The organism is Burkholderia sp. B10 (genome assembly GCF_004368385.1).
GTDB classification, from domain to species: Bacteria; Pseudomonadota; Gammaproteobacteria; order Burkholderiales; family Burkholderiaceae; genus Burkholderia; species Burkholderia vietnamiensis.
Map to the genome: position 1 here is coordinate 1 of NZ_PQMX01000046.1, position 49,571 is coordinate 49,571.

The window sequence follows — 49,571 nt, forward strand, 5'->3', positions numbered from 1 at the left end:
GCGAGGGGGCGGTGGGTCAGCGGGTCGACCACGTTGGCGGGTCAGCGAGTCATCGAGCTAGAGAATCAGCGAATCACCAGGCTAGCAGTTCGGCGCGCCTGCGAATCGACCAATCAACGAAATCAACGAGCCAGCGACCCACCGCGCCGCCGCCCACCGTCAACGCGACGGCTCCCGCTCGACGTCGGCCCAGCAGTTCGGCGTTTCGTACAGGCGCACGCGCTCGAGGCGCAGGTTCACGCCGTAGTGCGCGTCGTACACGTGCGCGAGGATGTCGAACGCGATCGCGGCAAGGTTCTCGACGGTCGGAATCCGGTCGAGCACGACGGTCTTGTGGTCGGCCATCTGCTCGAGGAACGAGCGCACGACCTCGTCGCGCGCGTAGACCAGGAACGCGTGATCCCACTTGTCGACGAGATGCTCGACCGCGAGCGCCTTCACGTCGGCGAAATCCATCACCATGCCGCGGTCGGGCGCGCCCTCGGTATCGACGAGATCGCCGCGCAGCGTGACTTCGAGCACGTAGCGATGACCGTGCAGGTTCCTGCACTGGCTGCGGTGATCGGGAATGCGGTGGCCCGCGTCGAATTCGAGTTTTCGGGTAATCAGCACGATGTCAAAAGCCGTCGCTCAGGGAATGTTCAGATATTTGTGGGTCTGCATCGACAGCCGCCACTGCGGATGCCGCTTGCACCAGTCGATCGCGAGCTTCGTGTTGATGTCGCGCGACGGACCGTCCATCGGCTGCACGAGAAAGTACTCGAAATCGAGCTTCGCGTAGTCGGCGAGCCGCTGGTTGTCCTGCGGAATCACGACCTTCAGCTCGTTGCCCTTCGTGACGACGAGCGGCGCGTCGGCCTTCGGGCTCACGCAGATCCAGTCGATCGTGTCGAGCACCGGCAGCGAGCCGTTGGTCTCGATCGCGATCTCGAAGCCGGCCGCGTGCAGCGCGTCGACGAGCGGCTGATCGATCTGCAGCATCGGCTCGCCGCCGGTGCAGACGACGAAGCGGTGCGCTTCGCCGTGCGGCCACAGGCCGGCGATCGTCGCGACGAGCGCGGCGGCGTCCTTGAACTTGCCGCCGTTCTCGCCGTCGGTGCCGACGAAATCCGTATCGCAGAAGCGGCACACGGCGTCCGCACGATCCTCTTCGCGGCCGGACCACAGATTGCAGCCGGCGAACCGGCAGAACACGGCCGGACGGCCCGCGTTCGCGCCCTCGCCCTGCAACGTGTAGAAAATTTCCTTGACCGCGTAAGTCATCGTGCTTCGTCCGGCTCGCGCCGCTCGTTGTCGATCAGAATCGGTTGTCCATCAAGCGCTGCCGGCGCTGCCGCCTCACAGCGGCGCTTCGGTCACCCGCTCGCCCTTCAGGTAGGCCTCGTAGCCGCGCTTGCGCAGCTTGCAGGCCGGGCATTCGCCGCAGCCGAAGCCCCAGTCGTGCAGTTCGGCGCGCTCGCCCACGTAGCACGTGTGCGTCTCGACGCGAATCAGCTCGACCAGCGCGGCGCCGCCGAGCTGTTCGGCGAGTTGCCACGTCTGCGCCTTGTCGAGCCACATCAGCGGCGTCTCCAGCACGACGCGCGTGTCCATGCCGAGGTTCAGCGCGACCTGCAGCGCCTTCATCGTGTCGTCGCGGCAGTCGGGGTAGCCCGAGAAATCGGTCTCACACATCCCGCCGACCAGCACGCGCAAGCCGCGGCGATACGCAATCGCGGCCGCGATCGTCATGAACAACAGGTTGCGGCCGGGCACGAACGTGTTCGGCAGGCCGTTCGCCGCGGTCTCGATCTCGATCGTGCGCGTCATCGCGGTGTCGCTGATCGCGCCGAGCACCGACAGGTCGATCATGTGATCGTCGCCGAGGCGGCCCGCCCACGCGGGGAAGCGGTGCTTCAGTGCGTCGCGCACGCCTTCCCGGCATTCGAGCTCGACGCGGTGGCGCTGGCCGTAATCGAAGCCGAGCGTCTCGACCGTCTGGTAGCGTTCGAGGGCCCAGGCCACGCACGTGGCCGAATCCTGGCCGCCGGAAAACAACACGAGCGCGCCGTCTTTAGCGTCTGTCCGAATCACCGTGATACTCCGTGAATGTGTAGGCTCGCGTCGCGCTGCGCCGCGGGGCCGGCTGCCGCCGGGCGGTCCGACGCGTGCCGGCCCTTGCCGGCTCGACCAGTATAGGCAGCGCGGTCGGCCGCAAACGCGGCCGTGCGCTTATACCGCCCATCGCGCGGCAGCGTTGCCGCGCGCCACGGCCGCACGTTGCGACAGCCCGGACGCGCATCGGTTAGCGATGCGCTAAGTCATTGAGCGGGCACGGATTTTATCACGTGCCGACGAATACTGCCGGGCCGGCCGCGGTGCCTGCGAAACCCCACCACAAACGAAAAACCCCAAGAATCTTCCGATTCTTGGGGTTGGAACTGCTGGTGGCCTGGGACGGAATCGAACCATCGACACGCGGATTTTCAATCCGCTGCTCTACCAACTGAGCTACCGGGCCAACGAAGAATGAAAGTATATCGAGCCCCCGATACTTGCACAAGGGTTTTCGTGAAATATTTTTATGCCGCGCCTTCCGACTGCTTCTTGCCGAGCTCGACGCCGAGCTGCTTGAGCTTGCGATACAGGTGCGTGCGCTCGAGGCCCGTCTTCTCGGCGACGCGCGTCATGCTGCCGTTCTCGCGCGCCAGATGATATTCGAAGTACGCGCGCTCGAACGCGTCGCGCGCTTCGCGCAACGGGATGTCGAACGGGATCGCGGCCATCTGGCCTGCGAGACCGAGCGCCGACGCCATGTCGTCCCCGAGCGTCGGCAGCGCGGCCGCCGACGCGATCGCCGCAGGGCCCGCGGCCTGGCCAGCGCCCGCCTTCACCGCCGCATTCACGGACACCGGCGCCGCGCCGCGCGCGAGCCCGTGCTCGACCGACTTCAGCAGCTTCTGCAACGCGATCGGCTTCTCGAGGAAATCGAGTGCGCCGATCTTCGTCGCCTCCACGGCGGTGTCGATCGTCGCGTGCCCGGACATCATGATCACCGGCATCGTCAACAGCCCTTGCGCCGCCCATTCCTTCAGCAGCGTGACGCCGTCGGTATCGGGCATCCAGATATCGAGCAGCACGAGATCGGGCGCCTGATTCAGCCGGTATTCCCGCGCAGCCTGCGCGTTCTCCGCCGCCTCGACGACATGTCCTTCGTCGCTGAGGATCTCCGAGAGCAATTCCCGGATGCCCATTTCATCATCTACCACCAGGATGGTTGCCATTTACGCTGCCTTTGTCTGCACACTTGCTTTTGTGTTGGCGGGTGCCGTCCCGCCCTGCGCGCCGGGTTCGGCGCCTGGCGCATCGCTCGCCATCTGCAGGAACAGGATCGACACCTGCGCACCCTCGACGATCTCGCCGTGCATGCGATTGCGCAGATCGATCCGTGCGCCGTGCTCGTCCACGATTTTCTTGACCATGGCCAGTCCGAGCCCCGTGCCCTTCGCCTTCGTCGTCACGTAAGGCTCGAACGCACGGGTCAGGATGCGTGCCGGAAAACCGGGCCCGTTGTCGGACACGGTCAGACGTACCGCGACGCGCGTTTTGCCCTCGGCGTCGGGATCGCCATATTCTACTGTCTTGGTTTCGATCAACACACGCGGATGCGCGACCTCCGCGACCGAATCCTGCGCGTTCTGCAGCAGGTTGTGAATCACCTGACGCAATTGCGTCGCGTCGCCGCGGATCACCGGCAGCGACGGCGCCAGCTCCGCGACGATCGCACTCTTGCCTTCGCCGACACCATACAGCCCGAGCACCTCGCTCGCCAGCTCGTTCAGCTGCAGGCTCGCGAGCACCGCGGGCGGCGTGCGCGCGTATTCGCGGAAGTCGTCGACCATCCGCTTCATCGCCGCCACCTGATTGACGATCATCGTCGCGCCACGCTTGAGCACGTCGGCATCGTGCGGCTCGAGCTTGTCGGACAGCTTCATCTGCAGCCGTTCGGCCGACAGCTGGATCGGCGTGAGCGGGTTCTTGATCTCGTGCGCGAGCCGTCGCGCGACTTCGCCCCATGCAACCGAGCGCTGCGCGGAAATCACGTCGGAGATGTCGTCGAACACGACCACGTAGCCGGAGGTCTGCGGATCGTCCGCCTCGCCCTCGACCGTCGAGACGAGGCGCGTGCCGCGCACGAGCAGCGTGAGCGGATCGGCTTCGCCCGGCACGACGACCGCGAACTGTTGCTGCCAATGGCCGCGATCGCCGCTCGCGCCGTCGGACGCCGCCTCGCGATCGGCGAACGCCTTGCGCACCATCGCGCCGAAATCCGCGACGACGCCGATCCGGTCGAGCGCGGTGCCGATCATCGAGCCGAACGGCTGCCGGAAGATCCGCTCCGCGCCGCGGTTCGCGGTCGTCAGCCGGAACTGGCGATCGAGCACGAACACGCCGGCCGTCAGGTTCGCGAGAATGCTTTCGAGATACGTCTTCGAATGCTCGAGCGCGATGCGGTTCTTCTCGACCGCCAGCCGCGCCTCGGACAGCTGGCGCGTCATCGCGTTGAACGACTGCGTGAGGAAGCCGAGCTCATCGCGCGACTTGATCTCGCGCTTCGGCGTGTAGTCGCCTTCCGTGATCTCCTTCGTGCCCTGCGCGAGCAGGAACAGCGGCCGCGCGAGCTGCTGGCCGAGCGCGAGCGCGAGCATCATCGCGATGAAGGTCGCGAGGAACAGCGCGAGCGTCAGCGTGCCGATGTACATCTTGCGCAGGCCGGTGCGGCCCAGCGACTTTTCCTGATATTCGCGATAGGCGCGCTGCACCGCGTCGGCGTTGTGCGCGAGCGTCGGCGGCACCGGCTGCGTCAGCTGCAGGAAGCGCTCCGCCGGTTGCAGCAGCGACGTCGACGCGTCGGGGATAGGCCGCACGACGCGCAGCCGCAGCGCGCCCTTCGCGCCGTGCGCGCGCGGGTCGCCGTCGACTTCCCCTTCGATCGCCGCGTACGCGCCGTGCTCGCGCGCCTGGCTCAGCATCAGCGGCGTCGGCAGGTCGTCGGGAATCAGCGCGGCGAAATTGCCCGACGCCTGCGCGACGATGTGCAGGTCGGGCGCCGCGCCCGAGCCGGCGCGGCTCGGCTCGACGATCGTCGCGTCCTGCACGCCGAACTGGTCGCGCAGGCGCAGCAGCGTGAGCGTCGTGCCGTTCGTGTTCGCATCGACGCTCGCGAGCTGATCGGACATCAGGCGCGCCTTCGTCTGCAGATCGGACAGCGACGCGTCGAGCATCCCGCGGCCGAGATTCAGGCCGGCGGTGAGCGCGGTTTCGACGTTCACGTCGAACCACGACTCGATGCTGCGCGACACGAACTGGTACGACACGATGTAGATGATGCCGCCCGGCACCACGCCGACGAGCGCGAAGAACACCGCGAGCTTCGCGAGCAGCCGCGTGCCGAACTTGCCCTTCCTCAGCCGCACGACGATCATCCCGATCAGCCCGAGCACGACCAGCAGGAACACGATCGCGACGATGATGTTCATCGCGTACAGCCACGAGTAGTAGCGGTCGAAGAACTCGGTGTTCGCGCTCGCCGCGGCGAGCAGCACGAGCAGCAGCAGCGCGGTGAGCGCGACGGTCGACACGATCACGCGAATGAGCAGGCTCTTCCCGCTGGCCGCGCGGCGCACTTTATTTAGCACGTTCGGTCACCGTGAAGTTGAAGCGCTTCCAGTCGGACACGAGCGTCCAGTCGCGGTTGTTCACCGCGTCGACCTGGAACGGCTTCGGCATCAGCGCCGTGTCGAGCTGCATGCGCACCGAGGCCGTGTAGGTTTCGCCGGCGCGCACCTGGTTGCGCTCGATCACGTGCCACGACGTGATGTGGCGCACGACCGCGAGCGCGTCCTTCAACGACGGGAAGCCGAGCTGCAGGCCGCCGGTCGACACGCGGTACTCGCGCGTGAGCGGCTGGAACGACAGGCGGATCGTCTGCGCCACCGACACCGGTTGCTCGTCGAACCAGTACCAGCGGGCGCGGCTCAGTTCGAAGTCGGTCGTGAAGTAAAGCGGGATGCCTTTGTTCACCGCATCCTCGAGGTTCGGATTCAGCTCGAAGTCGAAGCGGGCATCGAGGCTCCAGCCGCTTCCGTCAGCCTGCAGCGACGCACGCTGCACGGCGATCGACTCGGCGCGCGCCGGCCGCACGACGGTCAGGCACAGCGCCAGCGCCACCAACAGGACGGCCGCGAGCCGAAGTGGAAAAGGGTGTTTGATCGTCACCGTTTCTGAAACCGCGCGTAGAAGAATCCGTCGTGATCGGTGGTCGGGTCGAGTGCGCCGGCCGTCGCGCCGCGCACGCCGCCCGGCAGCAGTTGGCCGGGCGCGTCCAATCGTACCGCATCTTCACAGGCGGCTTCAAACCAGCGCGCCTGCAGCTCGCCTTCATCGGGGAAGATCGAGCAGGTTACGTAGAGCAGTTCGCCGCCCGGCTTCACGAGCGGCCACAACGCGCTCAGGATGCGGCGCTGCTCCGCGACGAGCGCGGCGATGTCGGCTTCGCGGCGCAGCCAGCGGATGTCGGGATGACGACGCACGATGCCCGACGCCGAGCACGGCACGTCGGCCAGAATGCGATCGAACGGGCGGCCGTCGTACCACGCTTGCGGCGCGCCCGCATCGCCGACGCGCACGTCCGCGGACAGCGACAGGCGCGCGAGATTCTCGCCGATGCGCTCGGCGCGGGCCGCATCGCTTTCGAGCGCGACGACGTCGACATCGGCCAGCTCGAGGATGTGCCCGGTCTTGCCGCCCGGCGCCGCGCAGGCGTCGAGCACGCGCATGCCGTCGCGCGCGCCGAGCCATTCGGCCGCGAGCTGCGCGCCGGCATCCTGCACCGACACGACGCCGTCGCCAAAGCCCGGAATGCGATCGACCGGCAGCGCGGACGCGAGCCGCACCGCATGACGGCCGATCGCAGTCGCGTCGATTCCGTTCGCGCGCAGCGTGTCGAGATACGCGTCGACGCTCGCGCGCCGCGCATTCACGCGCAGCGTGAGCGGCCCCTGCCGATCGCCGGCCGCGAGCACGGCCTGCCATGCATCCGGCCACGCGCGCTTCACCGCGTCGATCCACCACGGGCGGTAATTCCAGCGTGCGACCGGATCGTCCTGCAGCGCCGCGACGAGCGTATCGCGCTCGCGCTCGAAGCGCCGCAGCACCGCGTTGACCAGCCCTTTCGCGAACGCGTATTCGCGCCGTGCGCCGATCACCGTCACGGCCTGATCGACGACCGTGAAGGCCGGATACGCCGCCGCATCGGCGGGATCGAGCAGCAACGCGAGCGCGCCGGCCAGCACCGCGTGCACGTGCGCGGGCGGCGCCTTGCTGACGAGCCGGCCGATCAGCCAGTCGGCGCTGCCGAGGCGGCGCATCGTTCGATAGGCCACGTCCTGCGTCGCGCCGCGTGCGAACGCGCGGACATCGGCCGGCATCTGCGCGAACACCGTGGCGAGCGCCGCCGGCAACGCGGTGCCGCGCCGCACGGCATCGACGGCCTGCGCGGCCGCGTCGAGCGCAAAGCCCAGCGAATCGGGCGCGAGGCGCAGCGCGGACGGGCGCGCAGCGCGGCCGGAGGAAGACGGGGCGGAGGAACGGGTTCGTGTCATCGGAGCGAAATCGGCAAACGGGCGCCGCGAGCGGCGGGAACCGGGCCGCCGCGTGGGCATCGCGATTCCAAACCGCGCATTGTAGCGTGAGGCCATGCGGCCCCTTTGCGGGCGCGGCAAATGAAACACCCCGCAGCGCGAGGCATGCGGGGTGTGGGCGATGAATGAGGGGCGGCTTAGAGCCTGTTCACGCTGATAACGGGCTTGCGGGGGCCCTAATCGAAGCGGCCGGTACGCGCCATCTCCATCAAGCGCGCGATGCGCTCCTCGGTCGCCGGGTGCGTGGAAAACAGGTTCTGCAGGCCGCCGCCGTGCAGCGGATTCATGATCATCATCTGCGCGGTGGCCGGATGCGCTTCGGCCGCCTGGAACGGAATGCCCGCCGCATAGCGATGAATCTTGTCGAGCGCGGTGGCGAGCGCCTGCGGATCGCCGGAAATCTGCGCGCCGCCGCGATCGGCCTCGAACTCGCGCGCCCGTGAGATCGCCATCTGGATCAGCGCACCGGCGATCGGCGCGAGCAGCGCAACCGCAATCCCCGCGATCGGATTGGCCGGCCGGCCGTTTTCGTCACGGCCGCCGAAGAACATCGCGAAGTTGGCCAGCGCCGAGATCGCGCCGGCCATCGTCGCCGTGATCGTCGAGATCAGGATGTCGCGGTGCTTCACGTGCGCGAGCTCGTGCGCCATCACGCCGCGCATTTCGCGCTCGGACAGCACGCGCAGGATGCCCGTCGTCGCGGCGACCGCCGCGTGCTCGGGGTTGCGGCCCGTGGCGAACGCGTTCGGCGCATCCTCGTTGATCAGGTAGACGCGCGGCATCGGCAGGTTGGCGCGCGTGGCGAGCTCGCGGACCATCCGGTAGAACTGCGGCGCCGTGGCCTCGTCGACTTCCTGCGCGTTGTACATGCGCAGCACCATCTTGTCGGAGAACCAGTACGAGAAGAAATTCATGCCGAGCGCGAACAGCAGCGCGATCGTCATGCCACGCGAGCCGCCGATCATCCCGCCGATCACGATGAACAGGGCCGTGATCGCGGCCATCAGCATCGCCGTTTTGACCCAATTGAACATACCCACTCCTTATCCGTCAGGGGACCCGCCGCACCGTCACGGGCGGCGGAAAATTGTAAGCGATTTGTTAGATAAGGTCGCGCCGGAAAAATTCAATCTCAGCGTTGCGCGGCCGCGAGCCGCAGCCCGAGGCCGACGAACGCGCTGCCGACCGTGCGGTCGAGCCACTTCTTGACGCCCGGCTTGCCGGAAAAGCGTTGCGTGACACCGCCGGCGATCCACACGACGATGCACGACCAGACGGTGCTCATCACGACGAACACCGAGCCCAGCGCGAGGAACGCGAGCGCCTTGTGCGGGCTGCCCGCCGACACGAACTGCGGGAAGAACGACACGAAGAACAGCACGACCTTCGGGTTCAGCACGTTGGTCCAGAAACCCTGCATGAACAGCTGACGCAGCGGCTTCGCGGCGATGGGCTGCGCGGCGGCGGCAGGAGCCGGCGCACCGTCCTGCTTCGCGATGATCATGCGCACGCCGAGGTAGATCAGGTACGCGGCGCCGGCGAGCTTGATCGCCGTGAACGCGGCGGCCGACGCGGCGAGCAGCGCGGTCAGCCCGAATGCGCATGCGAGCGTGTGCACACAGGCGCCGGCCGAGATGCCGAGCGCCGACATCAGCCCCGCGCCGCGGCCCTGCGCGATGCTGCGGCCGACGATGTACGCGGTGTCGGGGCCAGGCGTGATGTTGAGCAGGAAAACCGCGAGTACGAAAAAGCCGAAGTGGGTGATGCCGAACATGGGAGCCTCGTAACCGGGAAACGCACGGGAATTCTACGCGCGCCCGCCGTGCGGCGCGACTCGGCCATCCGGCCGATTGCGCCCGGCCGGCATCCCGTGTCGAATGATGCTCAGGCGGCGTCGGGCAATGCGAAACGCTGGCCCGCGGCGAGCGGCGAGCCGGCCAGGAATTCGCGCGCCGGCAAGCGCTTGCCGCCCGGCTTCTGCAGTTGCGTCACGCGCAGCGCGCCCGCGCCGCAGGCGACGATCACCCCTTCCGGGGCGGCTTCGACGATCGTGCCGGGCGCCGCATCGCCACGCGCGGCCACGGGCTCGGCGGCCCACAGCTTGATCGCGGCGCCGTCGAGCGTCGCGACGCCGCCCGGGAACGGGTCGAACGCACGCACCTGGCGCGCGAGCACGTCGGCCGGCTTGCGCCAGTCGAGCGCCGCTTCGTGCTTGCCGATTTTTTCCGCGTACGTCACGCCGTCGGTCGGCTGCGGCGTCGCGGGCAGCGCGCCGTCGCGCTCGAGCCGCTCGAGTGCGGCGACGATCAGCCGTGCGCCGTCGGCGGCGAGCCGGTCGTGCAGCGTCGCGGTCGTGTCGTCGGGCGCGATCGCGATGCGCGCCTCGTCGATCATCGCACCGGTATCGAGGCCGACGTCCATCTGCATCAGCGTGACGCCCGTTTCGGCGTCCCCGGCTTCGATCGCGCGATGAATCGGCGCCGCGCCGCGCCAGCGCGGCAGCAGCGACGCGTGAATGTTGATGCAGCCGGCGCGCGGAATGTCGAGCACCTCCTGCGGCAGCAGCAGGCCGTAAGCGGCCACCACCATCACGTCGTGCGGCGTCGCGCGCAGCAGCTCGATCGCCTCGGCGGCCTCGGCGGGGAACTTGCCGGCGCGGCGCAGCGACGGCGGCTGCGCGACGGGCATGCCGTGCTCGACGGCGTAGCGCTTCACCGCGCTCGCCTGCAGTTTCATTCCGCGCCCGGCAGGACGATCGGGCTGGGTGAGCACGAGCGGCACCGGAAAACCGGCCTCGTGGATCGCGGCGAGTGCGGCCGCGGCGAATTCCGGCGTGCCGGCAAAAATCACGCGCAACGTATGGGTCATGACAGCGTTCGAGAGGGCTTGGCGCGCACGCGTTACATCGCGCGTTCGAGTTTCTTCATCTTCGTCTTGATACGGGTCTGCTTCAGCGGCGACAGGTATTCGACGAACACGCGGCCCATCAGATGGTCCATCTCGTGCTGCACGCACACCGCCAGCAGGCCTTCGCAGTCGAGCTCGAACGGCTCGCCGCGCTCGTTGAGTGCGCGCACGCGCACATGGTCCGGGCGCTCGACTTCGTCGTAGATGCCGGGCACCGACAGGCAGCCTTCCTCGTACACCTGCTTCGCGTCGCTCGACCAGACGATCTCCGGATTGATGAACGCGCGCAGCTCGTTCTTTTCTTCGGAGACGTCGATCACGATCACGCGCTCGTGCACGTCGACCTGCGTCGCCGCGAGGCCGATGCCGGGCGCCGCGTACATGGTTTCGGCCATGTCGGCGACGAGCTTGCGGATGCGGTCGTCGACCTTGTCGACGGGCTTGGCGACCTTGTGCAGTCGCTTGTCGGGGTAATGAAGAATGTTCAGCAAAGCCATGGTGTTCGGTATTCGGGTGGGCGGCGTGCCCTATCGGCCATCCGGCCGAGTGGCGCCATTGCCGGGATGCAATGAAGATGAGGCGAACGCACGGCATATCAATGCCGCGCGTCATGCCTCCTGCAACTGGCCGGACGCCCGTGCGCGCGGCCCCGTCGAGTATTTCGGATGATGAAAATTTTATCATGGCGCCACGCGCCGCGCTGGCCGTCGCATTCGGGCGCAATCTCATGTCGCCGCAAGCGCTGACCGCGACCATGCTGCGCGCATGGCTGCAACTCGCGCATGCGCCCGGCATCGCGCCGGCGGTGCTGCGCGTGTTGCTCGACGCATTCGGCACGCCCGCGGCGCTGCTGCACGCGTCGGACGCGGCCATTGCCGAGCACACGAGCCCGGCCGCCGCGCGGGCCGTGCACGCGAGCGAGCGGGACGACCTCGACGCGCGCACCGACGCCGCGCTCGCGTGGCTCGACGCGCCGGGCAACGCGATCGTCACGCTCACCGATCCGGCCTACCCGCCGCGGCTGCGCGACCTGCACGATCCGCCGCCGCTGCTATATGTAAAGGGCCGGGTCGACCTGCTGCACGCGCGCAGCATCGCCGTGGTGGGCAGCCGCCACGCGACGCCGCAGGGCCTCGCCGATGCGACGCGTTTCGCGCAGGTGCTGTCCGACGCCGGCCTGGCGATCGCGTCGGGCCTCGCGCTCGGCATCGACGGCGCCGCGCATCGCGGCGGCCTCGACGGCCGCTCGGGCACGATCGCGGTCATCGCGACCGGCGCCGATCTCGTCTATCCGGCGCGTCACCGCATGCTCGCGCATGAGATCGCCGCGCACGGCGTGATCGTCTCGGAATGGCCGCTCGGCACGCCCGCGCGCGCGTCGCATTTCCCGCAGCGCAACCGGCTGATCGCCGCGCTCGCGGTCGGCACGCTGGTGGTCGAAGCCGCCCCGCGCTCGGGCTCGCTGATCACCGCAAGGCTCGCGAACGAACTCGGCCGCGACGTGTTCGCGATGCCCGGCTCGATTCACGCACCGCTCGCCCAGGGTTGCCACGCGCTGATCCGCGACGGTGCAAAGCTCACCGCCACACCGCTCGACGTGCTCGAGGAGTACGGGCTCGGGGAACCTGCGACGCAGGCCGGCGGCGCGGCGGCCGATGCGGGTTCCTGCTCCAACCGCCACGATGCATCTGCCGCCGCCGCGCCTCGCGCGGGCGAGCGCCGCACTGGAGCAGCGGCATCTTCCGGCACCGACACCGACACCGCAGCCGATGCCAGCTCCACGCCGCCACGAACCGCATGCGTGCCCGCGAACGATCCAGCCGAACGAGCCGTGCTCGCCGCATTGGGATACGGCCCCGTCACATACGAATGGCTCGCCGAGCACAGCGACCTGCCGGACGACGTGCTGCACCGCGCGCTGCTCGCGCTGGAGCTGGCCGGACGCGTCGCCAGCGTGGCCGGCGGACGCTTCGCGCGGCTTGATTTGGCGCCCACCCCACCGCCGTCCGGCGTGCTACAGTCCCCGGCATAGGGGCGGCCGCGCCGCCGACGATATCGAAGGAATTCCATGCCCGCGCTGAATCTCGACACCGATGCAGATCGGATCGCCGAGCGCCTCGCCGATCCCGACACGCTGCTGGTCGCCTGCCTGTGCGCCGAGTGGTGCGGCACCTGCCGCGACTACCGCACGGCCTTCGACCAGCTCGCCGACGCTCATCCGGACGCCTGCTTCGCGTGGATCGACATCGAAACCCATGCCGACCAGCTCGACGACCTCGACGTCGAAAACTTCCCGACGATCCTGATCGAGGATGCGCACACCGCGCGCTTCTTCGGCACGGTGCTGCCGCACGCGGCGATCGTCGAGCGGATGCTGTCCGACCTGAGCGCGGTGCCCGGCGCGCCGCACGCACCGAAATTGCGCAATATCCTGAACGTCGAGGCCTGAGCGGGCGTCCGTCCGGCCCCGCCGCACGCCGCGACGCGTGCTGCCGGGCCAGGCGCTTGCCGCCGCTGCAGCCCCCCTCTATGATGGGCCGCTTTTTTACACGCCAACCCGCCGTCGCTGCGGCGTGTGCTATAAAGCCGTCGTAAAAGGGTCCCCACACCGGCGAACCCGGTCTACCAACACACACCTGTCATGTCCAAAGCACTGATCATTGCGGAAAAGCCTTCTGTCGCGAACGACATCGCGCGCGCTTTGGGCGGCTTTACCAAGCATGACGAATACTACGAGAGCGACGAATTCGTGCTCTCGTCCGCAGTCGGCCATCTGCTGGAAATCGCCGCCCCGGAAGAGTACGAGGTCAAGCGCGGGAAATGGAGTTTCGCTCATCTCCCCGTCATCCCCCCGCATTTCGACCTGAACCCGATCGCAAAAAGCGAATCGCGACTGAAAGTCCTGACCAAGCTGATGAAGCGCAAGGACGTCGATCGCCTGATCAACGCATGCGACGCGGGGCGCGAGGGCGAGCTGATTTTCCGCCTGATCGTGCAGCACGCGAAGGCGAAGCAGCCGGTCCAGCGCCTGTGGCTCCAATCGATGACGCCGCAGGCGATCCGCGACGGTTTCGCGCACCTGCGCAGCGACAACGACATGCAGCCGCTCGCCGATGCCGCACGTTGCCGCTCGGAAGCCGACTGGCTCGTGGGCATCAACGGCACGCGCGCGATGACCGCGTTCAACAGCAAGGGCGGCGGCTTCTTCCTGACGACCGTCGGTCGCGTTCAGACGCCAACGCTGTCGATCGTCGTCGAACGTGAAGAGAAAATCCGCCGATTCGTCCCGCGCGATTATTGGGAAGTGCGCGCCGAATTCGCGTGCGCGGCCGGTTTCTACGAAGGCAAGTGGTTCGATCCGAAGTTCAAGCGCGACGAGTTCGATCCGGAAAAGCGCGACTCGCGCCTCTGGAGCCTGCCGGCCGCCGAAACGATCGTCGCCGCGTGTCGCGACCAGATCGGCACGGTCAGCGAGGAATCGAAGCCGTCGACGCAACTGTCGCCGCTGCTGTTCGACCTGACCAGCCTGCAGCGCGAGGCGAACGGCCGTTTCGGCTTTTCCGCGAAGAACACGCTGGGCCTCGCGCAGGCGCTGTATGAAAAGCACAAGGTGCTGACCTACCCGCGTACCGACGCGCGCGCGCTGCCGGAAGACTATCTGGCGACGGTGCAGTCCACGCTCGAGATGCTCAAGGAGAGCCACAACTACCTGCCGCACGCGAAGCAGGTGCTCGACAAGGGCTGGGTGAAGCCGAACAAGCGGATCTTCGACAACTCGAAGATCAGCGATCACTTCGCAATCATCCCGACGCTGCAGGCGCCGAAGTCGCTGTCCGAGCCGGAACAGAAGCTGTACGACCTCGTCGTGAAGCGCTTCCTCGCGGTGTTCTTCCCCGCGGCCGAGTTCCGCGTCACGACGCGGATCACCGAAGTTGCCGGCCATCACTTCAAGACCGAAGGCAAGGTGCTGGTCGAGCCGGGCTGGCTGCAGGTGTACGGTCGCGACGCCGAAGGCGCGGACGCGAACCTCGTGCAGGTGCAGAAGGACGAGAAGGTGAAGACCGACGAGATCGCGGCGGTCGCGCTCGTCACGAAGCCGCCCGCACGCTACTCGGAAGCGACGCTGCTGTCCGCGATGGAAGGCGCGGGCAAGCTCGTCGAGGACGACGAGCTGCGCGAGGCGATGGCCGCGAAGGGCCTCGGCACGCCGGCCACGCGCGCGGCGATCATCGAAGGCCTGCTCGGCGAGAAATACCTGGTGCGCGAAGGCCGCGAGCTGATCCCGACCGCGAAGGCATTCCAGCTGATGACGCTGCTGCGCGGGCTCGGCGTGAAAGAGCTGACCGCGCCCGAGCTCACCGGCGAATGGGAATACAAGCTGTCGCAGATGGAGCGCGGCAACCTCGGCCGCGACGCGTTCATGCAGGAAATCGCCCGCATGACGCAACAGATCGTCAAGCGCGCGAAGGAATACGACTCCGACACGATCCCGGGCGACTACGCGACGCTCGAGACGCCGTGCCCGAACTGCGGCGGTCAGGTGAAGGAGAACTACCGCCGCTTCGCCTGCACGAAGTGCGAGTTCTCGATCTCGAAGATTCCGGGCAGCCGGCAGTTCGAGATCGCGGAAGTCGAGGAGCTGCTGCGCGAGAAGACCATCGGGCCGCTGTCCGGTTTCCGCAGCAAGATGGGGCGGCCGTTCTCGGCGATCCTCAAGCTGTCGTTCGACGATGAAACGAAGAACTACAAGCTCGAGTTCGATTTCGGCCAGGACCAGGGCGGCGACGAGGGCGAAGCGCCCGACTTCTCCGCGCAGGAGCCGGTCGGCGCGTGCCCGAAGTGCAACGGCCGCGTGTTCGAGCACGGGATGAGCTATGTGTGCGAGCACTCGGTCGCGAACCCGAAGACCTGCGACTTCCGCTCGGGCAAGGTGATCCTCCAGCAGGAAATCACGCGCGAGCAGATGGCGAAGCTGCTGGCCGACGGCCGCACCGATCTGCTGCCGAACTTCAAGTCGTCGCGCACGGGCCGCAATTTCAAGGCATTCCTCGTGAAACAGCCGGACGGCAAGATCGGCTTCGAGTTCGAGAAGAAGGAGCCGAAGGCCGCCGCCGCGAAGAAGACGGCAAAATCGGCGACGAAGGATGCAGAAACCGTCACCGAAGGCGCCGACGAGAAACCGGCACCGGCTCGCAAGACCGCCGCCCGCAAGACGACGGCGCGCAAGACGGGCTCGTAACGGCGCGACCGCCGCAGCCGCCCGCTGCGGCACGCATCGACAAAAAAACGCGGATCGATTGCTCGATCCGCGTTTTTTATTTGCGTCGGCGCTGTGGGCCGCCGGCCGCGCCGCCGTTACAGCGGCGACGGCACCGCGGCTCGCCCGCGCGGCGCGCGCGCAAGCCGCGGCTGCAGGTTGGGGTCGGTCGACTCGGCCGGGTCGGCGCGCATTTCGACACCGATCGGCGCGGACGACGTACCTTGGGCCGCCCACTGCTCGCCGATCACCGCATCGGTGGCGCGGCTGAAATATTCGACGAGATGGTCGATGAACGTGCGCACCTTTGCCGGCAGATGGCGCCGGCTCGGGTACGCGATGTTGATCTCGACCTGCGGCAGCCGGAAATCCGGCAGCAGCCGCACCAGCGCGCCGCGCGCGATGTCGCTGCCGATCAGGTAGCTCGGCAGGATCGCAACGCCCATCCCGAGCAGCGCGAACTGGCGCAGCATCGCGGTGTTGTTCGCGACGATCACGTTGGTCGGGCGCACGCGCACTTCGCCGTCCGGGCCGGTGAACACGCGCTCGTCGCCCCAGTATTCGGTCGGCAGGCTCAGCGCCGGGTGCTCGGCGAGCTGTTCCGGGTGGGTCGGCACGCCGTGCTTCTCGAGGTAGCTCGGCGTCGCGCAGACGGTCATGCAGCCGGTGGTCAGCCGGCGCGTGACGATGCTCGCGCTGCGCATCTGCCGCGTGACGACGATGCCGACGTCGAACCCCTCCTCGACGAGATCGACCTGGCGGTCCACCAGCGTAAGGTCCGGCACGACTTTCGGAAAATTCTCGGTGTACGACTGCAGCACGGGCGCGAGGTTGTGCAGCCCGAACACGACGGGCGCGACGATCCGCAACGTGCCGACCGGCTCGTGATTGCGCGCGACCACCATCTGCTCGACATCTTCGAGCTCGTCGAGAATCTGTCGCGCGCGCTCGAGATAGACCTGCCCCGACTCCGTCAGCGAAAGGCTGCGTGTCGTACGGTTCAGCAGGCGCGTGCCGAGCCGGCCTTCCAGATCGGCGACATGACGCGTCGCGACCGCATTGGAGATGTCCATTGCGCTCGCCGCCCGGGCGAAACTGCCGAGATCCGCAACCTTGACGAACACGCGCATCGACTGCAAATGATCCATAACGACTCCTGCCGCTGTTACAACTTCAAAAAGTTGAAGCAAATGCGTAATTCTCCTACGACAGCGGAAATGATGCAGAGTTGCTCAACAACTGCCGCGTTGACGATAAAAATGGGCAAAAATCCTCACCGATTGCGAATGGATGATCCAATTATTCTGATCTCGACAACAATTAGGTGAACGTCGTCCGCGAAACGGGCCGAATCAGAAAGGACATGTCTGATGCGACACAGCAGCGCACCCTGCTGCGACCGACGCCGATTGCGGCGGAGCGTAACAACCTGTTAAAAAGACCCCATGCCGTGTGCCGGCGTAGCATCATGTCGGCCCCGGCCGGGCGGCACGGGCGCGCCCCGCGCGCCGCGGCCGCTGCTTTCAACGCGCGACTTCCCTGCTGAACATGAAAATTGCCATCCTCGACGACTACCAGGACGCCGTCCGCAAGCTGAATTGCTTCGAGATGCTCGCCGAGCACGACGTGAAGGTCTTCAACAATACGGTGCGCGGCCTGGGGCAACTCGCGAGCCGGCTGGCGGAAGTCGAGGCGCTCGTGCTGATTCGCGAACGCACGCCGATTTCGTCGCAACTGCTCGCAAAACTGCCGAATCTGCGGATGATCAGCCAGACCGGCCGCATCTCCAGCCACATCGACCTCGAAGCGTGTACCGATCGCGGCATCGCGGTGCTCGAAGGCACGGGCTCGCCGGTGGCGCCGGCCGAACTGACGTGGGCGCTCGTGATGGCCGCCCAGCGCCGCATTCCGCAATACGTCGCCAACCTCAAGCAAGGTGCGTGGCAGCAGTCGGGCCTGAAGACGTCGGCGCTGCCGCCGAACTTCGGGCTCGGCCAGGTGCTGCGCGGCCAGACGCTCGGCATCTGGGGCTACGGAAAGATCGGCCGGCTGGTCGCCGGCTACGGCAAGGCGTTCGGGATGAACGTGCTGATCTGGGGCCGCGAGCACTCGCTCGAGGCCGCGCGCGCCGACGGCTACACGGCCGCCGACAGCCGCGAGGCGCTGTTCGAGCAGAGCGACGTGCTGTCGCTGCACCTGCGGCTGCACGACGACACGCGCGGGATCGTCAAGCAGGAAGACCTGTTGCGGATGAAGCCGACGTCGCTGCTCGTCAACACGAGCCGCGCCGAGCTGCTCGAGGAAAATGCGCTCGTCAACGCGCTGTCGCACAACCGGCCGGGGATGGTCGCGATCGACGTGTTCGAGAGCGAGCCGATCCTGCAGGGCTACAGCCTGCTGCGGATGGAGAACGTGATCTGCACGCCGCACATCGGCTACGTCGAACGTGAGAGCTACGAGCTGTATTTCAGCGCGGCGTTCAGGAACATTCTCGCGTTCGACCAGGGCGACCTGTCGAGCGTCGTCAATCCGGAAGCGCTGACGCCGCGCCGCGCGCGCTGACCGGCACCGCCGCGCCCGCGGCGCGGCTTCTCTGTCCGATCATGGCTTCAGGCGGCCACGCGGCCGCCGGTCATCGCGCTGACGCGCGTGAGGAAATGCTCGCCGTCGCGGCGCCCGAGGTCGTACGCGTGCCGCATCTGCGACGGGCTCGTGTAATCCCAGCTCGAAATCGGCACCTTGCTCGACGGTTGTATATAGAGCCGCCGCTGGTCGCCGTGCGCGACCGTGAACATCTGCGGGCGCGGATACAGCCTCGTGACGAGCACCAGCACGTCGCCCGGCGACGTGTCGAGTGCGCCCACCGGCACGTTGTCGACCATCCCGCCGTCGAGCACCGGCCGGCCGTCGCGCCGCAGCACGGGCGTGAACGGCGGCGTGCACGACGACTGCAGGATCAGGTCAGCGAGATCGTCGACCGTCGCGCACGCCTGTGCGCGCACGAATTCGGGGCGAAAGCCGAGCGCGCGCCCGAGCGTCGGGTGCAGCGTCTTGCGCACGTATTTCTCGATGTTGTACGCGACGAGGCCCGCGGCCACCGCACTGCGCGCGCCGAGCCAGCGCGGCACGTGCGACACGCCGATACGGATCTCCGGGGCGTCCGCGAGCCGCGCGAACGGCTCGCCGTAGATGTCGAGCAGCGCCTGCCGATAGATCCGATAGTGCGGAAACACCGGCTCGCGGCGGAACAGGTTGCCCCAGTACGCGTTCTTGCGGTTGTGGCGCAGCGCTTGCTCGTAATAGCGCATCACCCACGCGGCGTCGCGTGTATACAGCATGCAGGCCGTGGCCGCACCGGCCGAGATGCCGGCGATCACGCGCGGGCGCAGCGCCAGCGCCGGCTGCGCGACGTCCCAGAAGCCGGCTTGCCACCAACAGCGGTTACCGCCGCCCGCGAACACGATCTGGTCGAACATCGCGCCGCTCAGCTGACCAGCGCGTAGGTCGACGTTGCGTGCACGGCCATCTTGCCGTCCTCGTCGAACAGCTCGACTTCGCCGAACACGAGGTTGCGGCCCATTCGCAGCACGCGCGCGGTGACCAGCACGTCGCCCTTGCGCACCGGACGCATGAAATTCGTGTTCAGCGAGACGGTGGTCATCGGCCGGAACTCGCCGAGCGCGGCCGAGATCGCGACCACCATCGCGGTGTCGGCGGCGGCGGTGAAGACCTGGCCGCAGATGATGCCGCCCGAATGGCGGAATTCGCCGGAAAACGGCAGACGCATCGTGACGCTGTCGTCGCCGATCGACACGGGAACCAGGCCGAGCGAGCGGACCCACGGGGCCAGCAGGCGGTCCAGCAATTCGCGGACTGCGTTTTCGTCCATCTTCGAATGTCCAGAGAATGTTGCGCGACCACCGCGCAACAGATGGACGTCATCATACCGGGAGCGGGCCAACTGCGATCACTTGGCAGCGCGCCGGCAGCCGCACGCACGGTGACGAAATATTTTGGGGAAATTTGCAGAAAGGGCTTGCCAAGGATGAAATACCCGTGCATAATCTTTCTTCTGTTGGGGGCGTTAGCTCAGTTGGTAGAGCAGCGGACTCTTAATCCGTAGGTCGAGTGTTCGAGTCACTCACGCCCCACCAGGAATTCAAAAGGCCGGTCAGCGCAAGCTGACCGGCCTTTTTCCATTCCGGCCGCCCATCGGCCTCTCCGCGCGCCCCGCCGCAGTACCTTTCCGTTAGAATCGTCCGACAAAAATCACATAACCGGCACGACGATCGCCGCATCGCGGCCGGCACTGAGAGAGCATGGGACGTCAGACATGGAAGCATGTGAACCAGACGCGACCATTGAGAGGGCATGGTCACGCACAAATCGGCGCGCGGGTCGAAGCGCGCTATCCACCCGATCGCATCCGCCCCCGTTACATGACGCACGTCGCGGATCCGGTCATGCTGCGTAAGGACGCGCTCGTTGCATTCGCGCTCGGAATCGCGCTGCTCGTGATCGCAGCGGCGCTCGCCGTTACCGCGAGCCGCGCGACCGGCGGGCTGCTCCGCGCATCGGGCACCATCGTGCGCATCGTGCAGGACAGCGACGCGATGCGCGCTTATCGCCCGATCGTCGCGTATCTCGCGAGCGACGGCCGCCGACGCGAAGTCGCCGGCGACACCGCGTCGGCCGTCCCGGCCTACGACATCGGCGAGAACGTCGACGTGCTGGTCGATCCCGCCCATCCGAACCGCCCCGCGCTGATCGACGATTTTGCGCAACGCTGGTCGCCGGTCGCGGTGCCGGCGCTGCTCGCGGTCGTGTCGCTCGCGATCGGCTGCGTGCTGTACGTGGACGAGCGCCGCAATCGCCGCCCCGGCGCCCCGTTCGCCGCATCGGCCCGGGACGCCGCGCGGCGGCGATGGAACATCGCGATCGTGCTGATTCCGCTCGCGCTCGGCACCGCGTTCATGGCCGGCGCCGGCGCTGCCGGCTTGCGCCAGTGGCAGGCCGCCCGCCATTACGCGCATTCGACCGGCCACGTCGTCGAGATCGCCGAACCCGCGGGCGCGTCCCGCAACCGCGCGTCGCTCGATTCCGTCAGCGTCGCGTTCACGACCGACAGCGGCCGCGCGGTGACCTTCGAGCAAAGCTCGGCCTCCCCGCATCCGCGGCTGTACGAAGGCGAACGCGTCAACGTGCTGTACGACCCCGTCGCGCCCGAACGCGCGATCATCGACCAGTTCTGGGACCGGTGGAGCGTGACCGCAATTCTGTTCGCGATCGGCGCACCGTTGTTCGTCGCCGGGCTGGTCGCGGCCAGCGCGCTGTGGCCCGAACCGCGACTGCACGAAATCGTCGAATGACGGATGGGGCGCGCCGCACGCTTCACCGCAGCCTGAATGCCTCCACCTTTGCGCGGTTGCCGCATGTGCGCATGTCGCATCAGCGGCGGCCGGCGCCGCGGCCGCGATCGATGAAGAACCACTCGCAGCGGGCGCATTGGCGCACGCGCCTGACCACATCACCGGCTCCCGCCTACAGCGGCAACGAATAAGTCCTCGGCTTCGTGAAGCTCTTCGTCGCCTCCTACGCGCCCTCCTTGTAGCCGAGCGGCCCGAACCCTCGTCGTCGCCGAAGTGCGTCAATTCGAGCCGGTAGCCCGGCACTTCGCGCACGTTCACGCTGCCGGCCTCCAGCTCCGTGATGAAGCCCGCGATGTGATGGAAATGATTCGTGCAGACCGACGACGGCAACGCATAGTCGCTACTGTTCGAAATCCCGATCGCGTTCATCGATATTGCGACAGCAAACGCCCGCCGCCATCCTCGCACTCGCCTGCGCCTTCCAAACGTCTGCTCACGCCAACGTCGCCCGCCTCCCTACTTCGGCAACGCCGGAATCATCCACGTCAGCACGTGCTGCTGCAGGAACACGAGCACGCCGAGCAGCAGCGTGAGGATCACGCTGTGCCAGAAGGTGCGCGCAAACACTACGCCCTCCTGCCCTTTCAGGTCGGTCGTCGACACGCCCGTCGCGATGTTCTGCGGCGAGATCATCTTCCCCATCACGCCGCCCGACGAGTTGGTCGCGGCCATCAGCACCGGATCGAGGCCGAGTTGCCGGGCCGCAACGACCTGCAGATTGCCGAACAGCGCGTTGCCGGACGTGTCGCTGCCCGACAGGAACACCGCGATCCAGCCGAGCGACGCCGACACGAGCGGAAACAGCGCGCCGGTCGACGCGACGCCGGTACCGAGCGTGTAGCTGATGCCCGAGTAGTTCAGCAGGTACGCGAGCCCGACGATCATCATCACGGTGACGATCGCGATCCACGTCTGTCGCCAGGTCTTGACCACGCATTCGAAGAACGCGCCGATGCCCGTGCGCGTGAGCAGTGCCGTGATGATCGCCGACACCAGGATCGCGGTGCCCGTACCGAGCGGCTGGAAGTCCCAGATCGCCGCATACGGCTTGTGGTACAGCGATACGAACACGGCGTTGTGCAACCCCGGCCACTTGATCTTGACGTCGCCGATCGCCGCGATGTTCGCGTGTACCCAGAAGATCACGACCACCGACACGACGAGCCACGGCAGCCAGCCGCCGAAGCCCGCGCGCGCGGCGCCGGCCGTGGCCGGCACGCTGCGCGCGAGCGCGTATTGCGGATCGGGCTGCGGCTTCCACAGCTGCAGGAAGCCGATCGTGACGATCAGCGACGTGAGCGACGACAGCACGTCGGTGAGCTGGTAGCCGAGGAAATTCGACGTGACGAACTGCGCGATCGCGAAGCTGCCGCCCGACACGAGCAGCGCCGGCCACAGCTTCGCGATCGAGCGCAGCCCACCGTATGCGCCGACCACGTAGAACGGCAGCAGCAGCGCGAAGAACGGCAGTTGCCGGCCGACCATCGCGCCGAGCGTCGCGGGCGGCAGCGACGTGACCGCGCCGAGCACGGTGATCGGCACGCCGAGCGCGCCGAACGCGACCGGCGCCGTGTTGAACACCAGCGTGTAGGTCAGCGCTTCGAGCGCGGGGAAGCCGAGCGCGATCAGCAGCGCGCTGGTGATCGCGACCGGCGTGCCGAACCCGGAAATCCCTTCGAGCAGACAGCCGAACGAGAACGCGACGACGAGCAGCACGAGGCGACGATCGTCGGGCAGGTTGTCGAGCATCCACTGCCGAAACTGGTCGAAACGGCCCGACTTCACCGCGATGTTGTACAGCAGCAAGGCATTGAACACGATCCACATCACCGGCACGACCGCGAGCGCCATGCCTGCGCCCACCGCGTTGAACGCAAGGCCGGCCGGCATGCCCCACGCGCCGATCGCGACGGCGAGGCCGGCGACGAGGCCGGCCAGCGACGCCTGCCACGCGGGCCGGCGCAGCACGCCGAGCGCGATCAGCGCGACGGCGATCGGGATCACCGCGACGACGAACGACAGGAGCAGCGAGTCGGCGACGGGCGTCAACGGCTGGACGAACAGGATGCCGGGCGGCAGGGCTGCGGTGGGATTCATCGTGTGTCGTGTCTCCGATCCAGTACCAGACGTACATTCGGCGGCCGCTACGCCCGGCCGACGCTTGCGCATGCAACCATGCGGCAAGGCCGACCGACCGGTCGCTCAAATGAGGTTAGGAGGCCGGTCGCGCTTGTACAAGGAGGGCAAGCCCGATGCGCGTCCGAATCGTTGCGCGGGCGTCGGCGAAGGGTCCGAGCAATGTTGCACAGCGGGAAAAGGTGCGTGACGGCGAGCGGGATGTTTCGTTTGGGCTCCGAAGCCTAGACTCGCTGCATCGATTCCGCCCGCGCCGGCGACGACGCGGCTCCGGAAACTTCACGGAGCAGACACGATGAAAAACCTGAAACTTGCGGCCTGCGCGTTGCTGCTGATCGGCCCGGCGCTCGCTGCCCACGCCGAGTCGACGCTGACGCGCGCCCAGGTACGCCAGGAACTCGCCGAGCTACAGGCGGCCGGCTACCGGCCGAGCCTCGTCAGCAGCCCTGACTTTCCGGAGAACATGCAGGCCGTCATGCAGCGCGCCGCCCAGGCCCGCGCCGACGCCGCCGGCCACGGCAACGACGGTCATGCGAGCGTCGAAGCGGGCAAGCCGGCTACGCCGGCCGTGGTCGATCGCAGCACGTACGCGCATCACTGAAGCAGGTGCCGCCGGCGCGTGAACCGCGACGGACGGCAGCTTCGGCTGCGGCCATCAAACGCTGAAGCGGTTCAGCGTATAAGCGCGATAGGCGGCGACGAACGCATCGAACGACCCGGCCTCCTTCGCTTCGAGTTCGGCCTGTTCGGCCAGCGACTTCGCCGCGAGCGCCTGCTCCGCGCGCATCGCCTCCGCCGAAGGCGGGTTCGCCCGGAAATGGGCCGCATGCGCTTCGCTTTGCGCGAGCGCGAACGCGAGGAACGATTGGCCGTTCTCGCGCATCGTGCGCAACACACGCGCCGACGGCGTGCGTTCCGGATCGGCCAGCTTCTCGCGCTGCGCGGCGATCGCGCGCGCATGCTCGTCGCCGCCGCGGATCTCGTCGAGACGGCGCCCGACGGTTTCGATATCGGCCATCAGGTCGTCGGCCCATGCCTGCAGCGTGACCGGCTGGCCGTCGCGCGTCAGCGTGAGCCCGGGCTTGCGCCCGTCCATCGTCACGCTGCCGAAGTTCGCGTTCGCTTCCTTGTACGCATCGCAGTCGAGCGCGGGGCTGTCGTCGAGGGCGCACGCCAGCAGGAATGCGTCGATGAAGCGCGCGGTGTCGAGCGCGATGCCGGTCGGCTCGAACGGGTCGATGTCGAGGCACCGCACTTCGATGTACTGCACGCCGCGCGACGCGAGCGCATGCAGCGGACGCTCGCCCGAATAGGTGATGCGCTTCGGCCGGATCGTCGAGTAGAACTCGTTCTCGATCTGCAGCACGTTCGTGTTGATCTGAATCCACTCGCCGTCGCGATGCGTGCCGATCGCCTCATACGCCGCATACGGCTCGCTGACCGCCTTCGACAGCGCGTCGAGATAGCCGGGCAGCGTGTTGTAGTCGACGTGCAGCGCGGCCTGCGCGGTCGTGTTCGAGTAGCCGAGATCGCTCATCCGCAGGCTGGTCGCATACGGCCGGTACAGCGTGTCGGCATCGAACGTGTCGAGCCGGTGCGGTTTGCCGCGCAGGAAGCGCGTGTCGAGCACCGGCGACGCGCCGAACAGGTACATCAGCAGCCAGCTGCGGCGGCGGAAATTGCGGATCAGCGCGAGATAGCGCTCGGACTGATAGTCGACCAGCGTGGCCGTCGAGCCTTCTTCGGCATGCAGGCGCCGCCACACTTCCTCGTGCAGCGAGTAGTTGTAGTGAATGCCGGCGATGCACTGCATCGTGCGGCCGTAGCGATAGGCGAGGCCGCGGCGGTACACCGTCTTCAGGCGGCCGATGTTGGACGTGCCGTAGTCGGCGATCGGGATTTCGTCGTCGGCCGGCAGCAGCCCCGGCATCGACTCGTTCCACAGCATCTCGTCGTCGAGCGACGCATACACGTAGCGATGCAGATCGTCGAGGCGCGCGAGCGTCAGCGACGCGTCGCTTTCGGCCGGCGTGATCAGCTCGATCAGCGCTTCCGAGTAATCGGTGGTCAACGACGGGTGCGTGAGTGCCGAACCGAGCGCGCGCGGATGCGGCGTGAACGCGATCATCCCGTCGCGCGTCACGCGCAGGCTTTCCTTTTCGATGCCGCGCAGGCCGTCGGGCAGATGCTGCCGCGTCGGGCCCGAGCTCAGCGCGTCGAGACGATTCAGCAGCAGTTCGGACTGGCGGTGAGTCATGGTGTTCGGCATGGAGACGCAAGTGCGTGACGGCCGCGCGCAGAGTGCCGCGCGGGCCGGCTGGATTATGGGTCGCTTCATTGGTAGCGGGCACTTTAACATCTCGCCGACACACGCGCTTGAGGTGGCTCACGGCCGGCCCGGCCGCCTGCAGCGGGCCGCCGCGCGGGCGATCGCGGCGATTGCCGCTGGCGCGGACGAGCATCCGCTATAACGCCGGGCGCGGCCCTCGCGCGGCTTTCGTCGGGAGGATTGCGCGGTGCAGGATGCGGCGCGAAGAGGTGGAACCGGTGCCTTGGTGCCGTCGCTGCTGGCGCTGCCCCGCCCACCTCGCTGCTGGCGCACCTCGACCATGATCACGCCCGCGATGCAGACGGTTACTGCGGTGGGCTGGGGCTGCTATGTGTTGGTGCAGATGCCACCGCACGGCACCTACTCGCCGCCCGCATCTTACCCACGTCGTTAGAGCCTCGGCACGCCGCCCCCACGCGCACCCCGAAGCGAATCACACCGCGCCGATACCGACTGCGCGACGTCGCTCGCCGGTCGCATCCGCCCACCAACCGCCGCGAGCGTCATCCCCCGCGCGCGCCTCCCGCCCGGTCAGCCACGTCGTTCCACAGATGAAGCGCCGCATACGCGCGCCACGGCCGCCACGCTTCGGTTCGGCGTTTCTGGCTCGCGAGCCGGTCGAGCGACGGATCGCGGGCGGCGATCGACTGCATCAGCACGAGATCGGACGCCGGCCATGCATCCGGATCGCGCCACGCGCGCATCGCGATGTACTCGACGGTCCACGGCCCGATGCCGGGCAGCTCGAGCCATGCGCGCCGCAACGTCGCGAGGTCCGCATGCGCCGGGTCGAGCGGCACGTGTCCGTCCGCCACTGCGCGCGCCATGCCCGTCAGCGCGGCCGCTCGTTTGCCGGGCATCCCGATCTTCACGAGATCGCACGCGGCAAGCGCGTCGGGCGTCGGAAAACGCCATGCCGGCGCGCCGTCGTCGTCAGGTGTCCCGTCGTCCCGCACGACACGCTCGCCGGCGCGCTGGACGAGCCGCCCGACGATCGTCGTCGCGGCCTTCACGCTCACCTGCTGGCCGACGATCGCACGCACCGCCAGCTCGAATCCCGACCATGCGCCCGGCACGCGCAGCCCCGGCGCGGCGTCGACGAGCGGCGCGAACCACGGATCGCGCGCGAGCCCGCTGCCGATCGCGGCCGGATCGGCAGCGAGGTCGAACATCGATGCGACACGGCGCGCGAACGCGCCATCGACATGGCGCGCAGCCGCGCCGTCGACCGTCGCAATCAGGCAATGCCGGCGCGGATGCTTAGACACGGTGAGCCGGCCCGCGTCGCCGTTCAGGTCGACGACGCGACGATAAACGCCGTCGGCGACCTGCTCGACGCCCGGAATCGCGCGGCCGCTGAAGAACCGCAGCACGCGCGCCCAGTCGTACGGCGCGTTGAAGCGCAGCTCCAGCCGCGCGGGCGACGGCACCGCGCCGCCGCGGTCGCCGCTATCACCGCTATCGCACTCGCTCGCCGCGAGCGTGGTCTGTTCGATGCTCAAACTGCGTTGCCCTCCTCGATGACCTCGGTTTCATCGGCACCCGCATGGCGCGCCTCGGCCGCCAGCAGCGTCGCCTTGCGACGCACGCCCCACCGATATCCGGCGAGCGCGCCGCCCTTCTGCACGACACGATGACATGGAATCGCGAGCGCGACCGGGTTCGACGCGCAGGCCGCCGCCACGGCGCGTACCGCGCGCGGCGCGCCGAGCGCTTCGGCGATGTCCGAATAGCTGCGCGTTTCGCCGTACGGGATATGCGTGAGCGCCTCCCACACGCGCTGCTGGAACGCGGTCGGCGCGATGTCGAGCGGCAGGTCGAACGTGTGGCGCGTGCCGTCGAGGTACGCGCGGATCTGCGCAACGAACGGTGCGACGCGCGACGGTGCTTCGACCAGCTCGGCGCGCGCGAACGCGAGCTTCAGCTCGGCGACGAGCGGCGCCGCCTCGTCGCCGAACGCGATGCGGCAAATGCCCTGTGCGGTTGCGGCGACGAGCACCATGCCGAGCGGCGTGGCCGCGCTCGCATAGTCGATGCGCAGGCCGGCGCCCTGGCGACGAAACGCGGACGGCGCCATCCCCAGCTCGCGCGGCACCGACGCATAGAGCCGCGACGGCGAATTGAAGCCCGCGTCGACGGCCGCCTGCGTGACCGGCTGCCCGCTTTGCAGCGCGTCGCGCAACGCCGCGCCGCGCTGCGCGGCCTGGTACTGCCGCGGCGACACGCCGACCACCCGCTTGAACAGCCGCTGCAGATGAAACGGACTCAGGTGGACGGCGTCGCTCAACTGCTGCAGCGTGAGCCGCTCCGGATGCGCGTCGAGCACCGCGCACGCGCGGTCGACGATTTCGAGCTCGCGCGGCAAGCCCTCCGGCCGGCAGCGCTTGCACGGGCGGAAGCCCGCCGCGCGCGCGGCGGCCGGATCGGCGAAAAAGGAAACGTGCTCGCGCCGCGGCAGCCGCGACGCACAGCTCGGGCGGCAGAACACGCCGGTCGTGCGCACTGCATAGAAGAACGTGCCGTCCGCATGCGCGTCGCGCGTGGTGACGGCGGCCCAGCGGGAATCGTCGGTCGAATAGGGGGTATTCATCTGAACCTCGCACCTTCCAGTGTAGACGGTGCCTACTCTAGACATCGGCGCCGGCCGTCGCGCCCCGGATCTTGCTCTGTGATTCGCGCCGAAAATCGGGGCGCATCGCCGACGATCAGTGCGACGAAAAAATCGGGCAGGCGCTTCTATGGCAGCACTTTAGTCATCACCGCGTCACCGTTTTGTTGCAATGCGGCTGCGACAAATCGCCGTCCTGACGGCTTTTTTGCACTCAGAATATTGCAACGCACCATGACCGTGTGTATAGTTGGAACTGTCTCCTCCATGTCTCCTCCTGATATGGATTAAGCCCGCTCCGCATTGCGTGAGCGGGCTTTTTTTCGTCCGGCGATCGGGCCGCGCGCCGGCAGCCGTCGTGGGCGCGGTCTACACTCGGTGCACGCCATTCGCGAAGGAGTGCCCGCTCATGAAACCGACCATCCGCGCGATCGATCACGTCGTGCTGCGCGTGGCCGACATGGCCGCCATGACGCGCTTTTACTGCGACGCCCTCGGCTGCCACGTGGAGAAGGAACAACCCGATCTCGGCCTCGTGCAGCTACGCGCCGGCGATGCCTTGATCGACCTGCTGTCGGTCGGCGGCCCGATCGACCGGCCCGACAGCGGCCCGCCCAGCACCGGCCGCAATCTCGACCATCTGTGCCTGCGCGTCGAGCCGTTCGACCCCGACGCGCTGATCGAGCATTTCGCCGCGCATGGCGCGCGCCCCGGCACGCCGGCCGAACGCTACGGCGCCGGCGGCTACGGGCCGTCGATCTATCTGTTCGATCCCGAAGGCAACATGCTCGAGTTCAAGGGGCCGCCTCCCGCCCACGGCTAGGCGTCGGCCGTCACGCGTCGCCGCGCGCCTTCAGCACCGTCCATTCGACTGCGATGGGATCGTGGTCGGCGCTCGAGATCCAGGCGGCGCCGTCCTGCACCGTGCACTGCAGGCGCATCGTGCGCTCCGCGAGGCGCCCGAGCGCTGCCGCGACACCGTCGTCGAGCGACAGCACCTGCACGTTGCGCAGCCGTTCGACCTTGCTGCGCACGCCTTGCCACCAGATGTCCGAGGTCTTGCCGCCGTACGCGATCACCGTGACCTGGCCGGCGCGGCCGGCCGCCTTCGCGATGCGCCGCTCGTCCGGCTGGCCGGCCTCGATCCATACGTCGATCGCGCCCGTGAGGTCCTTCTGCCACAGGTCCGGTTCGTCGACGTCCGACAGCCCCTTGCAGAATTCGAGGCGCTCGTGCGCGAACAGCGCGAACGCGACGATGCGCACCATCATCCGCTCGTCGGTTTCCGACGGGTGACGGGCCACCGTCAACGCGTGATCGGCGTAGTAATGCCGATCCATGTCGGCGATTTGCAGTTCGGCTTTGTAGATCGTGGATTTCAGCGCCATGCGGATGCGGCCCGGGCGGGCATTCGGTTCGGTCGGGTCGTGATGATACCGAATGCGCGGCGTGCGTCGCCGGGCGGCAGCGTCACAGCACGACGGCCCGGCGGGAACCGGGCCGTGGTCGAGCCGCGCCGCCGACGCTGCGGCGCCGGCGTGCGGGTGCGAGAGGAACGCGTGCGGTTACTGCTTGACGAAGCGCGAGTCGGTCCAGAGGCCTTGCTGATCGCTGTTCTCGGCGCTGACGAACTGCACGTCGCCCTGGTCGACCGACACCACGCGGAAACGCTGGCCTTCGGGCACCGACAGGCAACGGTAGTCGTCGAAGTACTGCTGCTTCGCCTGCGACTGGCCGTCACGCTCGTGGCTCAGTACGGAGTCCAGATTGTCCTTCGACAGGCAACCCCACGCATTCTTCGTCAGCTGGATTTCCTGCGTCGGCTTGACGGCCGAATCGCCGCCGGCCTGAGCCACCGACACCGCGCAAAATGCGCCGACGACCGCAAAAAGAATACCGGTTCGCTTCATCATGTTCTGTCTCCATGCTTGCGGGCGCCAGCCTGGTTTAGCTATGTGTTTAAAGGTGATCGCGCACCCGCGTTTTTCACTTTAGAAGACCGGCAAGCGATAGCAAGCACATTTGTTGTGCGATCGCAATAGCGGCGTATTGTCGCACCCGCCGCGCACCCGATTTTTGGCGGTTCGCGGCCGGGTGCCGGATTTTCCGGCACGGAGCGCGACGCCGCGGCGCCCCGCCTGCCGCGTTATCCAGCAACCCTTTCAGCCGAATTACGCCGCGCCGCCTGAACGGTTTGGATAATTCATTTCAGTCGCCCGACCTGATTGGTGCAACGCACATAAAGTCGCGGGCAACGATATGAATTTATCGCGCTGCCGCAGCACAAAATCCGGTAACAAGAAAAATGCCAGCTATAAGCGCGCGCGTATTTATCCGTATTTTCCCGCATGCGCAGGCGGTCCATCCGCCGCCGCCCATTTTCCGCTTTTACCGACGCTTATTCAGTCGGCCGGCTGCCGTTCGAAATAGTCCCGCTGGAAGATGCACATCCGAAACGCGTTGTGATAAGACCCGTTTCCGAAAAATTCTTCCCTCAATTCCGCTTCGTGCTGGAATCCGCATTTCTCGTACACGTGAATCGCCGCCGCATTCGACGTATCGACGATCAGGTACAGCTTGCGCAGGTTCAGCACCTTGAATGCATATTCGATCGCAAGCCACGTGGCCTGCCCCGCGTACCCGCGGCCCTGGCATTGCGGTGCGATGATGATCTGGAATTCGCCGCGGCGGTGGATGTAGTCGAGCTCGATCAGCTCGACGAGGCCGACCAGGTCGTCCCGTGCATCGACCGCGACGAAACGCCGTTCGCGCTGATCGTGCACGTGGCGATCGTACAGCTGCGACAGTTCGGAGAAGGTTTCGTACGGTTCCTCGAACCAGTAGCGCATGATCTTCGCGTCGTTGTTCAATTCGTGTACGAAGCGCAGATCCTGGCGCTCGAGCGGCCGTAGCGCGAGCGTGTGCTTGTCGTTCTGGAGTTGCATGTTGGTTTCCTTTTCGATGCCCGCGTACGCGCGAAACGCCGCTGAGACGCGACGTTCTAACGCCGCGTTCCGCACTGTAAGAAGTTGACCGCGGGTGAAGCTCAGAGCCTAGAATGGATAGGACGGTTCCTGCCACTGCACGGAGGCTATCGTGATCGAGCAAGTCATACTCGGCATCTTCCTCGTACTGCCACTCGTGATCGTGGCCGCGCTGTTCTCCGATGAACTGTGGCAGGAACACCGGCGCCAGCATCCGCGCGACGAGAACGCGCCGCACATCGACTGGAAACATCCGTGGCGTCGCGTACGGCGCGGCCATTGAATCGCTCGCCGTGCGGTTTGCGTCCGGCTGCCGGTCGGCCGCAGCGATGCGGGCGCCGTTGCCGTGCCCTCATGACCACCCATTGCCGCTCAACCCACGAGACTCCGCTGTGAACGACAAACCTGTTCTGCCTTCCCACGATATCCCCGCCGAAGCGATCGACCTGCAGATCGCCGACGTGCTCGCGACCGTTCGCTACCCGGCGAACAAGGATGCGCTCGTCGACGCCGCGCGCGACGCCGGCGCGAGCAACGAAGTGCTGTCGATGCTGGATGGCCTCCCGGAACAGGACTACGCGAGCGTCGACGAAGTCACCCGTCTGGTCGCCGGCAACTACGGGCCGGGCCTGGGCGTTTGAGCGCGCACCAATAACGCGATAGGATCGGGGCCGCACCCGTCGCACCGCGGCCGGATGCATGGCCGCGCCCGGCATCGAGCCGGGCGTTCCGGCACGAGAGCGCAGGGGGCGCGATGGATGGCATCCTGATCCAGCATACGACGGGCCGTCAGCTGTGGTTCGGCGCACTGACGGCGCTCGTCATCGTGCTCGCGCTCGCGATCGCCGTGCCGCAGGCGAACGTCGCGCTGCCGGCCGTCGAGCCGTTCATGCCGATGTGCGCGCTCACCGTGTTCACCACCGCGAGCATCGCGGCGTTCTTCCTCGGCGCCCAATTCACCGTCACGCGCCAGCCCGTGCTCGGTGCGCTCGGCGGCGCTTACGCGTTCACCGCATTGGCCGTCGCGCTGCAGCTGCTCACCTTCCCCGGCGTGTTCGCGCCGCATGGCCTGCTCGGCGCGCGCCCGCAAAGCGCCGCGTGGATGTGGGTCTTCTGGCACACCGGCTTCCCGTGCTTCGTGATGGCCGCGCTGGTCGCGCGCGAGCGGTTCACGCGCGTGCCCGTCGGCGCGGCGCAGACGCGCCTGTGGGCGCTCGTCCTGGTCGGCGGACCGGCCGTCGCGGCGGCGCTGCTCGGTGTGCTCGCGCTGAACGTGGCGTTGCCGCCCGCGCTGCAACCGCCGGACGCCGCCGCATTGCTGCCCGTGAACGGCATCGGGCTCGCGGTGTGGATCGCCAATGCGCTCGCGCTGGTGACGGTGCTGGCGGCCGGCCGGTTGCGCACCACGCTCGACCTGTGGCTCGCGATCGCCATGCTCGCCTGCGTCACCGACACGACGCTGAATCTGCTGACGACTCATCGCTTCACGGTCGGCTGGTATCTCGCGCGCGTGTTCAGCATGTTCACGCCCGGCGTGCTGGTCTGCGTGCTCGCCTGGGAAGTGACGAAGCTGTATCAGCAGCTGTTCGAGGCCCACACGACGCTCGTGCGCTCATCGGCACGCGACGGGCTGACGGGCGCGTTCAACCGCAGTCACTTCAACGATCATTTTCATACGCTGTTTCTGCAGGCGCGGCGGCAGAGCGAGCCGTTGTCGCTGCTGATGGTCGACGTCGATCACTTCAAGGCATACAACGACGCGTTCGGTCACGTGAAGGGCGATGCGTGCCTGATCGCGGTCGCGCAGGCGCTGGCGGGCGCGGTGCGGCGGCCGGCCGACATCGTCGCGCGCTACGGCGGCGAAGAGTTCGCGATCGTGCTGCCGAACACCGGCGCGCGCGGGGCGCGCATCGTGGCCGACGAAGCACGCGAAGCCGTGCTGCGGCTCGACCTGCCGATGCCCTCGTCGCCGACGGGGCGCGTGAGCGTCAGCATCGGCTGCGCGACCGTGTCGGCCGATGAACTGTCGACGCCCGATGCGCTGATCGAAGCCGCCGACGGCGCGCTGTACCGCGCGAAGGATGCGGGGCGCAACTGCGTGGTGATGGGGTGAAAACGTCGGAGGAATCGCAGTTGTTACGGTCAATGTGACCGGAATAATCCGCCGTTACCGATTGCGGTTCGGCGAAACGATCGCTTACAGCCGGTGCCGACCGCGCTCGCTATGCTCGATTCATCTCGAATCCGCGCAGGTGAGCACGATGAAGAAAACCCTTTTGCTGATTGCCGGTGTAGCCGTGCTGTTGAGCGGCTGCATCGTGGTGCCTGATGGTGGCGGGTATTACGGTGACGGGTATTACCATCACCATCGTCATTGGGATTGATTGCGTGAAGGTCCGGCCGCTTCGCGGCGGACCTGAGCGGCACGGCGGGCCGAGGCCGGCGATTGGCTCGCAGCAGCCGGCCTCGGAACCGGTCACTTGCCGATACAAAACCTGCTGAAAATCACCCCCAGCAGATCGTCCGACGTAAATTCCCCCGTAATCGCATTGAGCTGCTCCTGCGCGAGCCGCAACTCCTCCGCGAACAAATCCAGCGACTGCGCGCGCTGCTCCGCGTGATCGGCCGCCTGCGCCAGATGTTCCTGCGCCGCGCGCAGCGCGATCAGATGCCGCTCGCGCGCCAGATAGACGCCTTCGGCGCCCGCCTGCCATCCGGCGATCCGCAGCAGCTCCGCGCGCAGCATGTCGATGCCGTCGCCGCGCTTCGCCGACAGATGCACTTCCGTCAGATCGCCTGCCGCCGCCGGATGCTCGACGCACGCGGGCACGCCGGTCAGGTCGGTCTTGTTCAACACGCGCACGACCGGCACGCCGTCCGGAAAGCGCGCGGCGATCGTCTCGTCCTCCGGCGTCATCCCCGTACGCGAATCGAGCAGATGCAGCACGACGTCGGCGCGCTCGATCTCGCTCCACGTGCGCGCGATGCCGATCCGCTCGACTTCGTCTTCGGTCTCGCGCAAGCCGGCCGTATCGATGATGTGCAGCGGAATCCCTTCGACCTGGATCGTCTGCGCGACCTTGTCGCGCGTCGTGCCCGCGATCGGCGTGACGATCGCCAGCTCCGCGCCGGCGAGCGCGTTCAGCAGCGACGACTTGCCGACGTTCGGCTGCCCCGCGAGCACCACCGACAGGCCCTCGCGCAGCAGCGCGCCCTGCCGCGCGTCGCCGAGCACATGCGCGAGCTGCTCGCGGATCTTCGCGAGCTTGCCGCGCGCATCGGCCGCCTCGAGGAAGTCGATTTCCTCTTCGGGGAAATCGAGCGTCGCCTCGACGAGCATCCGCAGCGTGATCACGTCTTCGACCAGCGCATGGATCTGCCGCGAGAACGCGCCGTCGAGCGAGCGGCCCGCCGAGCGCGCCGCCGCCTCGGTACTCGCTTCGATCAGATCGGCGACGGCCTCGGCCTGCGCGAGGTCCAGCTTGTCGTTCAGGAACGCGCGACGCGTGAATTCGCCCGGCTCCGCGAGCCGCAGCCCGAAGCCGCGGCCGGCATCGAGGCAACGCTGCAACAGCAGCTGCATCACGATCGGCCCGCCATGACCTTGCAGCTCGAGCACATGCTCGCCGGTGTACGAATGCGGCGCGGGGAAATACAGCGCGATCCCGCGGTCGAGCGGCGCGCCATGCGCGTCGACGAACGGCACGTAGCTCGCGTGGCGCGGCGCGAGCCGCTGCCCGCACAACGCGTCGCTCAACGCCTGCGCGGCCGCCTCGCCGCCGCGCCCGAACGACACGCGGACGACGCCGATGCCGCCCCGGCCGGCGGCAGTGGCAATGGCGACGATCGGATCGGAATCGGTAGCGAGCATGGGAGTCGGATGAATCTGGTGAGCGGACGGTGAATGCTGCGCCCGTACAACACTTTGGGCAGCAGGACGCCGGCATTGTAGCGTGCCGGCCCTCATGCCACCGCCCGTTGCGTGGGCCTCGAACTCGGCCGAATTTATCCCGCCAGGGATAAGTCGAGTACCAACACAGCCTGACCTAGCCTGCTTGTTTCGGACACGTCTGCCCACCACAACGGGCGACCGCTCGGGTCCCCAATTCCATTGCGCATACGTCGACAGGATGGGATTCGTCTGAACAGGCTATCTTTAGCCCATACGGTTGTCTGATAAGTAACAGGGGAATTGCACAATCACCCCATGCCGACACCCGAAGAAAAAGCTGCGTTCTCGGAACGCCTGAAATTCGCCCTGCGGCGCAGCCCGGAGAAGGTCACTGGCGCGACGGAACTCGCGAACCGCTTCAATCTGCGCCACCGCGGCGAGCAGCCGGTTTCGCCGCAAACCGCGCACAAATGGCTGACGGGCCGCACGATTCCCACGCCGGACAAACTCGAAACGCTGGCCAGCTGGTTGCGCGTCGAACTGCATTGGCTGCACTACGGGCCGTCGCCGAGCCTAAACGAGCACGCGACGCCGCAACCGCTGCCGCGCGACGAGCGCTATCCGCCGACTGCGGAAACGATCGAACTCGCGTCGAAGATCGAGGCGCTGGCGCCGCATCAGCGCTACCTCGTTCAGGAACTGATCGAGCAGTTCTACGGCGGCGACGCGAAAGCCGACGCGAAAAAGGCCTGAACGTCAGCAGCCGAACCCGCACCGGCCGCACCCAAAACAAAAAACCGCATGGATCGCTCCATGCGGTTTTTTTACGTGCATCGCGACCGGGCGGGCCGCCCGCGCGTGCGACGGCCGTCAGGCCGGCTTCTTCTTCGCGCCGCCGAGCTTGCGCGTGATGTAGTACTGCTGCGCGATCGACAGCACGTTGTTCACGACGTAGTACAGCACCAGGCCGGCCGGGAAGAAGAAGAACATCACCGAGAACGCGATCGGCATGAACTTCATCATCTTCGCCTGGACCGGGTCCGGCGGCGTCGGGTTCAGGCTCGTCTGCACGTACATCGACACGGCCATCAGCACCGGCAGGATGAAGAACGGATCGCGCTGCGACAGGTCGTGAATCCACAGAATCCACGGCGCGCCGCGCATTTCGACCGACGCGAGCAGTACCCAGTACAGCGAGATGAACACCGGGATCTGGATCACGACCGGCAAGCAGCCGCCGAACGGATTCACCTTCTCGGTCTTGTACAGCTCCATCAGCGCGGCATTCATCTTCTGCGGATCGCTCTTGAAGCGTTCGCGCAGCGCCTGCATGCGCGGCGTGATCTCCTTCATGCGCGCCATCGACTTGTAGCTCGCGGCGGACAGCGGGAAGAACACGGCCTTGATCAGGATCGTCAGCAGCACGATCGCCCAGCCCCAGTTGCCGACCACGCCGTGGATCTTCTCGAGCAGCCAGAACAGCGGCTTCGCGATGATCGTCACCCAGCCGTAGTCCTTCACCAGCTCCAGGCCCGGCGCGATGCCTTCGAGCATGCGCTCTTCTTCCGGACCGGCGAACAGGCGCGCCTGCACGTCGGCCGACTGGCCCGGCGCGATCGCGGCCACCGGCTGCTTCACGCCGACGCGATACAGCGACGGGTCGATTTTCTCAGCGTAGATGTCGCGCTTCACGCCCTGCTGCGGAATCCATGCCGAGGCGAAGTAGTGCTGCACCATCGCGACCCAGCCGTTGTCGGCGGAGTTCACGTAGTCGGCCTTGTTCTTGTCGAGGTCGCTGAAGTTGATCTTCTGGAAGTGCTTCGCGTCCGTGTAGACCGCCGGCCCGAGGAACGTATGCGAGAACATCGGCGTTTCGACCGCCGTGTTGTCGCGCACCAGCTCCATGTAGACCGTCGGCGTGACCGGCGCGGTGCCGACGTTGTCGATCTTGGTGTCGACGCCGATCACGTAGCTGCCGCGCGTGAACGTGTAGGTCTTCACGACCTTCACGCCGCCCTTCACCGGCGACTCGAACGACAGCTTCAGCGTGTTCTGGTCGCCCGTCAGCGACGTCGCGCCCGGATTCAGCTGCGTGTAGACGTCGTTGTGGTTCGGGAAATCGCCGCCGAGCAGGCCCGTGCGCGCCAGATACGTGTGGCCGGCCGTGTGGTCGAACAGCGTGATGTACAGGTCCGGCTGCTTGCCGTCGCCCTGCTTCTTCAGCGTGAGCTTCGCGAGCGTGCCGCCGCGCGTGTCGATTTCGCCGTCGTACACGTCGGTCGAGAACTTCACGAGCTGCGCCTGCGCGGCCGGTGCCGTCGTCGCCGGCGCGGCGCCGGCTGCCGCTGCGGCGGGCGCTTCACCTGCGGTCGTCGTCGCGCCCGTGCCCGATGCGCCGCTCGCGGCCGCGGGGGCCGTCTGCGTGGCGCTCGGGAAGAACATCGACGGGCGTCCATGGTCGCGCTGCCAGTTGTCGTACAGCATGACAGCTGACATGAAGAAGATCACCCATAGGACGGTGCGTTTGATATCCATGCGTTGTCTCAGAGTCGATGGGACCGCGCGTCGGCTTCGCCGCGAGCGCGAATGTCGGAGTTGGGCGGCGGGACGAGGTCGATGCCGCCCGCGGAAAACGGATGGCATCGGCACACGCGCCTGACGGCGAGATACGTGCCGCGCGCGGCGCCATGATACTGGATTGCCTCGCGCGCGTAATCCGAACAGGAAGGATAAAAACGGCAGCGGTCGCCGAGCATCGGGCTCACGGCAACCTTGTAGAAGCGCAGCAACGCGATCAATACCGTTTTCATACCTTGGGCGGCGCCGTGAGACGCCGCGTCAAAACCGGCCGGGCGGACGCGCACGCCGCACCACGGACGGATGCGTCACTCGGACGCGGGCTTCGACGCCCGGCGCGCGATCTCCCGGGCCGCCCTGTCGAGCAACTCGCGGATTTCGGCCGCGCACATCGCCGCGAGCGGGGCGGACGCCGCGCTCGGCAGCGCTTTCTTGTCGAAGCGCGTGTGCTGCCGCAGCAGCAGGTCGTAGCCGGCGAATTCGGCCCGGCGCAGGCGAAACGCGTCGCGCGCCAGCCGCTTCACGAGGTTGCGGGTCACTGCACGCGGCGCATACTTCTTGCCGATGACGAGCCCCAGACGGGCGGGCTGGCCGGTCGGCTTGCCGTAGATCACGAAGTGCGCGGAGCGCCGCCAGGGGCGCAAACGAAAAACGGATGAAAATTCATCCGTTTTCAGAAGTCGCGCAGCTTTCGGGAAGGCGGCTTTCGTCTGCGACGGATTCGCACCCGGCTCGACGGCACCTTCCGCGGCACTGCGGACGGCGGACACAGCGCGCAACCTGCCTTAGATGGCGAGGCGCTTGCGGCCCTTCGCGCGGCGAGCGTTGATGACCTTGCGGCCGCCTGCAGTCTTCATGCGGACACGGAAGCCATGGGTGCGCTTGCGGCGCGTCACGGACGGTTGGTAAGTACGTTTCATGATGTTCTCACTTGTTCGAGAATGTCGAAATTCAGGGGACCGCGTGCCCTTAACCGTAGGCATTCGGGCGAACGCAATCGCCGGGAATACAGGATTGGTTTTCGCGGAACCCGCTATTTAAACCGTTTTTCTCTTGACGGTCAATACTTTACGAGTCGTCCGCCTGTGCCGGCCCGTTCCGATCCGGCCCCGCACCCCACAGCCGCAGCCTGTGGATAAGTCCCGCTGTGGCTGCGTTTGGCGTTAGAATCTCGCCTTATCTCCAAGAATCCCGCACGCCGCTTCGGTGTTCGCCTGCCCGTCCGCCACTGTGACGCAGGCGCCCGACGCACGCTCGCACGACCGCTTCGGGCCTTGTCACGCGACCGCGACAAGGGCGCCGGCGAGCTGCCCTGTGCACGCAAAAAACGACAGCTACTTGATGAACGATTTCTGGCAACACTGTTCCGCACTGCTGGAGCGCGAGCTGACGCCGCAGCAATACGTGACGTGGATCAAACCCTTGGCCCCGGTGGCCTTCGATGCGTCGGCGAACACGCTGTCCATCGCCGCGCCGAACCGCTTCAAGCTGGACTGGGTCAAGAGCCAGTTTTCGGGCCGCATCGCCGATCTGGCCCGTGAATTCTGGAACACGCCGATCGAAGTCCAGTTCGTCCTCGATCCGAAGGCCGGCATGCGCGGCGCGCCCGCGGGCGTCGCTCCGGCCGCGCCGCGCATGCCGCTCACGCCGAACGGCCCCGCCGCGGCGGTCGCCGCGATTGCCGCAAACCTGACCGCACATGCATCGGCCGCGCCGAGCGCGCCGGCCGACGTGCCGCTGACGCCGTCGGCGGCCGCCGCACACCACCTGCACGGCGACGACGCCGACATCGACCTGCCGAGCCTGCCCGCGCACGAAGCGGCGGCCGGCCGCCGCACCTGGCGCCCGGGCCCCGGCGCCGCGCCGGCAAACGGCGCCGAAGCCGATTCGATGTACGAGCGCTCGAAGCTGAACCCGGTGCTCACGTTCGACAACTTCGTGACCGGTAAGGCGAACCAGCTCGCGCGCGCCGCCGCGATCCAGGTCGCGCACAACCCGGGGATCTCGTACAACCCGCTGTTCCTGTACGGCGGCGTCGGCCTCGGCAAGACCCATCTGATCCATGCGATCGGCAACCAGCTGCTGCTCGACAAGGCCGGCGCGCGGATCCGCTACATCCACGCCGAGCAATACGTGTCCGACGTCGTGAAGGCGTATCAGCGCAAGGCGTTCGACGACTTCAAGCGCTACTACCACTCGCTCGACCTGCTGCTGATCGACGATATCCAGTTCTTCTCCGGCAAGTCGCGCACGCAGGAGGAATTCTTCTACGCGTTCGAGGCGCTGGTCGCGAACAAGGCGCAGGTGATCATCACCAGCGACACGTATCCGAAGGAGATCTCGGGCATCGACGATCGCCTGATCTCGCGCTTCGACTCGGGCCTCACCGTCGCGATCGAGCCGCCCGAGCTGGAAATGCGCGTCGCGATCCTGATGCGCAAGGCGCAGTCCGAAGGCGTGAACCTGTCGGAAGACGTCGCGTTCTTCGTCGCGAAGCATCTGCGCTCGAACGTGCGCGAGCTCGAAGGCGCGCTGCGCAAGATCCTCGCGTATTCGAAGTTCCACGGCCGCGAGATCTCGATCGAGTTGACCAAGGAAGCGCTGAAGGACCTGCTGACCGTGCAGAACCGGCAGATTTCGGTCGAGAACATCCAGAAGACCGTCGCCGACTTCTACAACATCAAGGTCGCCGACATGTATTCGAAGAAGCGTCCCGCGAACATCGCGCGGCCGCGGCAGATCGCGATGTACCTGGCGAAGGAGCTGACGCAGAAGAGCCTGCCCGAGATCGGCGAGCTGTTCGGCGGGCGCGATCACACCACCGTGCTGCACGCGGTGCGCAAGATCGCCGACGAGCGCGGCAAGGACGCGCAGCTGAACCACGAGCTGCACGTGCTGGAGCAGACGCTGAAGGGCTGAACGCCGCGCGCACTTGATAATTCGGCCTCCGCCCCAATTTAATTGGGGCGGTTCGGTTTTGAGGCACAATACAGGTTTGACCGCCCCGGCGGCGGCGGGCCAAGAGCCCGGCTGGCGGGGCGCTGCGAGGCTGCTGCGCTGCAGGCCGTTACTCAACGAAGGAACTCTATGCAACTGGTCAAGACCGAACGAGACACCCTCCTCAGGCCGCTGCAAACGGTCAGCGGCATCGTCGAACGCCGCCATACGTTGCCGATCCTCGCCAACCTGCTGATCACCAAGAACGGCCCGGACGTTTCTTTCCTGTCGACCGACCTGGAGCTGCAGATCACCACGCGCGCCGATTTCGGCGTCGGCGGCGACCAGGTGGCGACGACGGTCGCGGCCCGCAAGCTGCTGGACATCCTGCGCGCGATGCCTGACGGCCAGGTCACGCTGTCGCTCGCCGACAAGCGGCTGACCGTCCAGTCCGGCAAGAGCCGCTTCGCGCTGCAGACGCTCGCCGCAGACGAGTTCCCGACCGTTGCGCAGGCCAAGGATTTCGCCGCGAGCCTGAGCGTCCCGCAGAAGTCGTTCCGCCAGCTGCTCGGCATGGTGCACTTCGCGATGGCGCAGCAGGACATCCGCTACTACCTGAACGGCATGCTGCTCGTCGTCGACGGCGACCAGCTGATGGCCGTGGCCACCGACGGCCACCGCCTCGCGTTCTCGTCGATGAAGATCGAAGGCGGCACGTTCGGCCGCCAGGAAGTGATCGTGCCGCGCAAGACGATTCTCGAGCTGCAGCGCCTGCTCGAGGACATCGACGACACCGTCACCATCGACATCGCGCAGACGCAGGCGAAGTTCACGTTCGGCGGCGTCGAGCTCGTGTCGAAGCTGGTCGAGGGCAAGTTCCCCGACTTCCAGCGCGTGATCCCGAAGGCGCACAAGAACACGTTCGAGATCGGCCGTGAAGAGCTGCAGCGTTCGCTGCAACGCGCGGCGATCCTGACGTCGGACAAGTTCAAGGGCGTGCGCTGCATCATCGCGCCGGGCCAGTTGAAGATCATGTCGACCAACGCCGATCAGGAAGAGGCGCAGGAAGAACTCGAAATCGCGTACCAGGGCGACACCGTCGACATCGGCTTCAACGTCACGTATCTGCTCGACGTGCTCGCGAACCTGAAGGTCGACACCGTGCAGGTGAGCCTCGGCGACGCCAGCTCGAGCGCGCTGATCACCGTGCCCGAGAACGACGAATTCAAGTATGTCGTGATGCCGATGCGCATCTGACGCGCTCGACATCGCGATACACACCAGGGGGCGGCAAGCCCCTTTGGCGTTTTTATGGCGAACCGACAACCCGTCCCTTTGGCGTCTTTTGGGCGCCGGGGGCGAGCCAGGAAACTGGAGCGGCCGGCGATTTCTCCTCGCTGAAACGCACCGCGCCGCCACGAGAGTGGCCTCGCAGAACCGGAAGATATCCATGAGTGAACAGCACAATACGCAACCCGATAACAGCAGCTACGGCGCCTCGTCGATCCAGATCCTCGAAGGTCTGGAAGCGGTGCGCAAGCGCCCCGGGATGTACATCGGCGACACGTCGGACGGCACCGGTCTGCACCACCTCGTGTTCGAGGTGCTCGACAACTCGATCGACGAAGCGCTGGCCGGGTACTGCAACGACATCCACGTGACGATTCACGCCGACAACTCGATTTCCGTGACCGACAACGGCCGCGGGATTCCGACCGACGTGAAGATGAACGACAAGCACGAGCCGAAGCGCAGCGCCGCCGAGATCGTGATGACCGAGCTGCATGCGGGCGGCAAGTTCGACCAGAACAGCTACAAGGTGTCGGGCGGGCTGCACGGCGTGGGCGTGTCGTGCGTGAACGCCCTGTCGAGCTGGTTGCGGCTCACCGTGCGCCGCAACGGCAAGAAGCACTTCATGGAGTTCCATCGCGGCATCGCACAGGATCGTGTGCTCGAGCAGGTCGATGGCGTCGAAGTGTCGCCGATGCTCGTCACCGGCGACACCGAGAACCGCGGCACCGAAGTGCATTTCATGGCCGATCCGACGATCTTCGGGACCGTCGAGTATCACTACGACATCCTCGCGAAGCGGATGCGCGAGCTCTCGTTCCTGAACAACGGCGTGCGGATTCGTCTTACCGACCTGCGTTCGGGCAAGGAAGACGATTTCGCGTTCGCCGGCGGTGTGAAGGGCTTCGTCGAGTACATCAACAAGACGAAGACCAACCTGCACCCGACCGTGTTCTTCGCCAACGGCGAGAAGGACGGCGTGGGCGTCGAAGTCGCGATGCAGTGGAACGACAGCTACAACGAAAACGTGCTGTGCTTCACGAACAACATTCCGCAGCGCGACGGCGGCACGCACTTGACCGGCCTGCGCGCGGCGATGACGCGCGTCATCAACAAGTACATCACCGACAACGAAATCGCGAAGAAGGCGAAGGTCGAGACGACCGGCGACGACATGCGCGAAGGGCTGTCGTGCGTGCTGTCCGTGAAGGTGCCGGAGCCGAAGTTCAGCTCGCAGACCAAGGACAAGCTGGTTTCGTCCGAAGTGCGGGCGCCGGTCGAGGAAGTCGTCGCGAAGGCGCTCGAAGAATTCCTGCTCGAAACGCCGACCGACGCGAAGATCATCTGCGGGAAGATCGTCGAAGCTGCACGGGCGCGGGATGCTGCCCGGAAGGCGCGCGAGATGACGCGACGCAAGGGCGTGCTCGACGGCGTCGGCCTGCCGGGCAAGCTCGCAGACTGCCAGGAGAAGGATCCGGCGAAGTGCGAAATCTACATCGTCGAGGGTGACTCGGCAGGCGGCTCGGCCAAGCAAGGCCGTGATCGCAAGTTCCAGGCGATTCTGCCGCTGCGCGGTAAGGTGCTCAACGTCGAGAAGGCGCGCTACGACAAGCTGCTGTCGTCGGAACAGATCGTCACGCTCGTGACCGCGCTCGGGTGCGGCATCGGCAAGGACGATTACAACCTCGACAAGCTCCGCTATCACCGCATCATCATCATGACCGACGCGGACGTCGACGGTGCGCACATCCGGACGCTGCTGCTCACGTTCTTCTATCGGCAGATGCCGGAGATGGTCGAGCGCGGGTACGTGTATATCGCGCAGCCGCCGCTTTACAAGATCAAGGCCGGCAAGGACGAGCGGTATCTGAAGGACGACGCGGAGCTCAACGCGCATATGCTGCGGTTGGCGCTGCAAGGGTCGGAATTGGTGCCTAGCGAGAATGGCGCGGCGATTTCAGGCGATGCGCTCGGGGAGCTGGCGCGGTCGTATCTGCTGTCGCAGAGCGTCATCGGGCGGTTGAGCCGGTTGTATGACCCGGCCGCGCTCGAGGCGATCATGGACGGGGTTTCCATCGATCTTTCCAGCGAGGAATCGACGGAGGCTTCGGCTAGGGCTCTGCATGCGGCGCTGCATGACGAGACGCTGAAGAATGAAGTGCGCGTGGTGCCTTCGTATGATCCGGTGCGGGAGCTGCGGTCGCTGCGCGTTGAGCGGGCGCATCACGGGAACGTGCGCGTTTCCGTCATCGATGAAGAGTTCCAGCATACGGCGGATTATCAGCAGCTGGTGACTACTGCCAAGACGTTCGAAGGGCTCATTCAGGCCGGTGCGGTGATCAAGCGCGGTGAGCGCAGCATGGCCGTGACCGACTTCAAGAGCGCGATGAAGTGGCTGCTGGCCGATGCTGAGCGGAACGTTTCGAAGCAGCGTTATAAGGGACTCGGGGAGATGAACCCCGAGCAGCTGTGGGAAACGACCATGGATCCGACCGTGCGGCGTCTGCTGCGCGTGCAGATCGAAGACGCGATCGCGGCGGATGGGATCTTTACTACCCTCATGGGGGATGAGGTCGAGCCGCGTAGGGCGTTTATCGAGTCGAATGCGTTGCGGGCGGGGAATATTGATGTTTAACAGCGAATGTAGACGTAGGGCGCCAGAGTAAGTGCGACTGGCGCCACAGTTTTGCGACTGGACGCCGAAGTTGGTGCAACTAACCTACCTGTCGCGCGCCATGTTTTATGATAGACAGCCGCGGAGTCATAATCTGCCGGTCCGGGGTTTGAATCCCTGATTCGCCAGCACCATTCAAAAACCAACCGTTCTCGGTTGGTTTTTTTTCGCCCGTTCCCCCCAAGTGTCGGCGCGGTTTTCGGGCATGGCCTCGCGAGCGCCACTCCTGCGAACTCGGCGTTTCCACTCCCGCTGACGCCTCTCTGTTCTCCTTTTTCTCTGGTGGTCACCCTACGCCTTCAACACCTCGAATCACTCGGTCCCGTTCCACCGCGTGCCGAAGGCCGATCCCGGCCGTGCGCCCCCGTACATCTGCCCAGCAGGGTATTGGACGATTGGCTTCGGCCGAGGCTGGTCGCGCGACGTGAAGCCGAAACCACCGCACTGCAGTAACCGGCGAGCCGGTCAGGCCCAAACTTCATCCAGATTCTTTGCTGCGAGTAGTTTGTCCCGAAGCGCGTAGCGTGAAGACTGCATATTCACGTCGGTGACTTCTGGACGAGGAATCGGAACAATCGCAGTTGCTGCCTCCTTGAAGTTGATCTTGTACTTGCCCGTGTCGTTGTAGGGAACAATCGACTCGATCTCGGCAATGTGCGTGATCGCTGCGATGGGGGCCACCTGATACGCCGCGATGTACCTCAGCTTGGAGATGTGCTTTGCATTGATCCGGACGGCGTACCAGCAGTTCTTGTCGAGGAAGGTGTCCTTGAAGCCCTCATCCCGAGCAGGCACGACAATCGTGTCGAACTTGTCGCTGTCCGACCCAATCGGCTGCACCTGATCCGACACATCTTCAATCTTCGATGGCGTGAACGCATTGATGCCGAGCATCGGCAGGATCAACAACATATCCGCCAGAAAGGCTTGTGCCGTTGCCTTGGCGGCAGGGGCCATCGTGGGCTCGGTTGGATTGTTCTTGTTCAGCAGGATCGCACGATCATACTTCTTGGCCAGCGCGACAAGGGCAGACTCAAGGTACTGCACCTCAGTCTTGCCGATCTTGTGGTTCCGATCAAAGAAGTAGACGCCCCACACCCATCCCTCTTTGTTGGCAACGTGGTTCTTGAGCCGCTCACCTACCGGGTCGGCCTCTCCGATATAAATCGTTTCCTCTGCGGCATTGCCCGCAAGAATGTAGATGCCCGCCTGAGAAATGCCAGGTTCCTGCTTCAGGACACCGGCCAACTCCTTCGTGAACACGACGCCGTAACCCGACCAATTGGACTTGTCAACATGACGTATCCCCTCTGGATCACCAGTGGTCGCGAAGAGCGTGATTGAAAAGGGTTGCATAGCCATCTCACTTCACCTCGAAGCGCAGGAAGTCCGAAAGCCGCTTCGATTCCGTGATCTCATCGTGCGGGACTAGCAGGTACTTCCAGGGCTTGGTGCCAACCCCCGCTGCGTGGTCTGAGGCGTGCTTGCACCAGCGAGCTGCCGCAGCGGCTTTCGCTTGCACCTCTTGGGTATTGATGTCGGTTCGCGCCTTGGTCTCCACCATGAAAATCGTCGAGTCCGTTTCGGCAACGAAGTCGGGGATGTACTCCGGCTGTTCGGTGCCCAGCTTGTAGTAGATCTGGAACTGCCCCTTGGCAGGCTTGAACCACTTCGAAGCATCACGCTCCAGAATGATTGCAAAGCGGCGCTCGGTATCCGAGTCGAATTTCTGGAGGGGGTACAGGCACCGAGCAAACCCGCCGAACAGCATCTGCTTGATGCGGCTTGTCTCGGTGACTGTTTCCCGGAAGTGGTGCGCCGTCTGACCTGCCGTGGCCGTGTAGTTGCACGGCTTCAGCTCAGTGAAGCCACGGCTGACCTGCACTTCATACTCGGTCGCTTCTTCCCAGAAATGCGCCATCATCTGGGCGTGAATCTCGCGCGCGATCAGGCGGCGATCTCGGTCCAGCACACTGCGGGCCTCATCTTCGGAGAGATACCCCTGCAAGTGCTGCACCATCTGGCTCGCAAGGTCGTATAGCAGGTCTGCGTGGGTGAAGTAGTCGATGTCATCGAAGTCCACCAGCGCGTGAACCACATAGTCCTCCGGCCGCTGCTCTTTCAGGCCGATCTCGGCGGCCAGCGTGTCCTGCTCATTGGTGCGCAGGTTGTGGATGACGATCTCGCGCTCGCCGGGCTGAAGGTGAAGCTGGCTCACGTCGAGCTTGAACGGATGAAAGCCCGTCGTGACCTCCCCGGTCGGCACCACTGCGATACGGGGAATGTCGATGGTCTGCTGAACCACGATCTCCGTGGTCTTCGCCACCACTGCCGATAGATCGAGTGCAGGCCCTCCCTCATCAACGCCTGCCAGCAAGTTGCCTTGCATCGGCTTCAGGCGCTCGGCCACCTCGGCCAGGATTTCCTTCTGTACCTCGGGCTTCAGCAATGCACTACTGGTTGGAACAAGGTCGCGCTTGGCCTCGAGCTTGCCGATGACATCCATGACGACGCGCGCGGCCTGCTTCTCAACGTCCGTGGTGAAGACCGGTGCCGGTGCTGGGGCCGCTGGCGCTGTACCAGCGGTAGCACCATTGCCAGCCGGAGCCACCGTCACCACGGGCGTATCCGTCAGACCAAGGCGAGTCATTGCCCCCGATCCCACCTGCACACTGACCTTCTTGTCGTCTGCGCTCGGCGCATCCAGGATGACTTGCTTTAGGCGAATCGGAGAATCGCCTCGGTTCGCCTCGTCGATGATCTCCTGGAATTTGTCGTGCGCGACGATGTTCAAGCGATCCACCGACGCGACGCCGGTGCGCTTGCCGTAGGGCAGACGCAGGCCGCGACCGATGGACTGCTCGATCAGCGTGCGCGCATTAGCGGCGCGCAGCGGAACGATGGTGTAGAGGTTGGTCACGTCCCAGCCTTCTTTGAGCATGTTGACGTGAATCACGATCTCGGTCGGCTCATCCACGCTTTCCACCGCGAGCAAGCGGGTGATCATTTCTTCCTCTTCCGCGCCGGTGCGGCTAGAGTCGACCTGAATCACCTTGCCCTGGTAGCGCCCCTCGTAGAAGGCTTCTGACTCCAGAAGCGCCAAAAGTTGCCCCGCGTGCGTGGTATCACGCGCAATCACGAGCATGAAGGGCTTCACCACCTTGACGCCGTTTTCGCGAGCGTAGGTCAACAACTCGACCTTGGTGGTTTCGTGCAGGCGCACGCCGTCTTCCAGCTTGGTCTTCTCGATTTCCTCTGGCGTGTGCGCCTTGGCGTCGAAGTTGCGCTGGGTGACGACAGCCGGTTCTTTGACGAAGCCATCATCCATTGCGCGTGCCAGCGGGTAGTCCATCACAACGTTCTTGAACGGAACCGGCCCACGGGTAGATTCCACAAAGGGCGTCGCGGTTACTTCAAGGCCGAACAGCGGTTTGAGTTCGTTGATGGATCGCACACCCGCGCTGGCCCGATAGCGGTGCGACTCGTCCATCAGCAACACGAGGTCTGGCAGGTTGGCCAGGTGATTAAAGTAGCTGTCACCCAGCACCTCCTTCATCCGTTTGATGCGAGGCTCCTTGCCGCCACGCACCTCTGAGTTGATTTTTGAGATATTGAAGATGTTGATGCGCACCTCACCGAACAGCTCGCCGCCGGTGACGTTCTGCTGGTCGTAGTTATCGCCAGTAATTACCCGTGGCGAGTTGATGGCAAATTCGCCAATCCCCTTGAACACATACTTCGGCGTGTTGGGCGTGAAGTCGGTGATCAGTTTGTTGTAGATCGTCAGGTTTGGGGCCAGCACGAAGAAGTTGTTGATGCCATGCGCCAGATGGAGATAGGCGATAAACGCTCCCATCAAGCGCGTCTTGCCCACGCCCGTAGCGAGAGCGAAGCACAGCGAAGGGAATTCCCGCTCGAACTCTTCTAGCGTAGAGAACTCGGCTTTCAACGTGGCAAGAATGGCCGCCAAGTCTTTTTGTTCAGTGGCGCGCTCGTGGCTCAATAGCTCGGGGGCGGCTTCGAGCGCGCGCGCCAACTTCGAGAGAGATTCTGCCTGGGGCGGGCGAAGAGACAGACGACCGGTGACGGCGTTCAGGACGCGTGCATTCATTATTCGTTCTCCCCAAACAGTCCGCCCTGTCCCGGGGCAGCTTTCTTGCTCTTCGATGATTTGACGGCGTTGACAACAGCTGCAGACTCAGGCATCTCAACCTGTGCCATCGGCAGGTTCGCCACGTTCAAGCTGTAGTCATCGCGGCCCCAGTGGCAGCGCGCCAACACCATCTTGGGGATTTTCTTCAGGGTCAGATTTGGCCAGCGCTCCGCCGCCTTGGCGGCAGTCACGCCGTGGAAGGCTGAGCAGCACACGAGCAGGCTCTTGTCGCCGCCGACTTCATCGGACTGAACCGCACCGGGAATCGTGGAGGCCGGTTGGTTTAAGTTAATGCAGGCACTTCAGCAGCATTTCTGAGTTGCCTGTAGTAGTTTGCCTCAGCCTCGGCGGGCGGGATATAGCCGAGCGGTTCCATCAGCCGATGATGGTTGTACCAGGCGACCCATTCCAGCGTTGCCAGTTCGACGGATTCCCTCGTTTTCCAAGGGGCGCGCCGATGAATCAGTTCCGTCTTGTAGAGACCGTTGATCGTTTCAGCCAGCGCGTTATCGTAGCTGTCGCCACGGCTGCCGACGGACGGCTCGATACCCGCCTCGGCCAAACGTTCGCTATACCGAATGCTGACGTATTGAGCCCCCCTATCGGAGTGGTGTATCAAGGTCCCATCGTCGCCCGGTTGGCGCGCGTACAGCGCCTGTTCGAGCGCATCCAGAACGAAGTCCGTGCTCATCGACGAACTGACGCGCCAACCGACG

45 protein-coding genes, 2 tRNA genes and 3 pseudogenes are annotated in these 49,571 nt (G+C 66.0%); 18 read left to right on the forward strand and 32 right to left on the reverse strand.

All coding sequences use genetic code 11. The features are described 5' to 3' along the window. Positions 1-159: 159 nt before the first annotated feature. The 12 genes from queD to def form a co-directional block, all read right to left on the reverse strand. A complete protein-coding gene (gene queD / locus C3Y15_RS21405; protein ID WP_011886351.1) occupies positions 160-612 on the reverse strand; it encodes a 6-carboxytetrahydropterin synthase QueD in 453 nt (150 codons plus the stop codon). A gap of 18 nt (positions 613-630) precedes the next feature. Further along, positions 631-1,263 carry a 7-carboxy-7-deazaguanine synthase gene (gene queE, locus C3Y15_RS21410; RefSeq protein ID WP_011886352.1) on the reverse strand — a complete coding sequence of 211 codons (633 nt, stop codon included), beginning with the start codon at positions 1,261-1,263 and terminating at the stop codon, positions 631-633. Between the two features lie 75 nt (positions 1,264-1,338). Further along, entirely contained in the window at positions 1,339-2,073 is a 735-nt protein-coding gene (gene queC / locus C3Y15_RS21415; protein ID WP_011886353.1) for a 7-cyano-7-deazaguanine synthase QueC, read from the reverse strand. A gap of 351 nt (positions 2,074-2,424) precedes the next feature. Next, positions 2,425-2,500: transfer RNA gene (locus C3Y15_RS21420), tRNA-Phe, on the reverse strand. A 61-nt stretch (positions 2,501-2,561) separates the two neighbouring features. Next, positions 2,562-3,263, reverse strand: coding sequence for a response regulator transcription factor EsaR (gene esaR, locus C3Y15_RS21425; RefSeq protein ID WP_014723864.1), 702 nt, complete (start codon positions 3,261-3,263; stop codon positions 2,562-2,564). After that, the gene (gene esaS / locus C3Y15_RS21430) at positions 3,264-5,678 is read right to left on the reverse strand and encodes a sensor histidine kinase EsaS (protein ID WP_059463417.1); all 2,415 of its coding nucleotides are present in this window, start codon (positions 5,676-5,678) and stop codon (positions 3,264-3,266) included. Beyond that, positions 5,668-6,258, reverse strand: coding sequence for a DUF4390 domain-containing protein (locus C3Y15_RS21435; RefSeq protein ID WP_011886428.1), 591 nt, complete (start codon positions 6,256-6,258; stop codon positions 5,668-5,670). The genes esaS and C3Y15_RS21435 overlap by 11 nt, the downstream gene beginning before the upstream one ends. Beyond that, the gene (gene rsmB, locus C3Y15_RS21440; RefSeq protein ID WP_034192454.1) at positions 6,255-7,643 is read right to left on the reverse strand and encodes a 16S rRNA (cytosine(967)-C(5))-methyltransferase RsmB; all 1,389 of its coding nucleotides are present in this window, start codon (positions 7,641-7,643) and stop codon (positions 6,255-6,257) included. Before rsmB ends, C3Y15_RS21435 begins: the two co-directional genes overlap by 4 nt. Before the next feature lie 215 nt (positions 7,644-7,858). Further along, entirely contained in the window at positions 7,859-8,716 is an 858-nt protein-coding gene (gene htpX, locus C3Y15_RS21445) for a zinc metalloprotease HtpX (protein WP_011886430.1), read from the reverse strand. A gap of 98 nt (positions 8,717-8,814) precedes the next feature. Continuing rightward, positions 8,815-9,456, reverse strand: coding sequence for a LysE family translocator (locus C3Y15_RS21450; protein ID WP_059463418.1), 642 nt, complete (start codon positions 9,454-9,456; stop codon positions 8,815-8,817). 110 nt (positions 9,457-9,566) lie between these two features. Beyond that, positions 9,567-10,550, reverse strand: a complete 984-nt coding sequence (fmt, locus tag C3Y15_RS21455) for a methionyl-tRNA formyltransferase (RefSeq protein WP_059474633.1) — start codon at positions 10,548-10,550, stop codon at positions 9,567-9,569. Between the two features lie 32 nt (positions 10,551-10,582). Beyond that, positions 10,583-11,086 carry a peptide deformylase gene (gene def / locus C3Y15_RS21460; RefSeq protein WP_011886433.1) on the reverse strand — a complete coding sequence of 168 codons (504 nt, stop codon included), beginning with the start codon at positions 11,084-11,086 and terminating at the stop codon, positions 10,583-10,585. Between the two features lie 185 nt (positions 11,087-11,271). On the opposite strand from def, the gene dprA reads away from it, so the two are divergent. The 3 genes from dprA to C3Y15_RS21475 all read left to right on the forward strand — a co-directional run bounded on the left by dprA (position 11,272) and on the right by C3Y15_RS21475 (position 15,828). Next, on the forward strand, positions 11,272-12,621 hold the full coding sequence (gene dprA, locus C3Y15_RS21465) for a DNA-processing protein DprA (RefSeq protein ID WP_059474634.1): 1,350 nt from the start codon (positions 11,272-11,274) through the stop codon (positions 12,619-12,621). Between the two features lie 36 nt (positions 12,622-12,657). Next, positions 12,658-13,038, forward strand: a complete 381-nt coding sequence (locus C3Y15_RS21470; protein ID WP_011886435.1) for a thioredoxin family protein — start codon at positions 12,658-12,660, stop codon at positions 13,036-13,038. Between the two features lie 192 nt (positions 13,039-13,230). Beyond that, positions 13,231-15,828: a DNA topoisomerase III gene (locus tag C3Y15_RS21475; RefSeq protein WP_011886436.1), complete on the forward strand. Its 2,598-nt coding sequence runs from the start codon at positions 13,231-13,233 to the stop codon at positions 15,826-15,828. Positions 15,829-15,944: 116 nt separating this feature from the next. Here C3Y15_RS21475 and C3Y15_RS21480 read toward each other — a convergent pair whose 3' ends face one another. After that, the gene (locus C3Y15_RS21480; RefSeq protein ID WP_011886437.1) at positions 15,945-16,994 is read right to left on the reverse strand and encodes a LysR family transcriptional regulator; all 1,050 of its coding nucleotides are present in this window, start codon (positions 16,992-16,994) and stop codon (positions 15,945-15,947) included. 400 nt (positions 16,995-17,394) lie between these two features. Between C3Y15_RS21480 and C3Y15_RS21485 the strand changes: the two genes are divergently transcribed. Beyond that, positions 17,395-18,408, forward strand: a complete 1,014-nt coding sequence (locus C3Y15_RS21485) for a D-2-hydroxyacid dehydrogenase family protein (RefSeq protein ID WP_034192453.1) — start codon at positions 17,395-17,397, stop codon at positions 18,406-18,408. Positions 18,409-18,455: 47 nt separating this feature from the next. Here the strand turns inward: C3Y15_RS21485 and C3Y15_RS21490 are convergent, their stop codons facing one another. Both C3Y15_RS21490 and C3Y15_RS21495 read right to left on the reverse strand, forming a co-directional pair. Then, entirely contained in the window at positions 18,456-19,322 is an 867-nt protein-coding gene (locus C3Y15_RS21490; RefSeq protein ID WP_011886439.1) for a patatin-like phospholipase family protein, read from the reverse strand. An 8-nt stretch (positions 19,323-19,330) separates the two neighbouring features. After that, positions 19,331-19,735, reverse strand: coding sequence for a PaaI family thioesterase (locus C3Y15_RS21495; protein ID WP_011886440.1), 405 nt, complete (start codon positions 19,733-19,735; stop codon positions 19,331-19,333). 189 nt (positions 19,736-19,924) lie between these two features. Between C3Y15_RS21495 and C3Y15_RS21500 the strand changes: the two genes are divergently transcribed. Both C3Y15_RS21500 and C3Y15_RS21505 read left to right on the forward strand, forming a co-directional pair. Next, positions 19,925-20,000 (forward strand) — tRNA-Lys (locus tag C3Y15_RS21500). A 165-nt stretch (positions 20,001-20,165) separates the two neighbouring features. Beyond that, entirely contained in the window at positions 20,166-21,215 is a 1,050-nt protein-coding gene (locus C3Y15_RS21505; protein ID WP_059558760.1) for a DUF3592 domain-containing protein, read from the forward strand. Between the two features lie 223 nt (positions 21,216-21,438). On the opposite strand, the pseudogene C3Y15_RS21515 reads toward C3Y15_RS21505, so the two are convergent. Further along, positions 21,439-21,638 (reverse strand): annotated as a pseudogene (locus C3Y15_RS21515) (aldehyde dehydrogenase family protein); the annotation flags it as partial. Positions 21,639-21,731: 93 nt separating this feature from the next. After that, a complete protein-coding gene (locus tag C3Y15_RS21520; protein WP_011886442.1) occupies positions 21,732-23,372 on the reverse strand; it encodes an L-lactate permease in 1,641 nt (546 codons plus the stop codon). A 334-nt stretch (positions 23,373-23,706) separates the two neighbouring features. Here C3Y15_RS21520 and C3Y15_RS21525 point away from each other — a divergent pair, with 334 nt between their 5' ends. Then, entirely contained in the window at positions 23,707-24,012 is a 306-nt protein-coding gene (locus C3Y15_RS21525) for a DUF4148 domain-containing protein (RefSeq protein WP_011886443.1), read from the forward strand. Positions 24,013-24,066: 54 nt separating this feature from the next. Here C3Y15_RS21525 and gshA read toward each other — a convergent pair whose 3' ends face one another. Continuing rightward, positions 24,067-25,680: a glutamate--cysteine ligase gene (gshA, locus tag C3Y15_RS21530; RefSeq protein ID WP_059463422.1), complete on the reverse strand. Its 1,614-nt coding sequence runs from the start codon at positions 25,678-25,680 to the stop codon at positions 24,067-24,069. Between gshA and C3Y15_RS31815 the strand changes: the two genes are divergently transcribed. Beyond that, a complete protein-coding gene (locus C3Y15_RS31815; RefSeq protein WP_014723884.1) occupies positions 25,667-25,882 on the forward strand; it encodes a hypothetical protein in 216 nt (71 codons plus the stop codon). The genes gshA and C3Y15_RS31815 overlap by 14 nt on opposite strands. Before the next feature lie 361 nt (positions 25,883-26,243). On the opposite strand, the gene C3Y15_RS21540 is transcribed toward C3Y15_RS31815, so the two are convergent. Both C3Y15_RS21540 and ada read right to left on the reverse strand, forming a co-directional pair. Further along, on the reverse strand, positions 26,244-27,170 hold the full coding sequence (locus tag C3Y15_RS21540; protein WP_106919345.1) for an AlkA N-terminal domain-containing protein: 927 nt from the start codon (positions 27,168-27,170) through the stop codon (positions 26,244-26,246). A 68-nt stretch (positions 27,171-27,238) separates the two neighbouring features. Next, positions 27,239-28,330: a bifunctional DNA-binding transcriptional regulator/O6-methylguanine-DNA methyltransferase Ada gene (gene ada, locus C3Y15_RS21545; protein WP_014723886.1), complete on the reverse strand. Its 1,092-nt coding sequence runs from the start codon at positions 28,328-28,330 to the stop codon at positions 27,239-27,241. A gap of 427 nt (positions 28,331-28,757) precedes the next feature. Here ada and C3Y15_RS21555 point away from each other — a divergent pair, with 427 nt between their 5' ends. Continuing rightward, positions 28,758-29,171 (forward strand): VOC family protein, encoded by a 414-nt coding sequence (locus tag C3Y15_RS21555; RefSeq protein ID WP_059894367.1) that lies wholly within the window; start codon positions 28,758-28,760, stop codon positions 29,169-29,171. A gap of 10 nt (positions 29,172-29,181) precedes the next feature. On the opposite strand, the gene C3Y15_RS21560 is transcribed toward C3Y15_RS21555, so the two are convergent. From C3Y15_RS21560 to speG, 3 genes are all read right to left on the reverse strand, one after another. Beyond that, on the reverse strand, positions 29,182-29,736 hold the full coding sequence (locus tag C3Y15_RS21560; RefSeq protein ID WP_014723888.1) for a YaeQ family protein: 555 nt from the start codon (positions 29,734-29,736) through the stop codon (positions 29,182-29,184). 177 nt (positions 29,737-29,913) lie between these two features. After that, positions 29,914-30,261, reverse strand: a complete 348-nt coding sequence (locus tag C3Y15_RS31820) for a hypothetical protein (RefSeq protein WP_011886449.1) — start codon at positions 30,259-30,261, stop codon at positions 29,914-29,916. A gap of 489 nt (positions 30,262-30,750) precedes the next feature. Then, complete coding sequence (gene speG, locus C3Y15_RS21570; protein WP_069246364.1) at positions 30,751-31,293, reverse strand: spermidine N1-acetyltransferase; 543 nt, start codon at positions 31,291-31,293, stop codon at positions 30,751-30,753. A gap of 151 nt (positions 31,294-31,444) precedes the next feature. Between speG and C3Y15_RS31825 the strand changes: the two genes are divergently transcribed. The 4 genes from C3Y15_RS31825 to C3Y15_RS32565 all read left to right on the forward strand — a co-directional run bounded on the left by C3Y15_RS31825 (position 31,445) and on the right by C3Y15_RS32565 (position 33,716). Next, on the forward strand, positions 31,445-31,615 hold the full coding sequence (locus tag C3Y15_RS31825) for a hypothetical protein (RefSeq protein WP_006489933.1): 171 nt from the start codon (positions 31,445-31,447) through the stop codon (positions 31,613-31,615). Between the two features lie 109 nt (positions 31,616-31,724). Beyond that, positions 31,725-31,973, forward strand: a complete 249-nt coding sequence (locus C3Y15_RS21575) for a DUF2795 domain-containing protein (protein WP_034192447.1) — start codon at positions 31,725-31,727, stop codon at positions 31,971-31,973. Between the two features lie 113 nt (positions 31,974-32,086). Beyond that, entirely contained in the window at positions 32,087-33,445 is a 1,359-nt protein-coding gene (locus C3Y15_RS21580; RefSeq protein WP_045578674.1) for a sensor domain-containing diguanylate cyclase, read from the forward strand. A gap of 148 nt (positions 33,446-33,593) precedes the next feature. Beyond that, positions 33,594-33,716: a hypothetical protein gene (locus C3Y15_RS32565; protein WP_256976788.1), complete on the forward strand. Its 123-nt coding sequence runs from the start codon at positions 33,594-33,596 to the stop codon at positions 33,714-33,716. Between the two features lie 92 nt (positions 33,717-33,808). Here C3Y15_RS32565 and mnmE read toward each other — a convergent pair whose 3' ends face one another. After that, positions 33,809-35,203 (reverse strand): tRNA uridine-5-carboxymethylaminomethyl(34) synthesis GTPase MnmE, encoded by a 1,395-nt coding sequence (gene mnmE / locus C3Y15_RS21585; RefSeq protein WP_014723892.1) that lies wholly within the window; start codon positions 35,201-35,203, stop codon positions 33,809-33,811. Between the two features lie 336 nt (positions 35,204-35,539). Between mnmE and C3Y15_RS21590 the strand changes: the two genes are divergently transcribed. Further along, entirely contained in the window at positions 35,540-35,977 is a 438-nt protein-coding gene (locus C3Y15_RS21590; protein WP_034192444.1) for a transcriptional regulator, read from the forward strand. Between the two features lie 117 nt (positions 35,978-36,094). Here the strand turns inward: C3Y15_RS21590 and yidC are convergent, their stop codons facing one another. From yidC to rpmH, 4 genes are all read right to left on the reverse strand, one after another. Beyond that, positions 36,095-37,759, reverse strand: coding sequence for a membrane protein insertase YidC (gene yidC, locus C3Y15_RS21595; protein WP_069246365.1), 1,665 nt, complete (start codon positions 37,757-37,759; stop codon positions 36,095-36,097). 8 nt (positions 37,760-37,767) lie between these two features. Then, positions 37,768-38,034: a membrane protein insertion efficiency factor YidD gene (gene yidD / locus C3Y15_RS21600; RefSeq protein WP_011886457.1), complete on the reverse strand. Its 267-nt coding sequence runs from the start codon at positions 38,032-38,034 to the stop codon at positions 37,768-37,770. Positions 38,035-38,109: 75 nt separating this feature from the next. Beyond that, complete coding sequence (gene rnpA / locus C3Y15_RS21605; protein ID WP_011886458.1) at positions 38,110-38,571, reverse strand: ribonuclease P protein component; 462 nt, start codon at positions 38,569-38,571, stop codon at positions 38,110-38,112. A gap of 15 nt (positions 38,572-38,586) precedes the next feature. Continuing rightward, the gene (gene rpmH / locus C3Y15_RS21610; protein WP_004198824.1) at positions 38,587-38,721 is read right to left on the reverse strand and encodes a 50S ribosomal protein L34; all 135 of its coding nucleotides are present in this window, start codon (positions 38,719-38,721) and stop codon (positions 38,587-38,589) included. A gap of 421 nt (positions 38,722-39,142) precedes the next feature. Between rpmH and dnaA the strand changes: the two genes are divergently transcribed. The 4 genes and pseudogenes from dnaA to C3Y15_RS32380 all read left to right on the forward strand — a co-directional run. Then, positions 39,143-40,720, forward strand: a complete 1,578-nt coding sequence (gene dnaA, locus C3Y15_RS21615; protein ID WP_011882715.1) for a chromosomal replication initiator protein DnaA — start codon at positions 39,143-39,145, stop codon at positions 40,718-40,720. A 168-nt stretch (positions 40,721-40,888) separates the two neighbouring features. Further along, positions 40,889-41,995 carry a DNA polymerase III subunit beta gene (gene dnaN, locus C3Y15_RS21620; RefSeq protein WP_011882716.1) on the forward strand — a complete coding sequence of 369 codons (1,107 nt, stop codon included), beginning with the start codon at positions 40,889-40,891 and terminating at the stop codon, positions 41,993-41,995. 193 nt (positions 41,996-42,188) lie between these two features. Further along, positions 42,189-44,663 (forward strand): DNA topoisomerase (ATP-hydrolyzing) subunit B, encoded by a 2,475-nt coding sequence (gyrB, locus tag C3Y15_RS21625; RefSeq protein ID WP_046423679.1) that lies wholly within the window; start codon positions 42,189-42,191, stop codon positions 44,661-44,663. A gap of 373 nt (positions 44,664-45,036) precedes the next feature. Continuing rightward, positions 45,037-45,108 (forward strand): annotated as a pseudogene (locus C3Y15_RS32380) (lysozyme); the annotation flags it as partial. Between the two features lie 59 nt (positions 45,109-45,167). Here the strand turns inward: C3Y15_RS32380 and C3Y15_RS21635 are convergent. The 4 genes and pseudogenes from C3Y15_RS21635 to C3Y15_RS21650 form a co-directional block, all read right to left on the reverse strand. Next, entirely contained in the window at positions 45,168-46,064 is an 897-nt protein-coding gene (locus C3Y15_RS21635) for a GIY-YIG nuclease family protein (RefSeq protein ID WP_243860259.1), read from the reverse strand. A gap of 1 nt (position 46,065) precedes the next feature. Continuing rightward, a complete protein-coding gene (locus C3Y15_RS21640) occupies positions 46,066-48,813 on the reverse strand; it encodes a DEAD/DEAH box helicase family protein (RefSeq protein ID WP_124260204.1) in 2,748 nt (915 codons plus the stop codon). Continuing rightward, positions 48,813-49,103: pseudogene (locus tag C3Y15_RS21645) on the reverse strand (site-specific DNA-methyltransferase); the annotation flags it as partial. The pseudogene C3Y15_RS21645 and the gene C3Y15_RS21640, both read right to left, overlap by 1 nt. Before the next feature lie 35 nt (positions 49,104-49,138). Further along, positions 49,139-49,571: integrase core domain-containing protein (locus C3Y15_RS21650; RefSeq protein ID WP_148091198.1), on the reverse strand; the 433-nt coding region annotated here is incomplete at its 5' end.

Bases quoted from the DNA above. Each gene is read 5' to 3' on its own strand.
- C3Y15_RS21580 (WP_045578674.1), top strand. From the start codon at position 32,087: ATGGATGGCATCCTGATCCAGCATACGACGGGCCGTCAGCTGTGGTTC.
- C3Y15_RS21590 (WP_034192444.1), top strand. From the start codon at position 35,540: ATGCCGACACCCGAAGAAAAAGCTGCGTTCTCGGAACGCCTGAAATTC.
- C3Y15_RS21640 (WP_124260204.1), bottom strand. From the start codon at position 48,813: ATGAATGCACGCGTCCTGAACGCCGTCACCGGTCGTCTGTCTCTTCGC.
- yidD (WP_011886457.1), bottom strand. From the start codon at position 38,034: ATGAAAACGGTATTGATCGCGTTGCTGCGCTTCTACAAGGTTGCCGTG.
- mnmE (WP_014723892.1), bottom strand. From the start codon at position 35,203: ATGCTCGCTACCGATTCCGATCCGATCGTCGCCATTGCCACTGCCGCC.
- C3Y15_RS21495 (WP_011886440.1), bottom strand. From the start codon at position 19,735: ATGGACGAAAACGCAGTCCGCGAATTGCTGGACCGCCTGCTGGCCCCG.
- C3Y15_RS21485 (WP_034192453.1), top strand. From the start codon at position 17,395: ATGAAAATTGCCATCCTCGACGACTACCAGGACGCCGTCCGCAAGCTG.
- def (WP_011886433.1), bottom strand. From the start codon at position 11,086: ATGGCTTTGCTGAACATTCTTCATTACCCCGACAAGCGACTGCACAAG.
- gshA (WP_059463422.1), bottom strand. From the start codon at position 25,680: ATGCCGAACACCATGACTCACCGCCAGTCCGAACTGCTGCTGAATCGT.
- rsmB (WP_034192454.1), bottom strand. From the start codon at position 7,643: ATGACACGAACCCGTTCCTCCGCCCCGTCTTCCTCCGGCCGCGCTGCG.
- yidC (WP_069246365.1), bottom strand. From the start codon at position 37,759: ATGGATATCAAACGCACCGTCCTATGGGTGATCTTCTTCATGTCAGCT.
- gyrB (WP_046423679.1), top strand. From the start codon at position 42,189: ATGAGTGAACAGCACAATACGCAACCCGATAACAGCAGCTACGGCGCC.
- C3Y15_RS21555 (WP_059894367.1), top strand. From the start codon at position 28,758: ATGAAACCGACCATCCGCGCGATCGATCACGTCGTGCTGCGCGTGGCC.
- C3Y15_RS31820 (WP_011886449.1), bottom strand. From the start codon at position 30,261: ATGATGAAGCGAACCGGTATTCTTTTTGCGGTCGTCGGCGCATTTTGC.
- C3Y15_RS21450 (WP_059463418.1), bottom strand. From the start codon at position 9,456: ATGTTCGGCATCACCCACTTCGGCTTTTTCGTACTCGCGGTTTTCCTG.
- C3Y15_RS31815 (WP_014723884.1), top strand. From the start codon at position 25,667: ATGGTGTTCGGCATGGAGACGCAAGTGCGTGACGGCCGCGCGCAGAGT.
- C3Y15_RS32565 (WP_256976788.1), top strand. From the start codon at position 33,594: ATGAAGAAAACCCTTTTGCTGATTGCCGGTGTAGCCGTGCTGTTGAGC.
- C3Y15_RS21490 (WP_011886439.1), bottom strand. From the start codon at position 19,322: ATGTTCGACCAGATCGTGTTCGCGGGCGGCGGTAACCGCTGTTGGTGG.
- C3Y15_RS21635 (WP_243860259.1), bottom strand. From the start codon at position 46,064: ATGGCTATGCAACCCTTTTCAATCACGCTCTTCGCGACCACTGGTGAT.
- htpX (WP_011886430.1), bottom strand. From the start codon at position 8,716: ATGTTCAATTGGGTCAAAACGGCGATGCTGATGGCCGCGATCACGGCC.
- C3Y15_RS21520 (WP_011886442.1), bottom strand. From the start codon at position 23,372: ATGAATCCCACCGCAGCCCTGCCGCCCGGCATCCTGTTCGTCCAGCCG.
- dnaA (WP_011882715.1), top strand. From the start codon at position 39,143: ATGAACGATTTCTGGCAACACTGTTCCGCACTGCTGGAGCGCGAGCTG.
- C3Y15_RS21560 (WP_014723888.1), bottom strand. From the start codon at position 29,736: ATGGCGCTGAAATCCACGATCTACAAAGCCGAACTGCAAATCGCCGAC.
- C3Y15_RS21475 (WP_011886436.1), top strand. From the start codon at position 13,231: ATGTCCAAAGCACTGATCATTGCGGAAAAGCCTTCTGTCGCGAACGAC.
- dnaN (WP_011882716.1), top strand. From the start codon at position 40,889: ATGCAACTGGTCAAGACCGAACGAGACACCCTCCTCAGGCCGCTGCAA.
- C3Y15_RS21480 (WP_011886437.1), bottom strand. From the start codon at position 16,994: ATGGATCATTTGCAGTCGATGCGCGTGTTCGTCAAGGTTGCGGATCTC.
- dprA (WP_059474634.1), top strand. From the start codon at position 11,272: ATGGCGCCACGCGCCGCGCTGGCCGTCGCATTCGGGCGCAATCTCATG.
- rpmH (WP_004198824.1), bottom strand. From the start codon at position 38,721: ATGAAACGTACTTACCAACCGTCCGTGACGCGCCGCAAGCGCACCCAT.
- speG (WP_069246364.1), bottom strand. From the start codon at position 31,293: ATGCAACTCCAGAACGACAAGCACACGCTCGCGCTACGGCCGCTCGAG.
- C3Y15_RS21470 (WP_011886435.1), top strand. From the start codon at position 12,658: ATGCCCGCGCTGAATCTCGACACCGATGCAGATCGGATCGCCGAGCGC.
- C3Y15_RS21505 (WP_059558760.1), top strand. From the start codon at position 20,166: ATGGGACGTCAGACATGGAAGCATGTGAACCAGACGCGACCATTGAGA.
- queE (WP_011886352.1), bottom strand. From the start codon at position 1,263: ATGACTTACGCGGTCAAGGAAATTTTCTACACGTTGCAGGGCGAGGGC.
- fmt (WP_059474633.1), bottom strand. From the start codon at position 10,550: ATGACCCATACGTTGCGCGTGATTTTTGCCGGCACGCCGGAATTCGCC.
- ada (WP_014723886.1), bottom strand. From the start codon at position 28,330: ATGAATACCCCCTATTCGACCGACGATTCCCGCTGGGCCGCCGTCACC.
- esaR (WP_014723864.1), bottom strand. From the start codon at position 3,263: ATGGCAACCATCCTGGTGGTAGATGATGAAATGGGCATCCGGGAATTG.
- C3Y15_RS21525 (WP_011886443.1), top strand. From the start codon at position 23,707: ATGAAAAACCTGAAACTTGCGGCCTGCGCGTTGCTGCTGATCGGCCCG.